Annotated in this window: 66 protein-coding genes, 1 tRNA gene, 1 pseudogene and 1 riboswitch; of the genes and pseudogenes, 3 read left to right on the forward strand and 65 right to left on the reverse strand. The window is 59.4% G+C overall.

Features of this window, described 5'->3' with window-relative positions; translation table 11 throughout:
• The 36 genes and pseudogenes from RWM61_RS04065 to RWM61_RS04240 all read right to left on the reverse strand — a co-directional run.
• Positions 1-95: pseudogene (locus RWM61_RS04065) on the reverse strand (chemotaxis protein CheR); the annotation flags it as partial.
• 50 nt (positions 96-145) lie between these two features.
• Positions 146-589, reverse strand: coding sequence for a nucleoside-diphosphate kinase (ndk, locus tag RWM61_RS04070; RefSeq protein WP_313997680.1), 444 nt, complete (start codon positions 587-589; stop codon positions 146-148).
• A 26-nt stretch (positions 590-615) separates the two neighbouring features.
• Complete coding sequence (locus tag RWM61_RS04075) at positions 616-1,590, reverse strand: polyprenyl synthetase family protein (protein ID WP_313997683.1); 975 nt, start codon at positions 1,588-1,590, stop codon at positions 616-618.
• Positions 1,587-2,459, reverse strand: coding sequence for a menaquinone biosynthesis protein (locus tag RWM61_RS04080; RefSeq protein ID WP_313997685.1), 873 nt, complete (start codon positions 2,457-2,459; stop codon positions 1,587-1,589). The genes RWM61_RS04075 and RWM61_RS04080 overlap by 4 nt, the downstream gene beginning before the upstream one ends.
• Positions 2,449-3,090 carry a UbiX family flavin prenyltransferase gene (locus RWM61_RS04085; RefSeq protein WP_313997687.1) on the reverse strand — a complete coding sequence of 214 codons (642 nt, stop codon included), beginning with the start codon at positions 3,088-3,090 and terminating at the stop codon, positions 2,449-2,451. Before RWM61_RS04085 ends, RWM61_RS04080 begins: the two co-directional genes overlap by 11 nt.
• Positions 3,084-3,959: a UbiA-like polyprenyltransferase gene (locus RWM61_RS04090; protein WP_313997688.1), complete on the reverse strand. Its 876-nt coding sequence runs from the start codon at positions 3,957-3,959 to the stop codon at positions 3,084-3,086. The genes RWM61_RS04085 and RWM61_RS04090 overlap by 7 nt, the downstream gene beginning before the upstream one ends.
• On the reverse strand, positions 3,956-4,675 hold the full coding sequence (locus tag RWM61_RS04095) for a demethylmenaquinone methyltransferase (RefSeq protein WP_313997690.1): 720 nt from the start codon (positions 4,673-4,675) through the stop codon (positions 3,956-3,958). The genes RWM61_RS04090 and RWM61_RS04095 overlap by 4 nt, the downstream gene beginning before the upstream one ends.
• Before the next feature lie 5 nt (positions 4,676-4,680).
• Positions 4,681-5,550: a heptaprenyl diphosphate synthase component 1 gene (locus tag RWM61_RS04100; RefSeq protein WP_313997692.1), complete on the reverse strand. Its 870-nt coding sequence runs from the start codon at positions 5,548-5,550 to the stop codon at positions 4,681-4,683.
• 120 nt (positions 5,551-5,670) lie between these two features.
• Positions 5,671-6,246: a hypothetical protein gene (locus RWM61_RS04105; protein ID WP_313997694.1), complete on the reverse strand. Its 576-nt coding sequence runs from the start codon at positions 6,244-6,246 to the stop codon at positions 5,671-5,673.
• Between the two features lie 124 nt (positions 6,247-6,370).
• Positions 6,371-6,598 (reverse strand): trp RNA-binding attenuation protein MtrB, encoded by a 228-nt coding sequence (gene mtrB, locus RWM61_RS04110; protein WP_313997696.1) that lies wholly within the window; start codon positions 6,596-6,598, stop codon positions 6,371-6,373.
• A gap of 93 nt (positions 6,599-6,691) precedes the next feature.
• Positions 6,692-6,768: transfer RNA gene (locus RWM61_RS04115), tRNA-Pro, on the reverse strand.
• A gap of 124 nt (positions 6,769-6,892) precedes the next feature.
• The gene (locus RWM61_RS04120; RefSeq protein ID WP_313997698.1) at positions 6,893-7,168 is read right to left on the reverse strand and encodes an HU family DNA-binding protein; all 276 of its coding nucleotides are present in this window, start codon (positions 7,166-7,168) and stop codon (positions 6,893-6,895) included.
• 200 nt (positions 7,169-7,368) lie between these two features.
• Positions 7,369-8,847, reverse strand: a complete 1,479-nt coding sequence (spoIVA, locus tag RWM61_RS04125) for a stage IV sporulation protein A (RefSeq protein ID WP_313997700.1) — start codon at positions 8,845-8,847, stop codon at positions 7,369-7,371.
• Positions 8,848-9,142: 295 nt separating this feature from the next.
• A complete protein-coding gene (locus tag RWM61_RS04130; RefSeq protein ID WP_313997702.1) occupies positions 9,143-9,883 on the reverse strand; it encodes a hypothetical protein in 741 nt (246 codons plus the stop codon).
• An 18-nt stretch (positions 9,884-9,901) separates the two neighbouring features.
• Positions 9,902-10,246, reverse strand: coding sequence for a 2Fe-2S iron-sulfur cluster-binding protein (locus RWM61_RS04135; protein ID WP_313997704.1), 345 nt, complete (start codon positions 10,244-10,246; stop codon positions 9,902-9,904).
• The gene (locus RWM61_RS04140; protein ID WP_313997706.1) at positions 10,243-10,863 is read right to left on the reverse strand and encodes a hypothetical protein; all 621 of its coding nucleotides are present in this window, start codon (positions 10,861-10,863) and stop codon (positions 10,243-10,245) included. Before RWM61_RS04140 ends, RWM61_RS04135 begins: the two co-directional genes overlap by 4 nt.
• Before the next feature lie 11 nt (positions 10,864-10,874).
• Positions 10,875-11,171 (reverse strand): 2Fe-2S iron-sulfur cluster-binding protein, encoded by a 297-nt coding sequence (locus tag RWM61_RS04145; protein WP_313997709.1) that lies wholly within the window; start codon positions 11,169-11,171, stop codon positions 10,875-10,877.
• A 36-nt stretch (positions 11,172-11,207) separates the two neighbouring features.
• Entirely contained in the window at positions 11,208-11,387 is a 180-nt protein-coding gene (locus RWM61_RS04150) for a DUF2768 family protein (RefSeq protein ID WP_313997713.1), read from the reverse strand.
• 161 nt (positions 11,388-11,548) lie between these two features.
• Positions 11,549-11,824: a stage VI sporulation protein F gene (locus RWM61_RS04155; RefSeq protein ID WP_313997715.1), complete on the reverse strand. Its 276-nt coding sequence runs from the start codon at positions 11,822-11,824 to the stop codon at positions 11,549-11,551.
• A 74-nt stretch (positions 11,825-11,898) separates the two neighbouring features.
• Positions 11,899-12,930 carry an NAD(P)H-dependent glycerol-3-phosphate dehydrogenase gene (locus RWM61_RS04160; RefSeq protein WP_313997717.1) on the reverse strand — a complete coding sequence of 344 codons (1,032 nt, stop codon included), beginning with the start codon at positions 12,928-12,930 and terminating at the stop codon, positions 11,899-11,901.
• 80 nt (positions 12,931-13,010) lie between these two features.
• Entirely contained in the window at positions 13,011-13,619 is a 609-nt protein-coding gene (gene plsY / locus RWM61_RS04165; protein WP_313997719.1) for a glycerol-3-phosphate 1-O-acyltransferase PlsY, read from the reverse strand.
• A 12-nt stretch (positions 13,620-13,631) separates the two neighbouring features.
• Positions 13,632-14,954 (reverse strand): ribosome biogenesis GTPase Der, encoded by a 1,323-nt coding sequence (der, locus tag RWM61_RS04170; protein WP_313997721.1) that lies wholly within the window; start codon positions 14,952-14,954, stop codon positions 13,632-13,634.
• A 69-nt stretch (positions 14,955-15,023) separates the two neighbouring features.
• Positions 15,024-15,209, reverse strand: a complete 186-nt coding sequence (locus tag RWM61_RS04175; RefSeq protein WP_313997724.1) for a capping complex subunit for YIEGIA — start codon at positions 15,207-15,209, stop codon at positions 15,024-15,026.
• Positions 15,202-16,119: a YIEGIA family protein gene (locus RWM61_RS04180; RefSeq protein ID WP_313997726.1), complete on the reverse strand. Its 918-nt coding sequence runs from the start codon at positions 16,117-16,119 to the stop codon at positions 15,202-15,204. Before RWM61_RS04180 ends, RWM61_RS04175 begins: the two co-directional genes overlap by 8 nt.
• Complete coding sequence (locus RWM61_RS04185; RefSeq protein ID WP_313997728.1) at positions 16,116-16,733, reverse strand: hypothetical protein; 618 nt, start codon at positions 16,731-16,733, stop codon at positions 16,116-16,118. The genes RWM61_RS04180 and RWM61_RS04185 overlap by 4 nt, the downstream gene beginning before the upstream one ends.
• A gap of 152 nt (positions 16,734-16,885) precedes the next feature.
• Positions 16,886-18,058, reverse strand: a complete 1,173-nt coding sequence (gene rpsA / locus RWM61_RS04190; protein WP_313997950.1) for a 30S ribosomal protein S1 — start codon at positions 18,056-18,058, stop codon at positions 16,886-16,888.
• 211 nt (positions 18,059-18,269) lie between these two features.
• The gene (locus RWM61_RS04195; RefSeq protein ID WP_313997730.1) at positions 18,270-18,866 is read right to left on the reverse strand and encodes a lysophospholipid acyltransferase family protein; all 597 of its coding nucleotides are present in this window, start codon (positions 18,864-18,866) and stop codon (positions 18,270-18,272) included.
• A 3-nt stretch (positions 18,867-18,869) separates the two neighbouring features.
• The gene (cmk, locus tag RWM61_RS04200; RefSeq protein WP_313997952.1) at positions 18,870-19,565 is read right to left on the reverse strand and encodes a (d)CMP kinase; all 696 of its coding nucleotides are present in this window, start codon (positions 19,563-19,565) and stop codon (positions 18,870-18,872) included.
• A gap of 106 nt (positions 19,566-19,671) precedes the next feature.
• On the reverse strand, positions 19,672-19,914 hold the full coding sequence (locus RWM61_RS04205) for a hypothetical protein (RefSeq protein WP_313997732.1): 243 nt from the start codon (positions 19,912-19,914) through the stop codon (positions 19,672-19,674).
• 92 nt (positions 19,915-20,006) lie between these two features.
• A complete protein-coding gene (locus tag RWM61_RS04210; RefSeq protein WP_313997734.1) occupies positions 20,007-20,660 on the reverse strand; it encodes a flagellar brake domain-containing protein in 654 nt (217 codons plus the stop codon).
• Positions 20,661-20,717: 57 nt separating this feature from the next.
• Entirely contained in the window at positions 20,718-22,046 is a 1,329-nt protein-coding gene (ypeB, locus tag RWM61_RS04215) for a germination protein YpeB (protein ID WP_313997736.1), read from the reverse strand.
• A 76-nt stretch (positions 22,047-22,122) separates the two neighbouring features.
• Entirely contained in the window at positions 22,123-22,281 is a 159-nt protein-coding gene (locus RWM61_RS04220; protein WP_313997738.1) for a hypothetical protein, read from the reverse strand.
• A gap of 68 nt (positions 22,282-22,349) precedes the next feature.
• A complete protein-coding gene (gene prsW, locus RWM61_RS04225; RefSeq protein ID WP_313997740.1) occupies positions 22,350-23,042 on the reverse strand; it encodes a glutamic-type intramembrane protease PrsW in 693 nt (230 codons plus the stop codon).
• A gap of 37 nt (positions 23,043-23,079) precedes the next feature.
• Positions 23,080-24,306, reverse strand: coding sequence for a Glu/Leu/Phe/Val dehydrogenase (locus tag RWM61_RS04230; protein ID WP_313997955.1), 1,227 nt, complete (start codon positions 24,304-24,306; stop codon positions 23,080-23,082).
• Positions 24,307-24,470: 164 nt separating this feature from the next.
• On the reverse strand, positions 24,471-25,085 hold the full coding sequence (locus RWM61_RS04235; protein WP_313997742.1) for a genetic competence negative regulator: 615 nt from the start codon (positions 25,083-25,085) through the stop codon (positions 24,471-24,473).
• A 195-nt stretch (positions 25,086-25,280) separates the two neighbouring features.
• Positions 25,281-25,595, reverse strand: coding sequence for a hypothetical protein (locus RWM61_RS04240; protein WP_313997744.1), 315 nt, complete (start codon positions 25,593-25,595; stop codon positions 25,281-25,283).
• 153 nt (positions 25,596-25,748) lie between these two features.
• Here RWM61_RS04240 and RWM61_RS04245 point away from each other — a divergent pair, with 153 nt between their 5' ends.
• Positions 25,749-26,762, forward strand: a complete 1,014-nt coding sequence (locus RWM61_RS04245; RefSeq protein WP_313997746.1) for a polysaccharide deacetylase family protein — start codon at positions 25,749-25,751, stop codon at positions 26,760-26,762.
• A 4-nt stretch (positions 26,763-26,766) separates the two neighbouring features.
• On the opposite strand, the gene RWM61_RS04250 is transcribed toward RWM61_RS04245, so the two are convergent.
• The 3 genes from RWM61_RS04250 to RWM61_RS04260 are packed head-to-tail and all read right to left on the reverse strand — an operon-like array spanning position 26,767 to position 28,481.
• Entirely contained in the window at positions 26,767-27,627 is an 861-nt protein-coding gene (locus tag RWM61_RS04250; RefSeq protein WP_313997749.1) for a metallophosphoesterase, read from the reverse strand.
• A gap of 21 nt (positions 27,628-27,648) precedes the next feature.
• Positions 27,649-27,891, reverse strand: a complete 243-nt coding sequence (locus RWM61_RS04255; RefSeq protein ID WP_313997751.1) for a hypothetical protein — start codon at positions 27,889-27,891, stop codon at positions 27,649-27,651.
• Positions 27,888-28,481, reverse strand: coding sequence for a type II CAAX endopeptidase family protein (locus RWM61_RS04260; protein WP_313997753.1), 594 nt, complete (start codon positions 28,479-28,481; stop codon positions 27,888-27,890). Before RWM61_RS04260 ends, RWM61_RS04255 begins: the two co-directional genes overlap by 4 nt.
• A gap of 72 nt (positions 28,482-28,553) precedes the next feature.
• Between RWM61_RS04260 and RWM61_RS04265 the strand changes: the two genes are divergently transcribed.
• Entirely contained in the window at positions 28,554-29,468 is a 915-nt protein-coding gene (locus tag RWM61_RS04265) for a hypothetical protein (RefSeq protein WP_313997755.1), read from the forward strand.
• Positions 29,469-29,733: 265 nt separating this feature from the next.
• The gene (gene serA, locus RWM61_RS04270; RefSeq protein WP_313997757.1) at positions 29,734-31,326 is read left to right on the forward strand and encodes a phosphoglycerate dehydrogenase; all 1,593 of its coding nucleotides are present in this window, start codon (positions 29,734-29,736) and stop codon (positions 31,324-31,326) included.
• A gap of 181 nt (positions 31,327-31,507) precedes the next feature.
• Here serA and RWM61_RS04275 read toward each other — a convergent pair whose 3' ends face one another.
• From RWM61_RS04275 to RWM61_RS04400, 26 genes are all read right to left on the reverse strand, one after another.
• Positions 31,508-32,971 carry an ATP-binding protein gene (locus tag RWM61_RS04275; RefSeq protein WP_313997759.1) on the reverse strand — a complete coding sequence of 488 codons (1,464 nt, stop codon included), beginning with the start codon at positions 32,969-32,971 and terminating at the stop codon, positions 31,508-31,510.
• The gene (locus RWM61_RS04280) at positions 32,972-33,688 is read right to left on the reverse strand and encodes a response regulator transcription factor (RefSeq protein WP_313997761.1); all 717 of its coding nucleotides are present in this window, start codon (positions 33,686-33,688) and stop codon (positions 32,972-32,974) included.
• A 38-nt stretch (positions 33,689-33,726) separates the two neighbouring features.
• Positions 33,727-34,986: a cytochrome c biogenesis protein CcsA gene (gene ccsA / locus RWM61_RS04285; RefSeq protein ID WP_313997764.1), complete on the reverse strand. Its 1,260-nt coding sequence runs from the start codon at positions 34,984-34,986 to the stop codon at positions 33,727-33,729.
• Positions 34,983-36,635 carry a cytochrome c biogenesis protein ResB gene (locus RWM61_RS04290; protein ID WP_313997767.1) on the reverse strand — a complete coding sequence of 551 codons (1,653 nt, stop codon included), beginning with the start codon at positions 36,633-36,635 and terminating at the stop codon, positions 34,983-34,985. The genes ccsA and RWM61_RS04290 overlap by 4 nt, the downstream gene beginning before the upstream one ends.
• Positions 36,636-36,703: 68 nt before the next feature.
• Positions 36,704-37,231 carry a redoxin domain-containing protein gene (locus tag RWM61_RS04295; RefSeq protein WP_313997769.1) on the reverse strand — a complete coding sequence of 176 codons (528 nt, stop codon included), beginning with the start codon at positions 37,229-37,231 and terminating at the stop codon, positions 36,704-36,706.
• 92 nt (positions 37,232-37,323) lie between these two features.
• Positions 37,324-38,067 (reverse strand): pseudouridine synthase, encoded by a 744-nt coding sequence (locus RWM61_RS04300; protein WP_313997771.1) that lies wholly within the window; start codon positions 38,065-38,067, stop codon positions 37,324-37,326.
• A 117-nt stretch (positions 38,068-38,184) separates the two neighbouring features.
• Positions 38,185-38,718, reverse strand: a complete 534-nt coding sequence (locus tag RWM61_RS04305) for a spore maturation protein (protein WP_313997773.1) — start codon at positions 38,716-38,718, stop codon at positions 38,185-38,187.
• A gap of 6 nt (positions 38,719-38,724) precedes the next feature.
• Entirely contained in the window at positions 38,725-39,390 is a 666-nt protein-coding gene (locus tag RWM61_RS04310; RefSeq protein ID WP_313997775.1) for a nucleoside recognition domain-containing protein, read from the reverse strand.
• A gap of 1 nt (position 39,391) precedes the next feature.
• Positions 39,392-40,576 carry a D-alanyl-D-alanine carboxypeptidase family protein gene (locus RWM61_RS04315; protein ID WP_313997956.1) on the reverse strand — a complete coding sequence of 395 codons (1,185 nt, stop codon included), beginning with the start codon at positions 40,574-40,576 and terminating at the stop codon, positions 39,392-39,394.
• 185 nt (positions 40,577-40,761) lie between these two features.
• Positions 40,762-41,340: a GerW family sporulation protein gene (ytfJ, locus tag RWM61_RS04320; RefSeq protein WP_399537905.1), complete on the reverse strand. Its 579-nt coding sequence runs from the start codon at positions 41,338-41,340 to the stop codon at positions 40,762-40,764.
• A gap of 72 nt (positions 41,341-41,412) precedes the next feature.
• Entirely contained in the window at positions 41,413-42,066 is a 654-nt protein-coding gene (locus RWM61_RS04325) for a DUF2953 domain-containing protein (RefSeq protein WP_313997778.1), read from the reverse strand.
• Between the two features lie 168 nt (positions 42,067-42,234).
• Positions 42,235-42,837 (reverse strand): SMC-Scp complex subunit ScpB, encoded by a 603-nt coding sequence (gene scpB, locus RWM61_RS04330; RefSeq protein WP_313997781.1) that lies wholly within the window; start codon positions 42,835-42,837, stop codon positions 42,235-42,237.
• Complete coding sequence (locus tag RWM61_RS04335) at positions 42,806-43,588, reverse strand: segregation/condensation protein A (protein ID WP_313997783.1); 783 nt, start codon at positions 43,586-43,588, stop codon at positions 42,806-42,808. The genes scpB and RWM61_RS04335 overlap by 32 nt, the downstream gene beginning before the upstream one ends.
• Before the next feature lie 27 nt (positions 43,589-43,615).
• Positions 43,616-44,086 carry a 6,7-dimethyl-8-ribityllumazine synthase gene (ribE, locus tag RWM61_RS04340; protein ID WP_313997786.1) on the reverse strand — a complete coding sequence of 157 codons (471 nt, stop codon included), beginning with the start codon at positions 44,084-44,086 and terminating at the stop codon, positions 43,616-43,618.
• A 32-nt stretch (positions 44,087-44,118) separates the two neighbouring features.
• A complete protein-coding gene (locus tag RWM61_RS04345; RefSeq protein WP_313997788.1) occupies positions 44,119-45,333 on the reverse strand; it encodes a bifunctional 3,4-dihydroxy-2-butanone-4-phosphate synthase/GTP cyclohydrolase II in 1,215 nt (404 codons plus the stop codon).
• 36 nt (positions 45,334-45,369) lie between these two features.
• Positions 45,370-46,038, reverse strand: a complete 669-nt coding sequence (ribE, locus tag RWM61_RS04350; protein ID WP_313997790.1) for a riboflavin synthase — start codon at positions 46,036-46,038, stop codon at positions 45,370-45,372.
• A 53-nt stretch (positions 46,039-46,091) separates the two neighbouring features.
• Complete coding sequence (gene ribD / locus RWM61_RS04355; protein WP_313997958.1) at positions 46,092-47,195, reverse strand: bifunctional diaminohydroxyphosphoribosylaminopyrimidine deaminase/5-amino-6-(5-phosphoribosylamino)uracil reductase RibD; 1,104 nt, start codon at positions 47,193-47,195, stop codon at positions 46,092-46,094.
• Between the two features lie 148 nt (positions 47,196-47,343).
• Positions 47,344-47,542, reverse strand: a riboswitch (FMN riboswitch).
• Between the two features lie 254 nt (positions 47,543-47,796).
• Positions 47,797-48,228 (reverse strand): peptidylprolyl isomerase, encoded by a 432-nt coding sequence (locus RWM61_RS04360; RefSeq protein WP_313997792.1) that lies wholly within the window; start codon positions 48,226-48,228, stop codon positions 47,797-47,799.
• Positions 48,229-48,352: 124 nt separating this feature from the next.
• A complete protein-coding gene (gene lysA, locus RWM61_RS04365) occupies positions 48,353-49,684 on the reverse strand; it encodes a diaminopimelate decarboxylase (RefSeq protein ID WP_313997794.1) in 1,332 nt (443 codons plus the stop codon).
• Between the two features lie 125 nt (positions 49,685-49,809).
• The gene (locus RWM61_RS04370) at positions 49,810-51,420 is read right to left on the reverse strand and encodes a spore germination protein (RefSeq protein ID WP_313997796.1); all 1,611 of its coding nucleotides are present in this window, start codon (positions 51,418-51,420) and stop codon (positions 49,810-49,812) included.
• A gap of 35 nt (positions 51,421-51,455) precedes the next feature.
• On the reverse strand, positions 51,456-51,884 hold the full coding sequence (locus RWM61_RS04375; RefSeq protein WP_313997798.1) for a stage V sporulation protein AB: 429 nt from the start codon (positions 51,882-51,884) through the stop codon (positions 51,456-51,458).
• Positions 51,877-52,524, reverse strand: a complete 648-nt coding sequence (locus tag RWM61_RS04380; protein WP_313997800.1) for a stage V sporulation protein AA — start codon at positions 52,522-52,524, stop codon at positions 51,877-51,879. The genes RWM61_RS04375 and RWM61_RS04380 overlap by 8 nt, the downstream gene beginning before the upstream one ends.
• Before the next feature lie 133 nt (positions 52,525-52,657).
• Positions 52,658-53,413 (reverse strand): RNA polymerase sporulation sigma factor SigF, encoded by a 756-nt coding sequence (gene sigF, locus RWM61_RS04385; RefSeq protein ID WP_313997802.1) that lies wholly within the window; start codon positions 53,411-53,413, stop codon positions 52,658-52,660.
• Between the two features lie 20 nt (positions 53,414-53,433).
• Positions 53,434-53,880 (reverse strand): anti-sigma F factor, encoded by a 447-nt coding sequence (gene spoIIAB, locus RWM61_RS04390; RefSeq protein WP_313997804.1) that lies wholly within the window; start codon positions 53,878-53,880, stop codon positions 53,434-53,436.
• Positions 53,877-54,230, reverse strand: coding sequence for an anti-sigma F factor antagonist (gene spoIIAA, locus RWM61_RS04395; RefSeq protein ID WP_313997806.1), 354 nt, complete (start codon positions 54,228-54,230; stop codon positions 53,877-53,879). The genes spoIIAB and spoIIAA overlap by 4 nt, the downstream gene beginning before the upstream one ends.
• A gap of 142 nt (positions 54,231-54,372) precedes the next feature.
• On the reverse strand, positions 54,373-55,578 hold the full coding sequence (locus RWM61_RS04400; protein ID WP_313997808.1) for a D-alanyl-D-alanine carboxypeptidase family protein: 1,206 nt from the start codon (positions 55,576-55,578) through the stop codon (positions 54,373-54,375).
• Positions 55,579-55,797 lie beyond the last annotated feature (219 nt).

Consider the following 55,797-nt stretch of genomic DNA (forward strand, 5'->3'; position numbering starts at 1 on the left):
CGGCGCTTCATTTGGGCTTCTTTGTACTGCGCAAGATCGATCGCCGTCTTGTGCTTGATTTGCTTGATGAAATAAGAAAAATCCGCGTCTTCCATTCCGTATTTTCCCTCCGAATGCTCTACGATGGGACAGCCCGTACAGGCGGTTAAATCCAGCGCTGCGTCGATTGCTCGTACTCCACAAGCTCCTCGGGCTTGAAAAAGAGGCCGATTTCACGCGCCGCGTTCCCGGGAGAATCCGAGCCGTGAATCAGGTTGAAATTGGCATGCACCGCATAATCCGAGCGGATCGTGCCCGGCGCCGCTTCCAGCGCATTCGTCTTGCCGATCAGCGCGCGCGTCAGCGCGATCACGTTATCGCCCTGCCATACCATCGCAAACACCGGGCTCGACGTAATGAACTCGATAAGCGGCGGATAGAAAGGCTTGCCCTTGTGCTCCTCATAATGGCGCTCCGCCAGCGCGGCGTCGACCTTCATGAACTTGGCCGCCACGAGCTGCAGCCCCTTCCGCTCGAGACGGGCCACGATCTCGCCGATCAGTCCGCGCTGTACCCCGTCCGGCTTAATCATCAGAAACGTTCTCTCCAACCTTATCCCTCCGCTCGATCTCCGCATCAATAATTGCGTTCCCCGACGAACGCCGCAATATCCTTCAAGCTTTTCTTCGCCGGAATGTCCGGCAATCCTTCCAGCGCCGCGATCGCTTTGTCGATGTACCGCCCCGCCATCCGCTCCGCCTCGCCGATCCCGCGGCTGCCGCGGATCAGCTCGATGGCGGGACCGCAATCCGTCTGTCCGTCCGCTTCGCGGATCTGCGCGATCTTGTCCAGAAGCGGGCCGCGGATAGCCGGCTCGCGCAGCGCGAGCAGAACCGGAAGCGTGATATTGCCCTGGCGGATATCCGAGCCCGGCGGTTTTCCGATCTGTTTCGCCGTGCCGAGCAGATCGAGCAGGTCGTCGCGGATCTGGAACGCCATCCCGACGTTGTAGCCGAACCGGTACAGCCGGTTCGACGTCCCGTCGTCGGTGCCGGCCGCCATTGCGCCGAGGCGGCAGCTGATCGCGATCAGCAAGGCCGTTTTGCGCCTGATCCGAAGCAGGTAGTTGCGCACCGTCTGTTCCGTGTTGAAGAAATCGCGGATCTGCTCCATCTCGCCGATGCACATTTCCACCATCGCTTTGGAGAGCACCTGGTGCAGCGCCGGATTGTTAAGCTCCGTTACGATCGTCAGCGCTTTGGCATAGATGTAATCGCCGGTGTACATCGCGATCCGGTTATCCCACTTCGACTTGACGGTCAACTGACCGCGCCGCGTGTCCGCGTCGTCGATCACATCGTCGTGCACGAGCGTCGCCATATGGATCAGCTCAAGCGGCACCGCCACCTTCTGCAGCACATTCAGGTCGTAATGGCCGAATTTGCCCGCAAGCAGGACGATGACCGGGCGGATCCGTTTGCCTCCCGCTTTCAGCAGATGAAGCGAGGCTTCGCTAAGCAGCGCATGATCGGTCGTCACGCTGAGCTCGAGCTCTTTCTCAATCTTATTCAAATCGCCTTTCATTCTGGCGTAAATATCAAGAAGTTTCATTCGTTCACCTGCGCCACAGATTGGTCTGGCCAAAATTGCAGGCCGCCTGCCCGTCCAAGCAGTCCGAGACGGGCGGCGTAGCGGAAATACAGCATCAAGCCTTCCCGCTCGTCCGGCCCGAAGCCGTAGCGCAGGCCATTAAAATACGCCTCCCAATACCCGCTCTGCCCGCCCAAGCGCCGGACGGCTTTGGAGGCCAGGCGGCCGATGTCCCGAAGCCCCCGCCGTTTGCTTTCCAGCAGCGCCTTGTAAATATCCGATACGGTCTTCGGCGCGCGCAGCGCCGTTTCCTTGCGCACCGCGATAACGGCGAACGTCATCGTCAGTCCGGTCCAGTCCTTCCATAAACGGCCGACGTCCAGCACCTCGCAGCCGTGGTCGGTGCGCCACGAGCCCTGTATCGCGTGGTCGCCGATCAGAAGCGCGGCGTCGGCTTCCTCCAGCATGGCGTCCAGATCGGGCTCCATCGTTATGTATCGCGGCTCGGCGCCGAAGCGGCCCTGCAGAATGATTTTCAGCAGATTGACCGAGGTCGCGGAGGTGGATGTAACCGCCACGGTACCTTTCAGCACGTCGTCCAGCGGGTTTTTGAGAAACAGCAGGATGGAGCGGACTTCGCCGTCCGCGCTGACCGACAAATCCGGCAGAAGAACGAACTGCTCCGCCCGCCTCCCGTAAGCGAACGACGAGACAGAGGCGATGTCGACGTTTCCTTCGGTAAGCGCTCCGTTCAGTACGGACGGCATGCCGACGACGATGTCCACGCCGGTCAGGTCCCGCTCGGCCCGCACCTCGTCAAAGTGCTCGAAAATCGGCCAAACATTGGCATAATCAATGCGTCCGACCGTGATCGGGCGATTACTGCCCATTCCCGTCATCTCCCCATCTTCTGTACAAGTCATGATTGAGCGGCATCGCATCCAACACTTTACCGACCATAAAGTCGATCATCTCCCGCATCGATTGCGGACGGTAGTAAAAAGCCGGCATCGCGGGAATGATCCGCACGCCCAGGCGGGCGAGCTTCAGCATATTTTCCAGATGAATGGCGTGGAGCGGCGTTTCCCTCGGGACGAGCAGCAGCTTCCGCCCTTCCTTCAGCATCACGTCCGCCGCGCGCGTCATCAAATTGTCCGACGAGCCGTGCGCAATCGCCGACAGCGTGCCCATCGAGCACGGCATCACGATCATGCCTTCGACGCGGAACGAGCCGCTCGCTATGGTCGCGCCGATGTCGGCGACCGGGTGGTAAAGGAGCCGCCCCTGCTCCAGCGCGGGCCCGAAGCATTCGGCCAGCGCCGCCTGACGCCTTGACGACTCCCAGCCCGCCTCTTCCTTCAGCACCCGCCACCCGGCCTCCGTGACGATCAGATGGACCTGCACGCCGGCCTCCAGCAGCGCTTCGCATAGCCGGACGCCGTACACCGAGCCGCTTGCGCCCGTAATGCCGACGACCCAGCGCCGGCTCCCGCCGCCGGCAGATCGGTTCTCGGTTACCATCGGTGAAGCACCACCAGGTCGAACAGGGTGAAGACGAACAGCAGCACGCTGAGCGTGCCGTTCATCGTAAAGAAAGCCGTATTCAACCGGCTCAGGTCGTTAGGCTTGACGAGCAGATGCTGATAGATCAAAATCGCGATGGCGGCAACCGTGCCGACGAGGTATCCCCAGCTAAGGTCGGTCATCCAGAACAGCGCCACGAAGCCCGCGGCCGGCACGGCATGGAACGCGCGCGCAATCCAGAGCGCGTTGCGCAGACCGAAGCGGGCCGGAATGGAATGAAGCTTCTCATGCCGGTCGAATTCGTAATCCTGGCAAGCGTACACGACGTCGAAGCCGGCCGTCCAGAACGCGACGGAAACATACAGCAAGTAGGCCGGCCAACCGGCGGTGCCGGTGACGGCCACCCAGCCCCCGAGCGGCGCCAGGGCGATCGTAAGGCCGAGAACGACGTGGCAAAGCCAGGTAAAGCGTTTGGTATAAGAATAGATGACGAGCATGAATACGGCGACCGGAAGCAGCTTTACCGCGATCGGTTCCAGACGGAACGAGGCCGCTGCCAGCAGCAGGAAGGAAATCGCGATGAACAGAATCACTTCTGTGGAGCCGAGCAGACCGGCGGGCAACGCCCGCTTCTCGGTGCGCGGATTGCGCGCGTCGATCGCTTTATCGATCAGTCTGTTGAGCCCCATGGCCGCGCTTCTGGCACCGACCATCGCCACGATCACCCAGAACATTTCGCTCCATCCCGGAAGCCGAGCCTGCTCGACAACGGCGCCGAGAATGGCCCCGACGAACGCGAACGGAAGCGCGAACAGCGTATGCTCGAACTTGATCATTTCAAGAAAAATCCGAATTTTGCGGATCATGCGCCGTTGCTCCCTTTCGTACCGATGTGGAGCGCGGCGATGCCGCCCGTCAGCCCGTAATCCTCCACGTCCTGCAGCCCGGTCTCGCGGAAGATGCTCGCCAGCTCCTTGCGGCCGGGGAACGCGACAAGCGATTCCGGCAGCCATTTATACTGCTCGTACCGCCCGGCGACAAGCTTGCCGAGGACGGGCAGAAATCGGTTAAAATAAAAGGAATAGACCGCTTTGAGCGGCTGCCGGGTCGGCTTCGAAAGCTCAAGGCAGACGACCTTGCCGCCGGGCTTGACGACCCTCCGCATCTCCCGCAGCACCTGCCGGATATCCGGCACGTTGCGCAGTCCGAATCCGATCGTCGCGTAATCGAACGTATCTTCTTCGTAAGGCAGCGCCATCGCGTTGCCCTGCACGAGGTCGATCCGGCCGCCAAGCCCCAGCTTGTCCACCTTGGCCCGGCCGTGGTCCAGCATGTTCCGGCTGAAATCCAGCCCGACAACCTTGCCCGTTCCGCTCGCCTGCGCGATCGCGACGGTCCAGTCGCCGGTGCCGCAGCACAGATCGATCGCCGTATCCCCGGAACCGACGTTCATTTTCCGCATTGTAAATTTGCGCCATGCCTTGTGCCTGCGGAAGCTGAGCACGTCGTTCATCATATCATATTTCGGCGCAATGCTTTCAAAAACGGAATGAACGAACCGCTCTTTCGATTTTGCGTCCAACCCCGTCACCCCATCTCGTTGTATATCGCTTGCTGCGCGGCGAAAGGCCGGAGAAAACGCTCGCCGATTCCCGCCAGCTCGGATGCCAGCTTGTCGGATTCGAGCCCTGCGGCGATCGACTGGACATGCTGAACCGACTGGCGCAGCTTGTCGTGCAGTTGGCTCCGTATATCGTATTTGGCGACGAGCGAGCTGACGACTCCTTCCTCTCGCGCCCGCTCCGCCAGCCATTTCCTGTCGGCATCCGTTCCTTCCTGCATCACATGCCAATACCCCCAGCTGCGCTCGAACCGTCCGGGAGACTCCATCCGGTCCAGCTCATGCGCGACGACCTCGCAGCGGCTTAAACCTCTCAACAGCTCCGGCCACAGCCGGGAAGCCCGTCCTTCCAGAAGAGCGCCGAACAGCTCGAACAGGCCGGTCTTCATATCCGTGCACATGCCGATGTACTCGTCGGCCGTTACCTTAAGCTGCTTCATCCGCATATACAAATTCAGCTTGACCCGGTTCACTTCGCATATTGCGCCGCTGATTTTGCGGATCATGTCGATTTGGCCCGCCTGGGACAGCAAATGGTAAAAGCGGCTGCTGAAATAATCGCCGGCCAGCACCTTCAATTGGCGCTCGCGCATGCCGGCCTCCGGCCGTTTCTCCCGATCGTCGTCGATCGTGTCGTGCGTATCGAGCCCAAGCTGGACCAGCGACACGACAAGCGCGTACAGCTCGCTCAGCTGGGCGGAATGGCGTCCGTTTGCAAGAAACGCGAACAGCAGACGAGCCCTGGAGTCCGGAAACTCGGGCAGGTCCGTATGCGTTTGGATCATGTCGTATTCGACGTATTTTTTCGCCATCTCAGGTATGCGGTACGATTTCATCGATCCAGCCTCCGGGCATTGCAGTACGAATCTTGCTGCAACTCTATAATCCAAATTATTATATCACAACTGTGCAAGTGAAGCATACCCGGCAGGGCTTTTCAAACGGGAGCGATTTTGTCAGTCGCCGTACCCGGCGCCCGGCGGCCCGAACCGTTCCGTCCAATCGGCCGTGTGGGACAGGCGAAGCCGCTGGCGCCAGGCGATGTCGCCGAGCAAATCGGCCGCCTCGAGCGTGCCCGCGCCGGCCGACAGCCATCCGTCGTTACGGCGGACGTCCGCCGCCAGAAGCAGCCCGTAGTCCTCCTGTCCGTCCGTCCGCACACTGTCCCCCCTCGCTTCCACAAACCGCACAAGCAGCCGGTCCACGTTGCCGGTCCGGTAAAACGACAGCTTGACAAGCTTCTTCAAATCTTCAAGCAGCGCATCCGGCTCCGCGGTTTCCGGCCTGACGACGAAGTCGATCGACAGAGCCGCCCCTTTTATGAACGTCCGCTTGATCGGCTCCGAAAACGATTGCGCGATGAGCGCGTCCACCAGGTTCTCGTCGCTCAGCTTGGTCAACCGGTCCGGCCGAAAAACGGCCACCTCATCCGCACGGTTCGGCAAAGCGCCGCCGTGGGGCAGAAGCAGGGCGGCGAACCCCGCAATGACCGCGACGGCCCCGGCCGCCGCAAAAGCTTTGATCGTTCTCATATCGTCACCCCGTCCGCGTTAACAGTTTCGGCCTCCGCATGCAGGTCTCATACCGTATTGTACATACAAAAAAAGCAGGCTATGCCTGCTTTCCCGCAAAACGTATAGGGACGGCGGCGCGGGCCTAGTTATCCGTCTCCAGCATGCCGTATTTCGTCATGACGACCGCCTTGCCGCGAATCTTGATGGCCGAGGTGTGATTGGTGAATTGCGCGATCAGGATTTCGCCCTTGTCCAGCTTCTCCGTATGGTGGAACTTCGTATCCTGTCCCCGGGTAAGGCCGATCACCTGCACGCCCTGGTCTTTGGCCTTGACCACAATGTATTCGCCTTGAGTCGGATTCTGCTCCATGGTAACTCCCCTTCAAGAAACGATTTCCCCCGAAAATATAAAAACTGCCTCCTACATGCCGGCCAGGAAAGCAGCTCGCTCTCTTAAAATAAATGGTCGGGTGTACCGGATTTGAACTGGCGACCTCTACCACCCCAAGGTAGCGCTCTACCAAGCTGAGCTAACACCCGACAAATGCAAAATTGATTCTATCCAATTTCCGGGTCCTTGTCAATAGCGTTCCGGCGCCTTCCCGCGGCAAATAAAAACGCCCGAATGGAAGCCACCCGGACGTCTGCGCGCAATGCGATTCTGTTAGTTGCCGACAAGATCCTTCAGCGATTTGCCCGGCTTGAAGGCCGGCGTCTTGCTTGCCGCGATCTCGATCTCCTGGCCCGTTTGCGGGTTGCGGCCTTTGCGGGCGGAACGCTCGCGGACTTCAAAGTTCCCGAAACCTACGAGTTGAACCTTCTCGCCGCCTTGCAGCGCTTCGGAAATCGCGTCGAATACGGCGTCGACCGCTTTCGTCGCATCCTTCTTCGACAATTCCGTCAAATCGGATACTTTGGCAATCAATTCCGTTTTGTTCATAGCTTTCACCTCCCCTGGTGGCGATCAGTCTCATTCGTTATCATTCTGTTTAACCGAAACCTGCAAAAATATACCTAAAGCCGAACAATTTTTATAGTAATACAGCCGTTTCGGAATTTCAAGTAGAATCGAAGGCGCGTCCGCGAAAAAACGCAACAAGGAAAGGCGCGCAGGCGCGCGCCTTTCCGGATACGTCGTTCCTATAAGATGATCGCGATCAGCCCGCCGGAACCTTCGTTGATGATGCGGCCGAGCGTCTCCTGCAGCTTGTAGCGGGCATTGTCGGGCATCATCGCAATCTTGCCCTGAATGCCTTCGCGCACGATCGAATGGAGCGAACGGCCGAAAATATCGGACTCCCATATCTTGATAGGGTCGTTCTCAAAATCCTGCATCAGGTACCGGACGAGCTCCTCGCTTTGCTTCTCCGTGCCGATGATCGGCGCGAATTCGGATTCGACATCGACGCGGATCATATGGATCGACGGCGCCGTCGCTTTCAGCCTGACGCCGAAGCGGGAGCCTTGCCGGATGAGCTCCGGCTCGTCGAGGGCCATCTCGGACAGCGTCGGCGCCGCGATGCCGTAGCCGGCCGTTTTGACCATCTCGAGCGCCTCCGCGAAACGGTCGTACTCGCGCTTGGCGTGCGAGAACTCCTGCATCAGCTGCAGCAAATGGTCCTTGCCGCGAATCTCGGTGCCCACAACCTCCATGAGAATCCGATCGTATAGCTCATCCGGCGCGAACAGATCGATTTCCGCCACGCCCTGGCCCATATTCATGCCGCTCAGGCCGGCCCGTGCGATGAAATCGTATCCCATGAACTGCTCGACGACCCGGTCGACGTCCCGCAGCCGGCGAATATCCTGCACCGTGTCGCGCACCGAGTTCTCGTAGCTTCTGCGCAGCCAATGCTGCTCGTTGAGCACCATGACCCAGCTCGGCAGGTTGACGTTCACTTCATGCACGGGGAATTCGTACAGCACCTCGCGAAGGACGGACATGACCTCGTCCTCCCCCATCGTCGCCACGCTCATGGTCATAACCGGTATATCGTATTTGGCCTGAAGCTCGCTGCGCAGCTGAAGCGCCTCTTCGCTGCGCGGACGCGTCGAGTTGACGATCAGCACGAACGGCTTGCCGACTTCCTTCAGCTCGCCGATCACCCGTTCCTCGGCCACCACGTAAGAGCTCCGCGGAATTTCCGCAATCGAGCCGTCCGTCGTGACGACGACGCCGAGCGTCGAGTGCTCCTGAATCACTTTGCGGGTTCCGATCTCCGCCGCTTCCTGGAACGGAATCGGCTCCTCGAACCAGGGAGTGGAGATCATGCGCGGGCCGTTCTCGTCTTCATAGCCTTTGGCGCCCTCCACGGCGTAGCCGACGCAGTCGACAAGACGCACATTCACGTCAAGCCCTTCGGAGACGCGCACTTGCACAGCCTGGTTCGGCACGAATTTCGGTTCGGTCGTCATGATCGTTTTGCCGGCGGCGCTTTGCGGCAGCTCGTCGACGGCTCGTACGCGGTCGGATTCGCTCGTGATGTTGGGCAGGACGACCGTCTCCATGAACCGCTTGATAAAGGTCGATTTGCCCGTGCGGACCGCTCCGACGACGCCGAGGTAAATATCCCCGCCGGTCCGTTCGGCGATGTCCTTGAAAATGTCCACTTTTTCCACTGAATATCCCCTCCAAACATATTTCCGCGAACTGAACGTCCGCACGAGGACCGGCCGACGCCTTGCCGGACTTCTACCAGTTGCAATCTAGTACAACCGTCTGGACTAGTAACATCATATGGCCGTCCCGTCCGATTTATGACCGGGCGCCGCACGAATCTTTCACGGCCCGCGGCTGCCCGCGCCCTCCATGAATGGATATATGACGGGAGCCGCCGCGCTAGAACATCTCTCCTTCGAAAAACAAAAACGCGCATCGCCCGAAAGCGAAACGCGGTTGGACAGCGTGCGGTTGCTATGGCAGGGGAACGGGAAGCCGCGCTTCCGGATCGCCGTTCACCAAGTAGTAGGCGGGCGACTTGACGGGCACGAAATCGGATTTCGCAACGAGCAGCCCGCGCAGGTCGTAGTCCGGTCCGGGCGGCGTTCCGCCTTGCTGCTCGACCGCTTTGCGGACGTCGATGCCGTAATCGGCGAAAACGGTTCCGCCCTCGTGCACGATGACGTTCATCGGCTGCCTGCTGTAAACGCTGCGTATGTCGAGCTTGACGCCTTTGAGCTTGTCGTAGTCAAGATAGCGGAAAGACGGATACGCTTGTTCGCCGACAGGAAGCCGGCCGCCGTTCGCCTTCTTATAAGCGTCGACGCGACGCTGCAAATCGTTGATTTGCTGATAGACGACCACGCTCATCAGCTTGACGGTCGGATCGCTCTCCTCGTTCTGGATCAGAAAGTAATAGCTGCCGCCTTTCTCGAACGCGGCCGCCGGAATTTCGCCGATATAATTCATTCGCCGCAGCTTGGGCAAGTCGACGATGAACTTCTCGTATCTGGGCGTCGTTTCCTCGGCGTTCTTGATGGGCAGCAGGCCGTTATCCGCCTGAAACTGGTCGATCGCCTGCTGCAAATTCCGAATCGCCTCCTTCGGAGGCAGCTGATTTTGCGCCAGGCGGTCCTGCGGGTACAGGCAGCCCGGCAATGCCGCCGCCAGCGCCAGCGCAAGCAAAACTTTCACCGTTCCGTTCCGATGCCCCATGCGTTCTCCCCTCCAACGTTACCAAAGATCGTCTTCCTCCGCCTGCTTCGCCAGCAAACGCCGCACGGTCGATTTGAGCGGATTCTCGGGCACTTCGACCGACGCGCTGCCGGTCACCTTCGCCTGGCAGGCGAGCCGCACGCCCTGCTCCGCCAATCCGGCGAGCTTACGTCGTTCCTGCTCGCCGCTCGCCGACAATCCGCCTTCGGACAGCTGCGTGACCTTGCACATCAGGCAGCCCATTTTACCGCCGCAGCGGGTTTTGATCGGGACGCCGGCGCGCCGCGCCGCTTCCAGCACGCTGGTGCCGTGCGGCACCGATACGGTTCTGCCTTCGGGCATAAATGTAATGACGCGCTTCACCGGCCGTCCCCCTTTCGCGACCGCAAACGGGCGTGAACGTCCGCCGCCGCCTCGGCCGTCAGGCGGTTCGCGGCTTCAAGCCTGCGCAGCGCCGGCTCGTGCCGTTCGGGATTTGCCGCCATAGCGTTCGCCACGAGATCGAACCGGTCCGCGCGGCCGCGCAGCCGGTTGAACCAAAGCTCATGCGCAAGCGGAACGAGCGGCACACGGAGAGGCGAGCCTTCCGGCCCGGCCAGTTCCAGCCACTCCGCATCCTTCAGCAAGCCGTCCGACACCTTGACCTCATAGCGGCCCTCGCCCGCCGAAACGACAAAGCCGCCTACCAATTCGACCGCGACGCCCGCGATCTCATAGCGGCTTAACAGGGACTCATAGATGCCCGCAACGCTTCGCGCGGGCTTGTCCGCCGAATACGGCGAGAGCCGCTCATGAATAAGCGCGCAATCCCCCACATCGGCATACACGTCCAAATCGCGCGGCGGGCTCGGCAGCTCGAGGCCGCGCAGCATCAGGCCGGCACTGCCCCCCACGACCCAATCCGCTCCCGAATCCGCCAGCCGGCCGGCCATCACGCCGAGCGCCCGTTCAATTGCATGGCTCTGCGCCATCGCATCCACTTCCGTTCTTCCTAGAAATAAAACCGGTTAACCGCGCGGATTCTGCCCGCTCCCGCTTTGACGACCGCCTGGCAGCCCAGCCGGTAGCCTTGTTCCAGTTCCTCGGGCTCTAGCCTGTCCCATTCGGCGTCCGTCACATCCTCAAGAAATGCCGCGCCCTCTTCGACGAGCGTGCGGCAGCGGGCACAGGTTCCCCGGGTGCACGAGAACCCCCAGTCGACGCCCGCCTTCATCGCCAAATCCAATATCGTAAAGCCCGATTCCGCCTCTACCTCCGCCGATTTCGTCCGGCCCTTCAGCAGCAGCATGCCGTTCCACCCCGCTATAGATTGTTGTTGCCCGGCTTACACGATCGAGATCAATCCGAAAATAAAACCGACGATCAGCAAACAGAAAGCCGCCAGCGACAGCACAAACCGAAGAAAGCCCTTCGTCTTGGCTCTCGCAACCGTGATCAGCACGGCCGAAACGGCCATTAACCCGATGCCGACGAGCGACACCCACATTTTTGTCATTGCATCCATTCCGAACACCAGCCCCGACACAAACTATGATCATACTCCAAATAAAGACCGCCCTGCAACTATGTATCAAATTATATCACGGCCGCGGCGTTCGCGACAAAAGCCGGCCGGGCGCTGCGCGTCGGCATACGGCCCGGCCGGCTCCGAGCCTCCGGCGTTCGTCACTTCTTAAGCATCATCTTCACGAGCGACTCCAGGTTGGCAAGGTTCATTCCGCTCTTTTTGACCGCACCGACGATATCGCCCACCGTTTCTTCCGACACCGGCACGTTGGCCATCTTGGAAACCTGCTTAATCAGCTTGCGCAGCTCGGCTTCGCTCTGCATCGTATCCGAAGTCACGCCGCTCGCCAGCTTTTTGACCGCATTCTCGCTGATCGACTTTCCGGTTTTTTTGTTCACGGCGTTCAGAACGTCTTTGGAGATGTTTTTTTCCACTTCTTCTCCCTCCCCCAAGGTGTTGCTAGCATCTTATGAGAGGAGAAGCCGAATGGTGAATGCGCGGCCCCCGGTCAGGAATTCCAGGCCTTGGACACCTCTTCGCTTTCATGGGTGCGGCCCCTGCCCATCAAAGCCTCGACGGCGGCCTTGGGCTCCTTATGCTCGAACAGCACGGCATGCAATTGCTCGGTAATCGGCATTTGCACGTTGTAGGCTTTGGCGAGCTCGTGCGCGACGCGCGTCGTCCGAACCCCTTCCACAACCATTCCCATCCGCTGCAGCACCTCTTCGAGCGGGAGTCCCTCTGCCAGCATCGAGCCCGCCCGCCAATTGCGGCTGTGGCGGCTCGTGCAGGTGACGATCAGATCGCCGACGCCCGCCAGTCCGGCGAACGTCAGCACATTGGCGCCCATCGCGGAGCCGAGCCGGCCGATCTCTGCGAGCCCCCGTGTCAGCAGCGCCGCCTTCGCATTGTCGCCGAAGCCAAGCCCGTCCGACAGACCGGCGCCGAGCGCGATAATATTTTTGATCGCACCCGCCACCTCAACCCCGATAACGTCGGGATTGGTATACACACGGAAGTACGCGTTAATAAAAAAATCCTGCGCCGCCTCGGCGGCCTCCTGGGAAGCGGACGCCACCACGACGGTGGTCGGGCATTTGCGGACGACCTCCTCCGCGTGGCTCGGACCGGACAGGACGACGACCGTCTCCTCATGGCCCTTGAGCTCTTCGGCCAGCACGGTGCTCATCCGCTTCATCGAATCCGTCTCGAAGCCCTTGGCGGCATGCACGCAAAGCGCGGCCGGCTTCAAATGCGGCGCGGCGGCGCGCGCAACTTCCCGCATCGCGGACGAAGGGGCGGCGAACAGCACCAAATCCGCCTCCCGAACCGCTTCCCGGATGCCGGTCGTCGCCGTCAAGCCTGCCGGCAGCGTAATATCCGGCAGAAACCGCGCATTCGTCCGGCGCTCGTTGATCTGCGCGGCCTGCGCCGCGTTGCGCGTCCATATGCGCACATCGTGGCCGTTCTCGGCCAACACGGCGGCAAGCGCCGTTCCCCAGCTTCCGGCAACCAGCACCGCGGCCCGTTTATTTATCATGAGGCACCCCTTTCTAGTAAAGATTTTCTATCCTTGCGGGATCCCCGAAAAGTAATAGGAATACGCTGCAAAGCTTCGCTTCACTTTTTGGGGATTATTTTACCTGCAAGCTTGTTTTCTTTTCCCTGCGCCAGCTTGACGATGTTCGTCCGATGGCGCACGAAGGCATACAAACAGACGAGCAGGCTCGTCCAGAGCAGTTCTTCCGGCAGGCCCAGCAAAGCGACGAATACCGGCATCAGCGCGGCGAACACGAGAGAGCCGAGCGATACGTACCTCGTCAGGGCGATGACGGCGATCGCTGCGATCCCGGCGTACAGCGCCGGCCAGAAAGCCAATGTCGCCATGACGCCGATCGTCGTGGCGATGCCTTTGCCGCCCTTGAAGCGGAACCAGATGGGCCAATTGTGGCCGGTTACCGCCGCCATGCCGGACAGGACGGTTACCCACACATTGCCGTCTCCCAGCCGATTGCCGAGCCATACGGCTGCGACTCCCTTGGCCACGTCCAGCAGAAATACGCCGGCCGCCGGCCCTTTGCCGAGCACGCGCAGCGTATTGGTGGCGCCGGCATTGCCGCTCCCATGCTGCCGGATATCGATGCCTTTCACCCATTTCGCGATCAGGATGCTGAAAGACACCGAACCGAGCAAATAACTGCAGACGACCGCGATGATTTGTTCCAACAAGATGCCTCTCCCCTAATCCGCCTCAGACTTTCTGCGTGTTACGATCCGCACCGGCGTGCCCTCGAAATCGAAAGCCGCCCGGATTTTGTTCTCCAAATACCGCTGGTACGAGAAATGCATCAGCTCCGGATCGTTCACGAATATGACCATGGTCGGCGGCTTCACGGCCACCTGGGTGACGTAGTTGATCCGCAACCGCTTTCCTTTATCGGTCGGCGGCGGGTTGATCGCCACGGCGTCCGCCACCACATCGTTCAGCAAATGCGTCTGAATGCGCAGCGCGTGCTGCTCCGACACATGGTCGACGACCGGAAGCAGCTTCTGAAGCCGGGACTTCGTCTTTGCGGACAGAAATACGATCGGCGCATAGGACATGAACAGAAAATGATCCCGGATATGCTGCTCGAAGTGCTGCATCGTTTTCTCGTCTTTCTCGACGGCGTCCCACTTGTTGACCACGATAATGGAAGCCTTGCCCGCTTCGTGCGCGTAGCCCGCGATATGCTTGTCCTGCTCGATGATGCCTTCCTCGCCGTTAATGAGGATGAGCGCGACGTCCGCGCGCTCGATCGCCTTGAGCGAGCGCATCACGCTGTATTTCTCCGTCGTTTCGTACACCTTGCCCCGCTTGCGCATTCCGGCCGTATCGATCAGCACGTATTTCTGGCCGTCCTTCTCGAACGGCGTGTCGATCGCGTCCCGCGTCGTGCCGGCCACGTCGCTGACGATGACCCGGTGTTCGCCGAGTATCGCGTTCACAAGCGACGATTTGCCAACGTTCGGACGTCCGATCAGCGCCACGCGAATGACGTCGTCGTCATATTCGATGTCCTCGAGCTCGGGAAGCTTTTCAACAACCGCATCCAGCAGGTCGCCGATCCCCGTTCCATGCGCGCCCGAAATGGCGATCGGCTCGCCGAATCCGAGGCTGTAAAACTCATAAATGTCGTCCGTCCGCCGCTGGTTGTCCACCTTGTTCACCGCGACGACAACCGGCTTGCGGGAACGGAACAGCATGTGCGCGACTTCGTCGTCGGCATGCGTCAGGCCCGCCGTCGCATCCACCATAAAAATAATGACGTCGGCTTCCTCGACCGCCAGCTCCGCCTGCATCCGGACCGATTTCATAATCTCGTCCTCGCCGTCGATCTCGATTCCGCCCGTATCGACGATGCTGAACGATTTGCCGCTCCATTCGCCCGGAGCGTATAGGCGGTCGCGCGTGACGCCCGGTTTGTCTTCCACAATGGCCAGCCGGTCGCCGATCACACGGTTAAAAATCGTGGACTTCCCCACATTCGGCCGCCCTACAATCGCGACTACGGGTCTTGCCATCCCTTCCAACTCCTTCTGAAATTCTCACGATTACCATCATAGCAAAAAAAAACGGCCTTGGCTAACATTTCATTTTGCGCCGTGATCGACCAGAATGAAAGTTCCGTTCTTCAAATCATGGACGCTCGCGTCCAATATTTTTTCCAGCAAAAAAGCGGTATTTTCGGCATTCGCGGAGCTGTCTTCGACAAAAATGGGGGCCCCGCCGCCGACACTTTCCCGGTTTGTCGTCACGACTGCGGCTATTTTACCCATTCGCGCCCTCCTCCTTGCGGTTGACCTTCGCTTCGGTCGGCATCCGGACAGCCGATTCGAGAATCGGCACACGCCCGGCGATTTCGCGCGCTTTCCCGGGATCCTTGTCCTGAGGCAGAAGAAAAACGCCCAGTCGCCCGTCCCGCATGTCCAGCTTGGCAAGCGGCACAAGCGCCGGTTCTCCGTCGTCCCGATAAACGCCGAGCAAGGTGGACAGATCGAATAAAATCGCCTGCCGCTGGCCGAGATTGCCGAGCGTCGCTTTGCCGTTCGGGTTGAACGGGGACAAAATCAGGCCGAGTCCGCGCTCCGCGATCGTCTGCCGGTTGGCTGTCAAACCGACGTTCATCATATAAATGTCGCCGACGTACAAGTCCGGTCCTTCCTGACGAATCGGAGCGTTCTCCACCTTGGCGATATGGGACACCGATTTGCCGGATTTCAGCAGCCTGACCGCCAGCAGCCCGAGCAAGCCGGCCGCGGCTCCCCAATACCACGCCAGCAGAACCGAACCCAGGCTGGCCAGAAAGGCGGTCATAATAACCAGGTAATTGCGCCCTTCGAACACCATGGCGATGCCCTCTATGTAAGTGGCGCCCCGGGGAACAAGCTCCAGCTCGTCGATTTTGGCCAGCGTTTCCCGCTCCATTTTACGCACGTCGCGGAACTGCTGGGCCGCAAGGGTAAGAAACGTAATGGCGGTATAGTCCTTGTTGAATAACGCCGGAACGGCGATCGCGCCGAGCGCTGCGGCGATTACGCCGAGCGAGATATGGATGATCCGGCCATGCGGATAGGTCGGATACTGGCGGTAGTCGGTTCTAAGCATCAGCAGCCGGGCCGCGGTGCCGAATACGACGCCGATCAGAATGCCGACCGTAAGCTTGTGCGCGGCAAGGTATGCGGTCAACGTTCGCGTTCCCCCTTCAACCGGCTTGTTTCGAGCCGGCCGGCGAAAGGCCGCCTGCAAAGCGGAACCGAGCGGAGGAGCGCGGCGGATAACCACGACACGAAGCGTACCGTCAACCAGGTTAACGCCAGCGAATCCGCCCATGCCCAAACCGCCGCTTCTCCGGTGACGGGCCATGCTCCGGCCAGGGAGGAAACCGCCGCAACCACGAATTGTTCGCGGACGCCGGCGGTCATGAGGGCGCATAACGCCCCGACCAAAAGCGGCGCGTCAAGCTGCGCATCCCAGAGCACAAACACCGGATCGACCGCATACAGCTCACGCGCCCACAGCCATACGGCGCAACCGAGCATCGCCGAGAACAATACATACACGCGCCTGGATGCCGGCTTGACGGCCGACCAAGCGGCCGCGCCCCAAGCAGCCGTCCACAGCAACGGATAGATGGCGGCCGCCCCTCCCGCTCCGGAAACGGCAGTCAGGACGGTCAAACCCGTCAAAAAGACAAACGCCGAGACGGGCGAAAAATCGCCGGCAAGCTGCCGCCCCCACCCCGTAAGCAGAAGAATCGCCGCGCATATCCCAACCAAACAAGCTATATAACCGGCATTCACGCGCCACCCCTCCTCTTTGCCCTATTATGCGCCGGCATGGCAAAGAGTAATCCTCACCCGCTCCGCGCACGGAATCATGGGCGGGGGAAGCGCGAAAACAGATGAGGCCGGGGGCCCACAGTGGGACCCCCGGCCTCAAGATCGCTGCGCGATCACTTGAATTTGCTCAATTTGTCGCCGAACTTCTCGCCGAGCGTGAAGCTCATGCTTTCCTTGTTCAGGCTTACGTTCGGATTGTTGATGTCCTCGCGGGGCGCTCGGGAACGCTCGCCGCGCTCCGGTCTCGGCGCCTGCTCCGGCGCTTCCTCCGTTTCTTTGATGCTGAGGCTGATGCGCTTCTCGCTCGGAATGAAGTCCAACACCTTCGCCTTCACTTCCTGGCCTTCCTTCAGCACCTCATGCGGCGTTGCGATATGCCGGTGGGCGATTTGCGAAATATGCACAAGACCCTCTACGCCCGGCGCCACCTCAACGAAAGCGCCGAAGCTGACCAGACGTCGAACCGTACCGGTCACGATGTCGCCCGTCTTGAACTTGTCGGACGCCAGCTCCCAAGGTCCCGGCTGCGCCGCTTTCATGCTCAAGCTGATCTTGCCCGCGGCCGGATCAACCTTCAGCACCTTCACCCGCACCTTCTGGCCCTCGGATACGACATCCTTCGGATGCGCCACATGCTCCCAAGCCAGCTCGGAAACGTGAACCAGGCCGTCGATGCCGCCGATGTCGACAAATGCGCCGAACGGCGTAAGGCGCTGCACGACGCCTTCGATTTCCTGGCCGACTTGCAGAGAGGACATGATGCGCTGCTTGTTGGCCTCGAATTCTTCCTCCAGCACTTCTTTGGCGGACAGGATCACCTTGTTGTTCTCGCGGTCCAATTCCTTCACCTTCACGCGAATCGTGCGGCCTTTGTAATGGCTGAAGTCCTCCACGAAATGGCGTTCCACCATCGATGCGGGAATGAATCCGCGCACGCCCACATCGGCCACCAGGCCGCCCTTGACGACATCCGCAACCGTAACCTCGAGGATTTCGCCTTTGTCGAAAGATTCCTGCAGGCTTTCCCACGCATTCTCTCCGTCGATCAAACGCTTGGACAGAACGAGCTTTTCTTTGTCGTCATCGATGCTGACGACCTTCAACTCAACCTCTTGGCCGATTTGAACGGCGTCCGCCGCGTTGTCGAGATGAACGGCGGAAAGCTCCCGAAGCGGAATGACGCCGTCATATTTATATCCAAGGCTTACGGTTGCCTGGTTATCCTCGATCTTTACGATCGTCCCTTTGACCGTATCGCCTTTCTTGATCGACACCAGATTGTCCATCGTTTGTTCGGAGACACTTTCGGCCGCCGCGGATTCGCTTGCGCTCTCGCCGGCGGATTCCGTTGCTTGAACGGCTTCGTTTTCCTGTACTTTGGTTTCTTCTGACATTGAACTTACCTCCTCGATTCATACGCCAACTTAAATCAACTTTATTTAAACCTGACGAAGCCGAATGAAACACGCCTCGCAGGATTTAAAAAGAAAAGATGGATCATACCGGTTGCCGCGGCTTGCCCGCCGCCAGTTCGTAAATGCGTTTCATAATCAGGTCGGTCGCCCTTCCGAGCGGATCGGTTCCGTCGCCATCCCGAAAAGCGGATAAATCGACGGGCTTGCCGTATCGGATGACCGTTCTCCGGAACAGCCGGTAGCGTCCGACGATCGCGACCGGAATGACGACCGCTCCGCTGCGCAGCGCCAGCATGGCCGCGCCTTTTTTGCCCATGCCGCCCTCGCTTGACGCACTGCGGGTTCCTTCGGGAAAAATGCCCATTACGTGGCCGTCTTTAAGCAACTGAAGGGACAGCTTGATCGATTCCTTGCTGACGCCGCCCCGCTTGACCGGGAAAGCGCCGAGCTCGCGAAGGAAAGCGCCGAACGGCTTGAAAGCGAACAGCTCGGCTTTCGCCATGTAATGGACCTTGCGTCCCACCCTGATGCCTACGGTCGGCGGATCAAGCAGGCTGATATGGTTCGAGCACAGCAGCACGGGACCCGAGACCGGAATATTGTCCAGCCCTTCGGCCTTCAGCCTGAAAAGCAGCGTATAGATGACGTTAAGGAGAAACCGGCAGACGCGGTATAACATAATTTACTTCGCCTCCCCCAATTTGGTTCGGCCGAAGTGCGCAATCCTGTCCACGACCTCGTCGATCGACAGCCGCGTGCTGTCGAGCAGAACGGCGTCATCCGCGCGGACGAGCGGCGAGACTTCGCGCTGCTCATCCGTCCGGTCGCGTTCCGCGATCTCGCGTTCCAGCGTCGCCAGCGGTATGCCCTGGGCTTCCCCGATTTCCTTGTAGCGGCGGAGCGCGCGCTCTTCGACGGAGGCGGTGAGAAACACCTTAAGCTCGGCATCCGGCAGCACATGCGAACCGATGTCGCGGCCGTCCATGACGACGCCTTTGGCGGCGGCGAGTTCACGCTGCATCTCGACGAGCCGAAGCCTGACGGCTTCCACCGCGGCGACCGCCGAAACCGATTGCGTGACGTCCCGCGAACGGATCGCCTCCGTTACGTCCTCGCCGTTCAGATAAACCCGCTGGACGGGATCGCCTGGCTCCAGCCGGATATCGAGCTCCGCGGCCAGCTTCCCGAGCCGGCAGGCATCGCCCGCATCGATCCCATGCCTGAGAGCCGCAAGGGTCACCGCCCGGTACATGGCCCCGGTATCGATATACAGATAGCCGAAACGGCGGGCAACCTTACGCGCCACCGTACTCTTCCCCGCTCCGGCGGGCCCGTCGATCGCAATATTGATGCTTTTCGCCCGATCGTGCTGCTCCATCGTCGACAACGAATGATCCCTCCAGCTATCGGGTCGCGGCGCGGATCGATCAACCGCAATCATCAACCCTCAAGAAAAAAGCAGGCACGGCCTGCGAACGTGAAAATTATACCACAAGCCTGGGGCGGATGCAAAAACCGTCAGCGGAAACGGGACGCCCTTCCAGCCGCTCCGTTTCCGACAAAATTCGTCTGACACCGTCGAAACGAAGCGCCGCTTGCGCCACAAACAGGGCCGCCAGCAGCGCCGCGATACAAAGGCATATTTTGGTGCAAACGGCGTCCGCCCGCGCGAGCCGGGCCTTGTTCCGTCCCCTTTCATTCTCTTGCATGGGCTCATTCGCCTTCATTGCCGATTCCCACCCCAGGCCGTTTTCCGGCTAATATTTCCATGGTCCGGCGGTCTTATGCGCCATAGTCCGAATGAACCAATTGCCGTACATCATCTTTTTCTGAATTCCAGCTGCCGCTCGAAGCAGTAACGGATAATTTTCTGGCGCTCGCCGTCGGTAATCTCGTTAAACTTGGCCATCACCTGATTGCGTCCCGTTTCGAGCGGTTTCACGCGCACGACCTCGATTTTGAAGCTGGCGTGCTCGACGGAGCCGTTCTTGTAGGGCAGCAGCAGCCAGCAATCGAGGATATCCGCCGTCTTCAGCTGCCACTTTCCTTCGGAAATAAACGAGATGCCGCCCCCGCCGACGTCATCGGTCAGGGCCAGGAAGCGGACATGCTCGGACAGCTTCACCGAAATTTCCAGCTCGGCCGCCACGCGCAAAAAGCTTCGGCGCTGGACCTTGGTGATCGATTCCGTATCCGGCTTCTCCACGGCGACCAGCCGGACGACCTCTTCCTTGAAGCCGAGCACGTGCGTGCTGAAGTAGTTTTTCACGCCGCCCTCGGTAATAAAGTAAGCCGACAGCTCCTCGCCGAGAAACAATCTTTTGAGACGGCCGGTTTTGTCATCGATCGGGATCTCGATCATCATCCGGTCGTCGTCCATATCCGCGATGCGGGACTTGTATTCGATTTTGGCTTCTTCCTCGTCCGACGAAGCCACTTGCAGAAACAACGTCTGGTTCACTTTCGGCAGCAATTCGGCTCCTCCCCCCGTATGCATCGATTATAGCACGGGAGTCGGGATTTGAACCACTCAGATCCGTTCTATTTTTTCCTCGATTCCGGTATCCGCATTGACGAAAATCCGGTAATCGCCGCCGTTGATGCTGCCCCTGAACTCGTAACAGAGCACTTCCTCGCGAAGCTCGTTCTCGATCAGCGAGAGCCTCATTCCCGTCGTCCGGAAGGAAGGATTCAGCAGCTTGCGCGCCTCCTTTTCGGAAATTCGCGGCTTGGGCAGCTTGCGATCATGCCGCTCATAGACGAAATCCGCGGCCTGCAGGCCGACGACCTGTCCGTTGTCCAGCGCCACCTTCACCGTAAGCTTCTCGGGATAAACGACGACTCCGCCATGGACCGATGCATACGTAATGTTGAGCGAATTGTCGGCGTCGTCGTAGCTGATCGCCTCCATATCCGGGTAACCCCGGCTTGCCAAGAAACGCCGCGCCTCTTCCTCCGCTTCTCTCGCCGATACGTTCCGGGATTTGCCCGTATCGCGCGGGTCCATAAACCAGATCAGCTTGCCGCCCTGCTTCGTAAAGTCCATCTGGATGTTCCGGCCGTTGCCGGCCGCAACCGTTGCGGAATACGATTCGTATTCCGTCCCTTTCGCGTTCTCGGTCACCTTTACCGCGCCCGAATCGCGAAGGCCCAGGAATTTCGCCGTTTTGCGCGCGATTTCCTGCGGTTCCAGCTTGTCGCCGGTCAGCATCCGAGGCGTGCGCTTCTCGTACAGGGCCGAAACGGAAGGCCCCCAATCGAGTTCGGGATACTCGCTCACCTTTTTTTCCATCGTCTTGAAGCCGTCGATAATGGTGTTGTCGCTCGGTGTCCGCTCGGAAGCGAGCGCGAGCTCCACATCCATCCAGCGCAGGTTGTCTTGCAGCACCTTCGCCTGCATTTTCCGCAGGTCGGCCGATATCTCCTGCGAATTTTTATAGAGCGTCTTCAGCGTGGCATACTCCTTGTCCGTGAGCGGCTGCTTCGTCAGATCGCGGACCGATGTCCGATAGGAGAAATTGGCGATTTTCGACAAAAACTCCTCCGTGGTGCTGAAAGGCAGCAGTGTCAGCGGCAGCTGATTGATCTCGTTCTGCGCTTCGCTCGTAATGCGCCAAACGTTGACCAAGCCCTTCCGGTGATAAGACTGTGACGTCGAATTGACCGCCAGCGTGTTGCCAAGCTGCTCGTTCAACTTGTCCATGTGGTAGCTCAAATCATGAAAAGCCCGCTGGTACTGGTTTTCCGCCTTCAGCAAAACACTGTTCTTCTCCTGGTGCTCCTGATATCCCCAATAGACCGAGCCGATCAGGAACAAAGACACGATGGGAAACAGCACGGCGCTTAATCTCGCATACATATGGCAAAAGCTCCTTTCGTTCACAAACCTGGTGTTAGTGTGGTTTGCCGAAAGGAGCTTTATGCATGGGCGCCGTTCAAGACGGCTGTTCTTCGATTTCGAAATCTTCGCGATTGTCGCAAAGGCACATCTTGAAGCCCGTATCGATCTTGTCCTTCTCTTTTTTTCCGCGCAGGACAAACCGCTCGCCGCATATATTGCATCGAATTTTGACCTTGACTCTCGCTGGTTCCATCGCGTTCCTCCCGCCAGGCTTGGTATCGCGGCGTGTGCCGTTTCTCCTAGCCAGTATATACGGAAACGCTACAATTTAACCTGCTCTTCCCGCGTCATCAGACGGAACGGCGAACGGGCATTGGCCCGTTTGATTTTCAGCGCGCCGCGCACCCACAAATACGCCATTAGCGGTACGATGAGCCACATCCAGTTCGACTTGACGGTCAGCATGATGTAATCGTAAAGTCCGTGCCAGAAAAAAGGCAGGAGCAGCGACAAGGTCAAATAATAAAGCGAGCGGTTCGCGGTAAACTTCGCTTTGCCGATGTAGTAGCCCATGATGACGCCGAACAGGGCATGTCCGGAAACCGGCAGCAGCGCGCGGACGAGCAGCGTGCCGAACGTGGCGGGCTGCAGGATGGCGTACAGTACGTTCTCAAGCGTCGCAAAGCCGAGCGCCGCGGCCGCCGCATAGACGATGCCGTCGTAAGGCTCGTCGAACTCGGTGTGATTGTAAATCATATGATATACCAGGAACCATTTGATCAGCTCCTCCACGCCTGACGAAACGATGAAGCTGAACACAAAAGGACTCTCGCCGAGCCAGAGCGTGAGCCCCCGCTGCAGAACGGCAATCGGAAACACGATCAGCATGCCGAGCACAAAAAGGCGGATCACCATATGGATCGGCTCGGCGTCATAACGGTCCTTCAAATATAAATACGTCAGCAGCGAAACGCCGGGCGCGACGGCTGCGGTCAGAATAGAAAACAACAGCATGACGGCCGAACCTCCTCTCCCCTTCGTCTGCGGCCTCTCACACCCAGCCCCGATAACGGACCGCTTCGGCGGTTTTGCGCACGCCGGCCATATAAGCGGCAAGCCGCATATCGACCCTGCGCGTCCGATGCAGCTCGTATACGTCCCGGAAGCCGCGAACCATCATGGCGCGCAGCTTGTCGTCCACTTCGCGTTCCGTCCAATAATAGCCTTGATTGTTTTGCACCCACTCGAAATACGACACGATGACGCCGCCCGCGCTCGCGAGCACGTCGGGGACGAGCAGCACGCCCCGGTCGTGCAGCATATGGGTCGCTTCCAGCGTCGTCGGCCCGTTGGCCGCCTCGACGATCGTTTTCGCCTTGATCCGGGCCGCGTTGGCCGCCGTTATCTGGTTCTCGATCGCCGCCGGCACCAGCACGTCGCATTCGAGCTCAAGCAGTTCCTCATTACTGAGCGTGTCCTTGAACAGGTTGGTAACCGCTCCGAACGAATCGCGCCGGTCGAGCAGATGCGGAATGTCGAGTCCTTCCGGATCGTGCAACGCGCCGTGCACGTCGGATATGCCGACGACCTTTGCTCCCGCCTCGTGCATGAATTTGGCCAGAAAGCTGCCGGCGTTGCCGAAGCCCTGCACCGCTATACGGGCTCCTTGCAGCGGAATGCCCGACGCCGCCAGCGCCTCCTCGATCATGATCGTCACGCCCCGCGCCGTGGCCGTCTCACGGCCGTGCGATCCGCCGAGCACGAGCGGCTTGCCGGTGATGAAGCCAGGCGAGTCGAACTCCCTGATCCGGCTGTATTCATCCATCATCCAGGCCATGATCTGGGAATTCGTCATCACGTCGGGAGCGGGAATATCCTTCGTCGGTCCGACGATCTGGCTGATCGCGCGGACGTACCCCCTGCTCAGCCGCTCAAGCTCGCGAAACGACATGCGCCGCGGATCGCATATGACCCCGCCTTTGCCGCCGCCGTACGGCAGATCGGCAATCCCGCATTTCAGCGTCATCCATATCGACAACGCCTTCACCTCTTCAGCCGTTACGCCCGGGTGAAAACGGACGCCTCCCTTCGTCGGTCCGACGGCATCGTTGTGCTGGGCCCGGAAGCCGGTGAACACCTGCGTCGATCCGTCGTCCATACGGACCGGAATACGAACCGTCATCATCCGCATCGGCTCGCGGAGCAGGTCCACCATCTCCTTGCCGTAGCCGAGCGAGAGCAGCGCTTGTTCGATAACCGTTTGGGTAGCTTGCAGCATCAAATCATGATTTTGTGCGGACACGAATCGAGACACCATCCTTTGGCAGTTCAAAGCGGATAGAAGCGGGTTGGGTCAGTGACGAGTTTGTAACGAGTTTCTGCGGACAAACAGAAAAGAGCGACCTCGGACGGCTGGCCGCCCGGGATGCTCTTCCGGATAAGTTAAGATTCGAAATGAGTGCAAATTTCGCGAACGGCGCCGGACGGAATGACGATCTTGCCGTATTCCTCAAGCACCGCCGACGTGACGGATGTCGCGTCTCCGTATTCCGCAAGCAGCGCGATAACCGCCTGAATGCGGGATGGCTCTGCGCCGGCCGGATCAAAGGCCAGCATATATTTGCCGCGGTACGCATAAAGCCGGCCGTCTTCGGTCAAGCCCGACGAAAGCAGCTGCCTGCTGACCGAAATGACATCCTCGAAATCCCGGAATGCGTACATCACGACATCGGTTTGCTCAAGGGTAACTTCCATCTCATACACGTCTTCGTCCTGCTCGTCGTCGCTTCCCGGATAATCCCCGTGCTGCGTATCGGCCTTGCCGCGGGTGACGATCACGACCATGCCTTGTGCCGGGAGGGCGAACACTTCGACCGCAAGAGGGCCGCTGGCATCGAAACCGAGCTCGCTGTAAGCCTGATCCATCATCTCGCTGAACAGCTCGTGAACCTTCGGTATTTCCCGCCACATGTCATCCTTCTGTATTCCCCGTTCCAGGAGGTCGTCGAACGTCAGGAAAATCCGAATCTTGTCCTGACTGAGCCGCTCGATCTTCATGCTGGCATCCCCCCTCTGCAGCATCGGTTATAACAGCGTATGAGCCGTCATACAATATGTGATTAAAATAAAAAGACTATGTAACTATGTTATCATGTCTTACCCCGAAATGCACTAGCATACGCAAAAATCCGCAGATGCACGAAAGACCGGCGCCCGCTTCGCATAGCGGACGGCGGCCCTTCGCTCGAATCGTCAGTGGGACGCGGAAGAGGATGCAGACAGGATGCGTTCAGCCTCTCTTTTCACCTCGGGATCGCTTTTCACCATCGATTCGATGGTGTCCCAGGAATTCCCGTCGGCATGGGCCGCCGCAGCCGTTTGCTTGCGCTTCGGCTCGGGGCCGAACTTGCGGTTCAGCGCCGTTTCGATCAGCCTGCCTTTCATCCCCGACATGAGGTCGCCCGCAGCGCTGCCCGCCCAAGCGAAGGCGCCGGGGCGCTTCCTGGAAAAGTACGCGGCCGCGGCAACGCCGACGATGCCTCCCATTATAAAACCGTTCCATTTCATGACGGTAGCCTCCTTGATTGCGATTCGTTCCCTCGTCCCTATTCTGCCCTCTCTCCGCCCGGCCATCCGGCTTAAATTTTAGGAAAACGGTAGCTGGCGGCTTCCGGACGGTAAGTGATACAATGAATAAGTTTCAGAAACGGAGGAGACCCGATGACAAAGACACCCATGCTGCTTGCGTCCGCGCTGGCGCTGATGCTGGCCGCCGGCTGCGGATCCAATGGACAGAACGCGCCGGGAGCCGCTGTGCCGGAGGCTCCGGCGCAGAAGAATATCGGCAACGGCGCAGCGGAGCCGCCTCCGGATGCGGCCGCCGAATCCGGAAATGACGGTCCGGACGCAAGCGGAACAGACAACGGCGAAAGCGGCTCGGGCAGCTCGGGCGCAACGGGGAACGCAGCGGAAGCCCCGAACGGGAAGAGCGCCGCCGGGGGCAAGGGACAGCCGGCGGCCAACGAGCTGTCTGCCGCGCCGAAAGAGCCGCAGTACCGGATGAATAAAGCTTACCGGTTCGAGGCAATCGCGCCGGGCGCGCCGGACAAAGTCGTGCTGCTCACGTTCGATGACGGCCCGAAGGAGAAGAAGCAGCTGACGAGCATGCTGGACACGCTGGACAAACATAATGCCAAAGCGGTGTTTTTCGTCAACGGCTACCGCGTGAAGCAAAACCCCGATCTGCTCAAGCTGATCGCAGAGCGGGGCCAAACGATCGGCAATCATGCCTGGGATCATATCAATCTGAAGAAAGAAAGCAAGGCGAACGTCCGCAAGCAGATCGGCGATGTCCAGGCGCTCGTCGAGAAGCTGACCGGGGAGAAGCCGAGAATGTTCCGCGCGCCCTTCGGTGCGGGAGGCGACGCCGTCAAAGCGGTCGCAGCCAGCGAACAAATGCTGTATATGACCTGGTCGAACGGATCGCTCGACTGGGACAAAAGCACAAAGGATAAGCCGGACGCCGTAATCGCGAACGTCATGAAGCAGCTGCACCCGGGAGCCAATATCCTGATGCATGAGCTGCCCTGGACCGCAAGCGCGCTTGAGAAGCTTCTCACCGAACTGGAAGCCAACGGCTACGGCTTCATCGATCCGGCCACGATCGAATTGCCCGGAGCGGCATCCCCGGCACCGGCCCGATCGAAGGCTTCCGGTGCGCATGCGGCGCCTTAACGCGCTATCGCCGTCCGGACGCGCCGCTTCGCAAAATGAAAAGATGCGATTCGGAAGGCGCCATGAAACGAAGCGGCAGGCCCGTCGTGCCGAAGCCGCAACTGACGAACAGCCGGGGGGCGTGCTCCCCGGTTTGTTTGTGCCGCGCCAATGCGAACCAGCCGCTCCTGTAGCGGCGCGCCGCTTTTACCGGGTGCCAGCCGCCGGTAAACGGCAGCACGATCTGGCCTCCGTGCGTATGGCCCGACAGGATAAGATCGATCTTGCCGGCCGTATCGGCCGTTAGCTTGTCGGCGATTGCCGGATCATGCGCCAAGAGCAGCGTAAAGACGCCGTCAAAGCCACCGCCCCCGTCGACCGGATCGGCCAGCGCCGCTTTCACGCGGTCGCGGCGGCTTTTCGCATCGTCGATGCCGGCCAGCCGGAAGCGGCTGCCGTCCGCCTGTTCGAGCAGCACCGACTCGTTGGCGAGCACCTTTACCCTTTCCTCACGCAGCAGAACGTCCAACTCGCGGATGCGATCGTCGTAATCGTTGTTGCCGTAAACCGCATAGACCGGGCCCAGTTCGGACAGCGCCCGCAGGTTTCTCCCCGTCCGCTCCAGCGGCACCCCTTTCTCCCGAATATCGCCGCCCACCAGCACGAGATCGGCGCCGCCCGCCTCCTCCACCGACCGTATCAGCTTGGGCGGGACGGTGCGGCGGTGCAAATCGCTGATAAAAAAAATACGCGTCCCGTCAAAGGACGCAGGCAAACGCGGCAGAAACACATCTTCCTTAACGACCGCAGTCCGAAACGCTTCATATGCCATTCTGACCGCCAGCCCCCCGGCCGCCCCGGCCGCAATCGCCACAGGCCAAAGCATTGCGCTTCGCCCCTCTCCGCATTATTGGTTCCCCGCCAGCTCCCGCCCGAACAGAAACAGGACGGAGGCGAGCACAAGAAACAGAAAAATGAGCGTATTGTAAAACCATTTCGCCATTTGCTGCTTGTTCGACGGATGCTTCATCCGGCGCGGGGGCAGGTTCGCCCCGTTCTTCAAGCCCTGCCGTCCCGGCTGTGCCGGTTTTCCTTTCCGTGCGCTTCGGCTGCGGGGTTTCATCGTCTCTTCTTGCCTTAATTCGTTCATGCTTCCCTCCGAAAACGTATGATCAGGCCCATTGCCGCGTCCACGGCGAAATGCGCCAGCACAGGCGCCCAAAGCGTTCCGGTTTCCTCGTAAATCCACCCCAGGCCGTAGCTGATGGAGAAAACGAGGCCGGTCGGAATCCAGTGGCGCAAATAGCGCACATGAATCGCCGCGAAAATGATACTGGTCCAATAGGGGCCGAATGAACGCTGAACGGCCCCGCGAAACAGCAGCTCCTCGCAGATCGAAACGACGAGCGAAATAAGCAAAATATGCCAGACGGGCCGGCCGCGGAACAAGCGGTCGTTGACGCCGCCGTCGTCGGCCGCTTCCTCCGGTATCCAGCGGGACAAAAGCAGATCGACCGCGATGACGGCCGTTCCCAGTCCGAGTCCCCAATACACGAATTCCATCCCCTGCGGTACGTTCCATAAAGAAATCGGGTTTTGCCGCTGAAAAAAAATCCAGATCAAGCCGATAACAAGAGTAAGGGCCTGCGTCGCATACAGATTAATGAGAAGCATCCGATCGTTCAACTGGTCGACGGTTACTTTGCGAATCTTGATGTTTTTCAAGTCGAATTTTTTCATAATATCCGCCTATATTTCTTTTTTCTTCATCTTACTCTATACTAACCACTATCCGGCCCGAAGGAGACTGTCATGGAGAAGCGATTGACCCGTACCGAAATGTTATTCAGCCTTGGCTTTATCTTTATGCTGATCGTTGCCGTAGCGGCTTTTTTTGTCGGCGTCAAGGTCGGAGCGGAAAAAACCGAAGCCAGATACGTGCCCGGCGACAAATTAAACGGAGAAGCCGAGCTGAAGGTTACAGCCTACCAGCAGCAGGATCTGGTTTCTTTCTATCATACCGTATTTTTGCCCTATCGTGAATTTGTGGTCGAATGGGTCGCCGCGATCGAGAAAATGAAAGCCGGCCTGTCGACCGAGCCGTCGTCCCAGCTGAAGGAGCTTTCGGCGCTCGCGGACAAGCAGTACGCGGAAGCGTCCCAAGCCGCCGTGTCCCGCGTATCGCCGCTGCTGGTCGAATCGCAAACGAATGTGCTCAAGAGCCTGAAGCTGTTCGCGCAAGCCGCCGACCGGCTCGAACCGGCAGCGCGTTCCGAGGGCGCCGCCAGGACGGTCGCGCTGATCGGCCAAGACGCCTATTACAGGCAAGGGCTGGAGCTCGCTCTGACCGCCCAGCAGCAGTACTATACCGCCATGCTGAAATGGAGCTCATCGCTCGATCCGGACCTGCCGGCCGATTTCGAGGCGACGGGCATCATGGAACTCGAAGCCTGGAAATCGCTGCCGCTGGTCGTCAAGAATAAGCTGATGGCCGACCGGCTCGCACGGCGCAAGCTGCTTACCGCCTATTATCCGCAGGATTTAGCGGCTCGCGTGGATCTGTTCGTATCAACGGGCCAGGCGGCCAAAATGCGGATCAAATCGATTGATGCGATCGTCGACCTGCTGATCGGCACGGAAGCGGTCCGGAGCGGCGATTTCGCCGCGAACAAAGCGCGCTTCTACGGCAAAGAGTTGCTGCCTCAGCTGCCCTTCTTCATTTCTTGACGAGGGATATCGTCCTTCGGATTTATGGCCCAATAATAACGAAATTTTCACATTTCAGCAAGTTTGCCGATTGCAATTGCCCGCTCCATTGTTATAATAAGAAGGGTTGAAGCACGCGTCGGCAGACATATCCGTAACATATGCGCCGGGCGCGCAGCGGAATAGGATTTGCGGAGCGATCTCTCGTCCCGGGCAGGCAACGGCGCCGGGGGCGGGATTTTTTTCCTTTCCATACTCATTGCCATGACTTAGGAGGTTATTGTTCATGTTTAAAGTATTGGTATCGGACCCGATCAGCGATCTCGGCATTCAGCAGCTGGTCGACGCCAGCGACATCGCGATCGATAAGAAACCGGGACTAAGCGAAGACGAGCTGGTCGCCATCATCGGTGAATACGACGCGCTGCTCGTGCGCAGCCAGACTCAGGTCACTGCACGCGTTATGGAAGCCGGCAAGCAGCTTAAGGTAGTCGGCCGCGCGGGCGTAGGCGTCGACAACATCGACCTCGCCGCGGCAACCGAGCGCGGGATCATCGTCATCAATGCGCCTGACGGCAATACGATCACGACGTGCGAGCATACCTTCGCCATGATGATGGCGCTCGCCCGCCATATTCCGCAAGCTTACGCGAAGACCGTCGGCGGCGTATGGGACCGCAAGACGTTCCTCGGCGTCGAGCTTCGCAACAAGAAGCTGGGCGTGCTCGGCATGGGCCGGATCGGCAGCGAGGTGGCCGTTAGAGCGAAGGCGTTCGGCATGGAAATTCTGGCTTACGATCCTTTCCTGACGGAGGAGCGCGCCGCCAAGCTCGGCGTGAAGCTGTCCACGGTCGAGGACATCGTCCGCAATGCCGACTTCATGACGGTTCACACTCCGCTTACGCCGGAAACGCGCCATATGATCGCTCGCCCTCAGTTCGAGATCATGAAGCCGGGCATGCGCATCGTCAACTGCGCGCGCGGCGGCATCGTCGACGAGCAGGCGCTTGTCGAAGCGATCGACCAGGGCATCGTCGCCGGCGCCGCGTTCGACGTGTTCGAGGCGGAGCCGCCGGCTCCGGACCATCCTTTCCTGAAGCATCCGAAGATTATCGTGACGCCCCATCTGGGCGCTTCCACCGTGGAGGCCCAAGAGAATGTGGCGATCGACGTCTCGGAGCAAGTGCTCCATATTTTACGGGGCGAGCCGTTCAAGAACGCGGTCAACATGCCGCCGATCCCCGGCGACGTCCTGAACAAGCTGCAGCCGTATTTCCTGCTCGGCGAGAAGCTCGGCAGCTTCATCGCCCAGCTTACGGAAGGAGCCGTTCAGGAAATTACGATCAGCTATTCCGGCGATCTGGCCGACGTCGACACGCAGCCGCTCAACCGCTACATCGTAAAAGGCATCCTGTCCCATCATCTCGGCTCGGACCAGGTGAACGTCGTCAACGCGATGCATCTTGCGAAATCGCGCGACGTCAACATCGTTACCCAGAAATCGACCGCCCATAAAGGCTTTACGAACCTCGTCACCGTTTCGCTCAGAACCAAGCAGGAAGAGCGGCTCGTTGCCGGGACGCTGCTGAACGGCTACGGCGCCCGCATCGTACAGATCGACAAATACCCTGTCGACGTAGCGCCGGAAGGCAACCTGATTCTGGTCAGCCACAACGACAAGCCGGGCATCATCGGCCGCGTCGGCACCCTGCTCGGCTCGAACGACGTCAACATCGCCACGATGCAGGTCGGACGGAAGCTCGTAGGCGGCGCGGCGATCATGGTGCTCACGGTCGACAAAGGCGTGCCGAAGGAAGTGCTTTCCGAGGTCGCCAAGCTGCCGGATCTCAATAACGCCAAAGAAATACTGCTCGTTTGACCCTAACCTCACATAACCGGCTGCGCAAAAAACGTCCTGACGCTCCCCTGCGGCAGGACGTTTTTTTGTTCATTCCTCTCCGTCCCATGCAGCATGGCCGGCAGCAAAAAAGCGCGCCCTGCAGAGGGCACGCCGTCGCGCGTATTTATCGCGGATGTTTCACGACCAACAAGAATAAACGCTATCGTTCGGGCGTCTTGGACAGCGCCTTGGTCGCTTCGACAGGAAGCAGCAGCGTGAACGTCGTCCCTTTGCCCAGAACGCTTGCCGCTTCAATCGAGCCGCGGTGCGATTCCACGATGTTTTTGACGATGGCGAGGCCTAGGCCGGTGCCGGAGCTTCCGCCTCGAGTGCGGGCCTTATCGGCCTTGTAGAACCGCTCGAAAATATACGGGATGTCCTCGGCCGGTATGCCCTGCCCCTCGTCAAGCACGGTCAGCTTGACGAACGGTTTGCCTTTGATCGGCACGAGCTCGGCCTCCACCGCGATTTCCGCGCCCTCGGAAGTATGGCGCAGCGCGTTGTCCAGCAGATTGGTCAACACCTGCTCGAGTCGGTCCTCATCCGCGTCCTCCAGCACGATCGTGGCCGGCGGCAAACCATACCGGAACCGGATGCCCCGCTCCTTGGCGTACACGGCGAACTTGCGGTGGACGCGCTTGACGAGCGCCGGCACATCGACGCGCTCGTGCTTCATTTCCAGGTGACCGGCCTCCATCCGCGCCAAATCCAGCAGGTCCTTCACAAGCCGGCCCATACGGAGCGATTCGTCGTGAATGACCTGCACGAGCTCGTTCCGCTCCTCCGGTGATGCCGCGATATCGTCCATCAGCGCTTCGCTGTAGCCTTGCAGCATCGAAAGCGGCGTGCGGATTTCGTGCGACACGTTGGCGACAAAGTCCCGGCGCAGCTTCTCCAGCCGGGACTCCTCCGTCACGTTCCGCAGCACGGCCACCGCCCCCCGGATGCTCTCCTTCGACTTGAGAGGGGCCATCGCCACAGACCAAACTTCGTTCAGCACATGCACCTTGCCGTGCTGGTCGCGGCCTTGCCGCAGCACCGAACGGAACTGCTCGTAGAGAGGCCCGGGCACCGCGCCGTACGGCTTGGCGGCGGACGTTGCGTCGCGCTCCCACTCCAGACCGCTCCATCGCTCCATGATGGCGTCGCCCTGCGGATTCGTCAGAATGACGCTGCCGGAAGCGTCGAACGTGACGACCGCATCGGCCATGCTGCGCAGGACGCTGGATAGATGGTCTTTCTCATGCTGGAGATCGCGGATCAGCTTGTCGACCTCGCCGGCCATATGGTTGAATGTGCCGGCGAGCTCGCCGATCTCGTCGGTCGAACGGATCGGCACCCGCGTCCTGTATTCGCCCTGAGCGATCAGATCGGCCGCCTTCTTCAGCTGCAGGAGCGGCTGGGTGATTTTGAACGACAAAAAAAAAGCGAAGAACGTCGTCAACGAGAACCCGACGATTCCGGTAATGATGAACAGCACCTTGACCTGGTATTGGGAGTTGTTGAACGTAACGTCGATATAACGCAGCAGGAAAATGCCGACGATAATCAACACGACGGCCACCAGCACCATGATGGTTGCCCATAGCTTGCCTACGACGCTGCGCAGAAAACGAAAAACCATTTATTTCGGCACCTCAAGCTTGTAGCCGACGCCCCAAACCGTCGTAATCATCGACGCCGCTTCCGGCGATACCTTGTTCAGCTTCTCGCGCAGCCGCTTCACATGCGTATCCACCGTCCGCAGGTCGCCGAAAAACTCGTAGTTCCATACATCCTTCAGCAGGTCCTCGCGGGAAAACACCTTGTCCGGCGACACGGCCAGGTAATGGAGCAGCTCGTATTCCTTCGGCGTCAGGCTCACCTCTTGTCCGCCGGCGCTGACGCGGTGCGCGTCATGCTCGATGACGAGATGCGGAAACACGATATTGTTGCTGGAATTCGCCTCTTTGGTGAGGAAAGCCGTGGCCGAAGAGCGCCGGAGAATCGCTTTGACCCGATAAATGACCTCGCGCGGGCTGAACGGCTTGACGACGTAATCGTCGGCCCCGACCTCAAAGCCCTGCACCCGGTTCATCTCCTCGCCCTTCGCGGTCAGCATAATGACCGGTGTCGCCTTGGACTGCCGCAGCCTCGCGCATACTTCGATGCCGTCGATGCCGGGCAGCATCACGTCCAGCAGTATCAGATCGTAGTCGCTCGCCGACGCCAGACGGATCGCCTGTTCGCCGTCCTCCGCCTCCTCGATCGCGTAGCCTTCCTTCTCCAAATACATTTTCAGCAGCCGGCGAATCCGTTCCTCGTCATCGACGACCAGAATCCGGTGAATATGCTCGGACATTACGCACCAACTCTCCTTTTTGCGAACCTAAGTAATCGTCATACTCCGGCGTAGGAATGCAGACCTGCGATAACAAGATTAACCCCGACCAGCGTAAACATGACGACGATAAACCCGATCACGGCGAGCCAGGCCGAGCGCAGCCCCTGCCAGCCGCGCGACAGCCGAAAGTGCAGATAGGCGCTGTAAAAAAGCCAGGTAATGAGCGCCCATACCTCTTTCGGGTCCCATCCCCAGAACCGGCCCCACGCCTGCTCGGCCCAGATCATCGCGAAAATAATCGCGCCGAGCGTGAACACGGGAAACCCGATCGCGATCGAGCGGTACGTAATTTCATCCAAATCCTCCGGATCGATCCCGTCAAGCGCCGGGTGAATAACCGCTGCGATCGGCTTCCGCAGCAGCAGCCGCAGCACACCGTACAAGAGAGTACCCGCAACAATCGACCATACGACCGTGTTCAGCTTGCGCCCGGCGTTGACGCCTTTCATCCACGACGGCGCTTCGAGCAGCGGTTCCCGCATGCCGAGGAAAGAATCCATCTGTTCCACCTCGCTGTTGTAGGGCTTCACGATCGGCGGCATCTTGTACTCGACCCTCATCGTCATTTGATTCTGAACGCCTTTTTGATCAATAGAAATGTCCTCTCGAGTAAAGACGGCTGTATAATCCATGCCGCGGAAGGCGAACACGCTGCCGATGAACGCGATCAGGACGACGATCACGTACAGGGTAAATTCCACCCATCGCTGCGCCCGCCTTGCCGCTTTGTCCGTCTGCTCGAAGTCGACGACCCGCAGCAAATACATCAGGCCGGCCGCAAAGCCTACGGCAAAAAAAGCTTCGCCGAGCGCGGCCGTCGTCACGTGCACCTTCAGCCAATTGGATTGCAGCGCCGGAACGAGCGGCTGTACCTCCTGCGGGAAAACGGCCGCGTAGGCGAGGACGATCACCGCCAGCGGCAAGGTGAACATTCCGAGCAGCGGGGAGCGGTAAATCAGATAGACGATCGTGAAAGCGATCATGATCGCCATGCCGAGAAACGTCATGAACTCATACATATTGCTTGTCGGAATGTGCCCGGCGCCCACCCAGCGTGTGAAGAAAAAGACAAGCTGGGCCGCAAGGCCGAGCGTCGACACGAGGAATGCGATACGCGACCATTTGCGCATGTGCAGGACCGGTTCGCGGTTGCTCCACTTGCGTCCCGCCACGGCAATGACGAAAAACAGAAAAGCAAAACAATACAGGAAAAAAGCGATCATGAATGCGACGCTGCTTACATCCAACCAAGTCACGTCTTGTTCCCTCCGTTATCGAGCGATTTCGGGTCGACCTCGATGCTCATTTTGCGCAGAGCCGCGGCCAGATCCCCCCGCATGCCGTACCAGTTTTTATTCGTATGCGCGCCTACCGACAATGCGCCTTCATCGATCCGCAGCCATATCCGCCGATGGTTCCAGTAAAACCCTAGAATAAGGCCGATCATCGATATCGCGGCTCCGATCCAGACGAACGGCATCGCCCGGTCGATCCGGATATTCAACGTGCTCTCCGGGCCGGTCAATTCGACGCCTTCCATCGAACCCACTTTGAACTCAAACTGGTCCGCCAGCGAACCGTTGATCAAGTCCTGGCTGAATCGCTGCCGGTCCTTTTGCTGCGGGAAGTAAAAATAAGTCGCCCCTTCCGCAGGAAGTCCCGGACCTTTCATCAGGAACAGGAACGCCGGCGCGTTCGGCTCCCGTGAATTGTTGGCAGGTTCGCCGTTCGCGTCAAGCTTGAAATCCATAAACCGGGTAAGGAGCTCCAGGCTGAAAGGGCCAAGCTCGTAGGAGGGCGCCGGATCTTTGACCGACAGCCTGAACGGGCCGTACTTCTCGCCGGTCGTCTTGTCGATCAGAAACGGGCTGACCGCCTTCAGCTTCGGGGTCATATTGAAATTGAACTGGTACGCTTTCAGACCTTTGTAGGACAAAGGGCTGTTGACGATTATATCGTGCGCCGTCAGCTTGCGCAGCTGCGGCTCGCCGATCGTGCCGCAGTTTGCCATGCATTCATACAGCTCCGCCTTCGTCTCGTATTTCTTGGCGCGCGCCTGGCCCTTTAACAGATCCGGCAGCTCCTCGTCCGCGTAGAAATCGACGGTGAAATCGACGTTTTTCAGAAAATAATTCGTCTCCGGCAGCCGGACCTTGTCGCCCGCCGCCACGGTGACATACTCGTCGAGGTACCAGCCGGGAATGCTTCTCGCCAATACGGCCAGCAGAAAAATAATAAGACCGATATGATTGATGTAAGGGCCCCAGCGGCTGAAACGGTTTTTCTCCGCGAGCAGCGCCGATCCGTCCTGATGGACACGATAGCGGCGCCGCTTGAGAGCAGCTGCGAACCGCTCCGTCCATTCCTCCGGATCGCCTTCGATACGAGCCGTGTAAACGACCTTCTGCCTGGCGAGGAAGCGGTGGTGCTTGCGGATTTGCTGCTTGTTCAGCGCCCGGTATAACGGCAGCACCCGGTCGAGACTGCAGATGACGAGCGAGGTGCCGATCATAACAAGCAGGCCGATAAACCACCAGGACTCATATGTGCGGGACAAGCCGAGCGCGTAATAAATTTTCCCTGGCGTGCCGTACGTCTTCTCGTAATAAGTCGGATCGCTGAAATTGACGAACGAGCCTTCCTGCGGGAAAATCGTGCCGAGCGTCGAGGCGAGAAGCGTAAGCACGATGAGCCAGACGGCGATTTTTACGGAGGAGAAAAAATTCCATATCCGGTCAAGAGGTCCGGGATTCGCTTTCTCGGACCGTCGGACGACGCCGTCGTATCGCATTTCCAGCGGCGCATCGGACAGCGCCTCATCGCCCTGGGGCTTGCCGCATGACTCGCAGAGCACGGTTCCGACAGGATTCTGGTGTCCGCACTCGCATTTGGTATTCTGAAACAAAACGGGGGAACCTCCTTCCTTTGAACGTGATGAAAGCGCCGGCGCTTCCTTCGTTCCGGCGCTTCTCATTAACTTTTAATCAGCTTTTCTACCCGTTCGTCTATCGCCGCTTCGGTCATGCCGCCGACAAATATTTCCATAATTTCCCCGTTCGGCTTCACGAAGAAGGTCGTCGGATATTGACGGACGCCGTAGGCTTTCTCCGTCTGGCGGTCGCGGTCGCGAAGAATCGTATAGTCCAAGTCGAACCGTTTGAGGAAATTGCGAATCGTGATGTCGTCCTCGCTCAGATTGATGGCCAGAATGGCCAGCCCTTCCCCTTTCCACTTCTCGTATTGACGCTGGAATTCGGGCATTTCCTTCACGCACGGCGGACAGAAGGTGCCCCAGAAATTGATGACGAGCGGCCGTCCCTCGTAATCCGAAAGCTTGTGAACGCTTCCGTCGACAGCGGCGAGTTCGAAATCAGGCGGCTTGCCGCCGACCCGCGGACCGCCGTCGGACGAAAACAGCGTCTTGCCGATGGCATAACCGCCCAGCAGCAAGACGCAGACCAATATTGCGATTTGTACGGCTTTACGCGTTGTGCCTGTCATCAGCGTTATTCACCACCTGTAACGTTTTGCGCAATAACACCGCAATACGTCCATTATAGCGAACTTGGGCAGCGCGTGGATTTCGGCACCGTTCACTTTTTATGAACTTTATGTGTCTTTCTCGCTTCGTCCAGCAGCTCCTTGACCTCCTGCGGGCTCAGATGGCGAAATTTGCCGCGCGGCAGCCCATGGAGCGTCAATTCGCCGAATTTTACCCGCTTGAGCAAGGTGACGGGATGGCCGATCGCCTCGAACATCCGCCTCACCTGGCGGTTGCGGCCTTCATATATCGTAATCCGGATGGTCGACCTCTTGTTGTCCGGATCGACGTCCTGGTATTCGACCTCGGCCGGAGCCGTCATGCCGTCGTCCAGCATGATGCCTTTCTGCAGCCGCTCGAGCGCCGAGCCGTGAGGGACGCCCTTCACCGTCGCCATATACGTCTTCGCCACATGATGGCGCGGATGGGTGAGCAGGTTGGCGAATTCGCCGTCGTTGGTCAGCAGCAGCAGCCCCTCCGTATCGTAATCGAGCCGCCCGACCGGATATACCCGTTCCTTGATGCCGGGCAAATAATCTTTGACGACCTTGCGCCCCTTGTCGTCCGATGCGCTCGTAATGACGCCCTTCGGCTTGTGCAGCATCAAATACAGCTTCGATTCGCCCCGGATCGGCTTGCCGTTCACCGTCACGACATCCGTCGCCGGATCGGCTTTCATGCCCAGCGTCGTCACGGTTTCGCCGTTCACCTGCACCCGGCCCTCGAGAATGAGCTCCTCGCATTTGCGCCGCGAGGCTACGCCGGCCTGGGCCAGCAGCTTTTGTAAACGTTCCAATGGTTTCACCTCAGTATTCATCATAACCATCCGCTATGAAAATCACAAGCCGCATGACAAAACCGGCCCCTTGGAAGGGACCGGTCATGAAAACGAAACGAATATCCGGCGTTGGGCTCAGCCGAAAACAAGCAGGGAAACGAATGCGGCGGCCAGAAATCCGACAAGATCGGAGAACAGGCCGACCTTCAGGGCGTAGCGGGTTTTCCGGATGCCGACCGCGCCGAAATAAACGGTGAGCACGTACAGGGTCGTATCGGTGCTGCCCTGAATCGTCGAGGCGATCCGACCGATCATCGAATCCGGGCCGTACGCCTTGATCAGATCGGCGGTAAAAGCGAGCGAGCCCGCGCCTGTAATCGGCCGCAGCAGACCGAGCGGCAGCACTTCGCCGGGTATGCCCAGGCTGTCGAACAAAGGCTTCACGGCCTGCACGAGCCAGTCCATCGCGCCGGAGGCGCGGAACATGGCGATCGCGACCATCATTCCGACAAGATGGGGAATAAGCGACACCGCGGTGCCGAAGCCGTCCTTCGCGCCTTCGACGAACGATTCGTACACGGGAACTTTCCGAAAGGCGGCATACAGCGGGATAAAAGCGATGAGCGCCGGGATCGTCCACGCCGATACAACGGTTATCAGCTCGTACACGGCGCCTCACCCGCCTTCCGCAATACCCGAATGGGGTGGCGTTGCTTCTGGGGCAGCTCGGGACGGACGCGGCGGACCGGAAGAAACGGGCGGGCGGGCAGCCCTTCGCCGGAACCAGCGGTCGGCCAGCAATGCGGCGGCGGTCGCGACGGCCGTGGCCGCGATCGTCGTGCCGACGATTTCCGCCGGATTGACGGAGCCGTAAGTCATGCGAATGGCGATGATCGTAGTCGGCACCAGGGTGATGCTCGATGTATTGATCGCCAGCAGCGTGCACATCGCCGGCGTCGCGGTCTCCTTGTCGGGATTCAGCTTCTGCAGCTCCTGCATCGCCTTGATTCCCATCGGCGTCGCGGCGTTGCCGAGACCGAGCAGATTGGCGCTCATATTGGACATGATGTAGCCGATAGCGGGATGATTGCGCGGCACATCGGGAAACAGCAGCCTTACAAACGGTCCCAGAAGCCTTGCGACCTTCTCCGTCAGCCCGGCGTCCTCGCCGATTCGCATGAGTCCCATCCAGAAGACGAGGATGCTGATCAACCCGAAGCTGACGGTTACGCCGCTCTTCGCTCCCTCGAACGCGGCTTCCGTAACGGCATCCATGCGTCCCGTGACGGCGGCGGCGAGCACGCTGATCACGATCATGCCGAGCCATATCCAGTTCACCATACTAGACCGCCTCCCTCCCGCGGAACAAAACGCGAAGCACCGAGGCAAATATACCGGACAATTCACGGCGATCCCGAACGGCCGCGGCCGCGGCGGCTGCCTGTTCCCTGTTTTGGCCGCCGGTCAAGGCGGCTTTCTCCGGCGGCGGCTGCACGGGTTTTACCGGCACCGATCCGATCTTCACATCGTCCAAATAAAACTCCAGCTTGCCCGCGTCACCGAGCACATAGCGCATATCCTCCTTAGTTTGCGGCACCAGACGCGTTGTAACGGCTTGCCGCTCCCCTTCCGCCAGCGGGTAGCGAAACGACCGCGCGACCGACAGTTCATAACCGGCAAGCTTCTGCCCGTTCTCGGCCAGCGCTTCAAGCGGATAGTTCCCGAATCCCCAATCGAGCAGCCGGCGATGATCGGCCCAATCGTCGCCGTCGTTCAGGGTGACGGCGGCCAGCTGTTGTCCGTTCCTTGTGGCCGAGCTCACCAGACAGCGGAAAGCTTGCTTCGTATAGCCGGTTTTCACGCCGTCCGCTCCCTCGTACAGGGCCAGCATTTTATTTTTGTTCGTCCAATTGTAATCCCAGGAATCGTTCGGATTGGGCACCGTCTTGACTCTTGTCTTGACGATATCCCGGAACACGGCGTTTCGCAGCGCATAGGCGGTAAGCTTGGCCATGTCGTTGGCGGACGAATAATGATCGGCGTCATCCAGCCCGTGCGGGTTCGCGAAACGGGTATTCTCGAGACCGAGCAGTTCCGCTTTTTTATTCATCAGGTAAACGAACCCTTCCTCAGAGCCTCCCACATGCTCGGCGATGGCGGTTGCCGCGTCGTTCCCGGAGCGCAGCATAAGTCCGTAAAGCAGATTCTGCAGACTCATTTCCTCGCCGACCTTCAGATAAATGGAGGAGCCCTCCTTCCCCGCAGCCCGCCGGCTTGTCCGGACGGCGTCCGACAGGTTGCCGTGTTCGATCGCGACGATCGCGGTCATAATTTTGGTCAGGCTTGCGATTTTCATTCGCTCATTGCCGCGGCTGCTATAGAGAATCCTGCCCGACTCGACATCGATCAATGCGGCCGCGCGTGCATTCGTCGAGATAGCGGTCGGCGCGGCCGATGCGCCGACGGGCACGAACAGCACCGATGCCAGCAGCCCCGCGGTAAGCCAATACAGTAACGTTCGCCTCATCATGTCCATCCGCCTCCTGTCGCCGCAGTTTACCCGTAGTACGCCGTACCCGACATGTATGATAACAGTATATGCCGCATTCGGCCGGATATGTCCAAGCCCGCTCGGCCGTTTCCCTTCCGCCCAGGCCCGTGTGGAAAAGAAAAAACTGCCCGAGGGCAGTTTCGGCGATGGCTCGGCGCGAGTCAAATAAGCGTGCCGGAGTTGTTGCCGCCGATGCCGCTGACGCCCGTATTCGTACCGGCTGCGCCCGTCGCGCCTGCGGTTGTGCCCGCCGTGGCCGTAGTGCCCATCGTGCCGGCTCCGGTTAATCCGCCGGTTCCGTTTGTTTGGAACATCGTCGACGTTCCGGGGTTTGCTCCGCCTTTGATCATCGATTGAAGCTTGTCCACCACTTTCGGGGCGGAGTCGATCATCCGTTCCCACAGATGCGTCGAATTATCCAGCGAGACGATTTTGACGCCGTGCGAGCCGACGACAAGAAACGCGATCGGCGTAATCGATACGCCGCCGCCGCTGCCGCCGCCGAAAGGCAGTGAAACCGAGGCGTTATGCTCTTCAATCACCGCGCTCGTTCCCGAGCTGCCGTCGAAGCGGATATCGCTGCCGCCGGCCACAAAGCCGAAACCGACCTTCGAGATCGGCATGATGACGCTGCCGTCCGGCGTTTGTACCGGATCGCCGACGATCGTATTGACGTCAACCATCTCTTTTATGCTTTCCATTGCCGTTTCCATCAGCCCTTGAATCGGGTGTTCATTCATCATGTCGTTTCGGCCTCCTGTATGATCGTAATTCTGCGCTTTTAGCTTGCCCAGCCAGCAAAATGTTATGCTTTAGGCGCTTCGCGGCTGCATGTCTTTCAATAGACGGAACCAGCCGGTCACCCCTCCCTTCTCTTTGCCGGCATGAATCAGCAGCCTGATCCCCATGGCAGCGACCGCGGACACACGAATTCGGGCTCTGTAATGCAGTTCGGTCGAGAACGCCGTCGCGTTAAACAACGGAATGACCTCCAGTTGAGGCGATGCTTGCAGCCGGACAAGCTGCGACAGCACCCCGAGCACGGACGTCTTGACGGACCATGCCAACCCGGTCGTCATGGCGGTCGACACGGCATCCCCCGTTCCGACGGTCGTTGTCCAGCGCCATTCCTTCATCCGGATACTGCAAAGCATCCGCTTAACGACGTCGGACAGATCTCGGGTGAAACGCAGCATGTCGCGCGTCTTTTCGAAAAGTTTCTTGGCGGCTTGGGCATCCACCGATTCCGCGGCGGACGAAGCCAGCTTCTCGCCGAGCGTATTTCCGCTCCGTTCCGACTGCAGCTTAACGCTCGTCCCCTGAAAGCGGGCGAAGGGGATGACGAGGCGGTACCTTATAATGCCCCAAAGGACCGTTACGTCGAGCTGCATGTAATCGTCCCGGCCTTTACGGCTTACGTGGCCCGTCAGTGAGATGTCGGATAGGGCGACAGCCAAAAGCAGCAAAAAAAAGAGACCTGCGGCCGTCCACCCGAATAGCACGCCTCCAAGCACGGCTGTTCACCCCGCTTTCCTGAAGTTGACGCTATTAGTATGGCTTGGCGCACAAATCTCATGCGAACGAATTTAACGTACGGATGCCTTAACCATTATCACGGATAGGAAGATTGCCGACTAATCCTTGTATTCGTCGAGCGTAATCTGCACACTGTCCAGCTTCTCGAACAGCATCTGGGTCTGCTCCTCCAGCAGCGCCTGCTCGTCCACGGACGACGGCTCGGGCAGCGCTTCGAGACCGGCAAGCCCGAAATAATCGAGGAACGATTTTGTCGTACCGTACAGAATCGGCCGGCCGATCGCCTCCGCGCGCCCGACCTCCTCGATCAGATCCTTGTTCACCAGCGAGTGCAGCGCGCGTTCGCTTTTCACGCCGCGAATTTCCTCGATCTCGACGCGTGTGATCGGCTGCCGGTAAGCGACGATAGCGAGCGTCTCAAGCGCGGCCTGCGACAGGCTTTGCCGTCCCGGCGAATACGCCATCCGCTCGAAATAGACCGCGTGCTCGGGCGCCGTCGTGAACCGGTAGGCTCCGGCCACCTCCGCGATGCGGATGCCGCGCCCGCCGGCCGCCATCTCGCTTCGCATTTCCTCGACCGCATCTTTGACAAGACCCGGGTCGGTCTCCGTAATTTCGGCGAGCTGTTTGACGCCGATCCCCTCGTCCCCCGCCATGAACAGCAGGCCTTCAATAATCGACTTCAAGCTCGGAAAGTCCACCTTCTAACGCGTCCCCTTTCCAATGGATGACGATATCGTCAAACAACCGGTGTTGAAAGCATTGGATCTGCTTCATCTTCATCAGCTCGAGAATCGCAAGAAACGTGACGACGATCTCCTGCCTGTCCATCTCCTGCCGAATCAGCTTTGAGAAGCGGACCATCTCATTGTCCTTGAGCAAATCGACGATATCCCGAATCCGGTCCTTGACCGAAATTTCGTCGCGCTTGACCGTTGACACGATGTTGCGGCGGGCCGCCTTGCGAAGAGCCTTCTGGAACGCCGCGATCAGATCGTTCACATGGAGTCCCTTCACCGGATTGGCGGGCACGGAAGGCATGAACCGCGTCAAATCCTCCGGTTCCTTGGTGAACACCAGCCCCCGCTCCGTCTCAAGGCCCCGCAGCTGCTCGGCAATGAGCTTGAATTTGCGGTATTCGACCAGCTTCTGAATAAGCTCGTCCCGCGGGTCAAGCCCGTCGTCGCCCCATTCATCCGTCAGGTCATCCTCGATGACCGGCGGCTTGGGCAGCAGCTGCTTGCTCTTCATCGCCAGCAGCGTGGCGGCCATCACGAGAAATTCGCTCGTCAATTCCAGCTCGAGCTCCTGCATCGCGCCCAGATAGGCCATGTATTGGTCGGTTATTTCACTGACGGAAATGTCGTGGATGTCGATTTCAGCCTTATCGATGAGATGCAGCAGCAAATCCAGCGGACCTTCGAACGTTTCCAGCTTGTAATGCACCGTCACGCAAACTTCCTCCCAGAATTTCTCGTTTTAGCCTTTGAGCGCGCTTGTCAGGTTCGCCATCTCGATGGCGGATACGGCCGCTTCCCAGCCTTTGTTGCCGGCTTTCGTCCCGGCCCGCTCGACCGCCTGCTCGATCGAATCCGTCGTAAGCACGCCGAAAATCGTCGGCACGCCCGTCTTCAATGCGATCGCCGCCACGCCCTTCGCCGCTTCATTGCAAACATAATCGAAGTGCGGCGTCGACCCGCGAATGACCGCGCCGAGCGTAACGACCGCGTCGTATTTGCCGCTCTCCGCCATTTTCTGGGCGATGAACGGAATCTCGAAAGCGCCGGGAACCCAGGCGATCTCCACCTCGTCCTCGCCCGCGCCGTGACGCTTGAACGCGTCGAGCGCGCCGCTCAGCAGCTTGCCGGTAATAAACTCGTTGAACCGTCCGACGACGACCCCGTATTTCAAGCCTTGCGATACCAAATTGCCTTCGTATATTTTCGCCATGTTTATCTCATCCTTTATATCGGTTTGTAGGTTTAGTCGTTGAAATCGAGCAAATGGCCGAGCTTCGACTGCTTGGTGTGCAAATAATCCGCGTTATCCTCGTTCTCCTGCATTTGCAGCGGCACCCGCTCGACAACCTCGATGCCGTAGCCTTCAAGCCCTTTGATCTTGCGCGGGTTGTTCGTCAACAGCCGCATCTTGCGCACGCCGATATCCTTCAAAATCTGGGCGCCGATGCCGTAATCGCGCAGGTCGGGCTTGAACCCCAATTGAATATTCGCGTCAACCGTGTCGAATCCCTGCTCCTGAAGGGCGTAAGCCTTCAGCTTGTTGATCAGGCCGATGCCGCGCCCTTCCTGGCGCATGTACAGCAGCACGCCGTTGCCGGCCTCGTCGATCTGCCGCAGCGCGGCGTCAAGCTGCGGCCCGCAGTCGCAGCGGTGCGAGTGAAACACGTCGCCGGTCAGGCATTCGGAGTGGACACGAACCAGCGTCGGCGTCTTCTCGTCGATCTGTCCTTTCACGAGCGCCACATGCTCCTTGCCGTCCACCACATTCGTATAAGCCACCGCCCGGAACACGCCGTAGTCCGTCGGCATCTTGACGTCGACCGCCCGCTCGACGAGCTTTTCCTTTTCATTCCGGTAGCGGATCAAATCCTGGATCGTGATCAGCTTCAAACCGTGTTTCTCGCGGAATTTCATCAGATCCGGCAGGCGGGCCATCGTCCCGTCCTCGTTGATCACCTCGCAAATGACGGCCGCCGGGTAGGAGCCGCACATCCGGGCCAGATCGACGGCCGCTTCGGTGTGGCCCGCCCTGCGCAGCACGCCGCCTCTTTTGGCGATCAGCGGGAAAATATGGCCGGGGCGCCGAAAATCGGACGGCCCCGTCTTCGGATCGATCATCGCCTTCACGGTCTGCGAACGCTCAAACGCCGATATGCCGGTCGTCGTCGACACGTGGTCGACCGATACCGTGAACGCGGTGCCGTGGTAATCCGTATTATGATTCACCATCGGCGGCAGGTCCAGCTGATCGGCTCGCTCCTGCGAGATCGGCACGCACACCAGGCCGCGCGCTTCGGTGATCATGAAATTGATCACCTCGGGGGTCGCCTTGTCGGCAAGCGCGATCAGGTCTCCCTCGTTCTCCCGGTCCTCGTCGTCCACGACGATGACCGACTTGCCGAGAATCAGATCGTAGATGGCGTCTTCGATCGCATCGAAATTTTCCGTCGGTTTCATTCGTGCTCCCTCCCTGTCCTTATCTATGTCGATTGTTCACATAAAACCGTTATCCGTGAGAAAAGCGGCGGTCAATCCGCCCCGCCCGGCGGCTTCGTCCGCGTCCGCTCGGGGCCCGCAGCGGAGCAGGTGCTCCACATATTTGCCCAAAATATCGCACTCGACGTTGACCGACGCGCCCGCCTGCTTGTACTGCAGCGCCGTCTCCCGCAGCGTATGCGGGATGATCGACACCCCGAACGTTTCGCCGTCGGTGCGGGCGACCGTCAGGCTGACGCCGTCGATCGTAACGGAGCCGTGCGGCACGATATAACGCATGAACGCCGGATCGGCCAGCCGGAAATCGAACCGGACGGCGTTCTCCTCCCGTTTGCGCGACACGATGTCCGCGGTGCCGTCCGCGTGTCCCTGCACGATATGGCCGCCGAACCGCCCGCCCGCCGCCATCGCGCGCTCCAGATTGACCGGATCGCCCGGCTTCAGATCCTTCAGATTGGAGTGGCGGAACGTTTGCGGCGTCACATCCATTGTGAACGACTGACGGTCGAACGACGTGACCGTCAGGCAGACGCCGTTAATCGCGATGCTGTCGCCAAGCTTCACGCCGGCAAGCACGAGCGAAGCTTCAACGTCCAGCACCAGGGCTTCGCCCTGCCGCCCGACACGGCGCAGCTTGCCGACTTCCTCTACCAGTCCCGTAAACATATCGGTTCATCTCCTCCCTTGCGGCCGCCCAAGCACGCCGCCGGCGCCCGCCTTCAGCCGCCATATACCGGATAGCCGGCAATGCAGATGTCTTCGCCGTAAGTTTCCACGGTCACCCTGTCGAGGCGGACGGCGTCCGCCATCCGCGCAAAGCCTCCGAAATCGAACAGGCCGGGTGCTTCCGGTCCGCCGATGATCTTGGCGGCATAGAACAGAACGGCTTTGTCGATGAGGCCCGCCTCCAGCATGGCGCCGTTCAAGCGTCCGCCTCCCTCGAGCAAGACGGATGAAATTTCCCGTTCGCCCAGCCGGCGCATGGCCAGCTTCAAATCGATGCGCTCGCCGCTTCCGCACGCCAGCACTTGGACGCCGGCCGCTTCCAGCGCTTGGATGCGTTCCGGATCGGCGCTTTCCGTCGTCAGCACAATGGTCGGCGCCAATCCGTCGCTGAGCAGCCTGGCCGTGAGCGGGAGCCGCAGCTTCGCGTCCGTTACGATTCGGACCGGATCGATGCCGGGCACGGGCAGCCTCGTCGTCAAGGACGGATCGTCCGCCAGCACCGTGCCCGCGCCGACCATGATCGCTTGATGCGTGTGCCTCAGCGCATGGACGGCCGCCCGCGCCGCTTCCCCCGTCACCCAGCGGCTGTCCCCCGTCCTGGACGCGATGCGGCCGTCCAGCGTCGAGGCGGTTTTCAAGGTCACGAACGGCAGGCCTGTCGTAATATATTTCTCGAACGCCTCATTCAGCTTGCGGGATTCCGCCTCCAGCACGCCCGACGTCACCTCGATGCCGTGCGCCCTAAGCTTCGCAATCCCTCTCCCGGAAACCTGCGGATTCGGATCGGTCGCCGCGACGACGACGCGCGCGGCCCGCGCGGCCGCGATCCGGTCCGCGCAGGGCGGCGTTTTTCCGTAATGGCTGCAAGGCTCGAGCGTCACATACACGGTCGACCCTTCCGCCTCTTCTCCCGCCATGTTCAGCGCATGCACCTCGGCATGGCCGGTGCCCCGCTTCAGGTGGCTGCCCACCCCGACGATCCGGCCGTCCTTGACGATGACGCAGCCGACTACCGGATTGATGCCGGTCTGGCCCGACGCCTTGGAGGCAAGCTCCACGGCAAGCCGCATATAGTACTCATCGTTAATCGGTTCGATCAAAGCAAACAACCCCCGTGGGAATGCTTCCCTCGGGGGCCGGAACGAGAATATGGAACGGATGGCTTCGGCAACCCGAAACAAGCCTGCATGCCTTTGTGAAAAAAAGAACAAAGACAGCGAGCGTCGCCCATTTTGCCGGCCGGACCGTTTCCTTCTCCCATCCAGACTATACTGTCGGTCCCGGAATTGCACCGGGTCCACCGTTTCCGCCGCGCATGACCGTCAAGCGATGCCTGCTTCGGACAAAACCGGGTCACGGACTGACGCGCTGCGGGAAATCGGCTTTACGCCGCCGCATTGCGATCACCGCCGGTAGGGAATTTCACCCAACCCCGAAGGAAAGACAACCATTTATTTAATTTCCGCCGATGCTTGTTTCGTTCATTCGCCCGCGGTCAATGCTTTATCGCAAATCCGCGCTGCGATTGATTTGAATAGTATCACCGCAAAATGAAAAAAGCAAGGATTTTCATTCTTCCTGCTCCGCTATTTTGTCATATCGGATCGGATTGTGAAACCTTCATCGGCGTACAATCGTCAAAAAGCCGGATTCCCGCTAGTGTCGGGAATCCGGCGATTATTCGTCCGGAAGACGCCGTTATACTTCGACGACTTCCACTTTCTCCATCACTTCGCGGCCTTGGAACGCGTCTACATGCTCCATGCCTTTGACGACTTTGCCGAACACCGTATGCTGGCCGTCCAGGTGCGGCTGCGGCTGGTAGCAAATATAAAATTGGCTGCCTCCCGTATTGCGGCCGGCATGGGCCATCGCCAGCGTGCCGCGCTCGTGCTTGTTCGGGTTGATTTCACAGTTGATCGTGTACCCCGGACCGCCGGTGCCGGTGCCTTTCGGGCACCCGCCCTGCGCGACGAAGCCCGGAATGACGCGGTGGTAGTTCAGACCGTTATAGAAGCCCTCGTTCGCCAGCTTCTCGAAATTGGCTACCGTATTGGGCGCGTCCTTCTCGAACAAATCGATTACGATTTCCGCGCCGTTCTGCATTTTGATTTTCGCTTGCTTTGCCATGTAGGGCGATTCAACTCCTTGCCGTTTTTACCCATGATACTATAAACCCTGCCGAAGCGCAAAAAGGCGCCCGAAGCAAAAGGACGAAGGAGCGCTGAGCCCCTTCGTCCCGTTATCGACTCGCTTACTTTGCGGCGCCGGATTTCTGCAGCCTTGCGGGAATGACGTCGTTGACGACGATGTCGTCGAGCGACTCGCGCTTGACGGCAAGAGACGCTTCGCCGTCCTTCACGAATACGACGGCCGGACGGCGGATCCGGTTGTAGTTGCTTGCCATGGCGTAGTTGTAGGCGCCCGTGCAGAACACAGCGAGCAGGTCGCCCGTCCGCACCTTCGGCAGTTCCAGATCCCAGATCAGCATGTCGCCGCTCTCGCAGCACTTGCCGGCGATCGAAACGCTCTCTTCCTTCGGATCGTTGGCGCGGTTGGCCAGAATCGCCTCGTATTTCGAATCGTACAGCGCGGGACGCGGATTGTCCGTCATGCCGCCGTCAACGGCGACATATTTGCGCACGCCCGGAATGTCCTTGCTTGTCCCGACGGTGTACAGGGTGGTGCCGGCATCGCCGACCATGCTGCGGCCCGGCTCGACCCAAATCTCGGGCAGCGGAAACTTCGCTTCGGTGAAATGGGCAATGATCGCATCGGTGATCGCTTTGACGTAGGTCGCGATCGGCAGCGGCGCATCTGCTTCGGTATAGCGGATGCCGAACCCGCCGCCCAGGTTGATGACCTGGAAGGTCAGGCCGAGCTCGTCCCGGACTTGCACCGCGAACGCCGCCACTCTGTCCACCGCCATGCGGAAGCCTTCGACCTCGAAAATCTGCGAGCCGATATGCGAATGCACGCCCAGCACGTTGAGGTTCGCGAGCGCAATCGCCTGCTTGATGCCCTCGTACGCCGCGCCGTTGCCGAGATCGAAGCCGAATTTGGAATCCGTCTGGCCGGTCGAAATGAATTCGTGCGTGTGCGCCTCCACGCCCGGGGTGATCCGGAGCAGCACGTTAACCTTTATGCCTTTGTCCCCGGCGAGCGCGTTCAGCAGGTGCAGCTCAACGAAGTTGTCCACGACAAAGCAGCCGATGTCGGCGTCGAGCGCCATGTTGATTTCGTCCGGCGTCTTGTTGTTGCCGTGGAAATGAATGCGCTGCGACGGAAAGCCGGCTTTCAGCGCAGTGTAAAGCTCGCCGTCGGAAACGACGTCAAGCGACAGATTCTCCTGCTCGGCGATGGCGCACATCGCCATGACGCTGAACGCCTTGCTGGCGTAAGCGACCTGGAATTTCAGGCCGGAAGCGCGGAACGCCTCCACATATTCGCGGGCGCGCTGGCGGACAAGCGCCTCGTCCACAATATAAAGCGGCGTGCCGAATTCCGCCGCCAGACCGGACACGTCGCAGCCGCCGATCTCGAGATGACCTTTGGCGTTGATTTTGCTGGTACCATGTAAGTACATCGATTTACCCCTCTGCTTTCCTGGAAAAAGTCCAAATGGATTTGCATCATTTGTACTTCAGTATACCTCATAGAGGGGAGAGGAGAAATGGATAAATTCGCAAATCATTTGTATTTGCGCGCAGTCTACCTATGGTCGGGCAGCTTGTCCGGCTGCCTCGGCTTCAGCAGGCTCGGCCGCTTGCGCTGCTGAAGGAACGGCGGCCGGATCATGACGGCGGCCATCGCTTTCGGGTTAAACGGAATGAACGGCCATAAATACGGGCGGTTAAACGACCTTTCCATGGATAGCAGCACGACGAGCAGCGTACAGCCGACCACAAAGCCCGGCACCTTAAAGGCGGCGACGGCCAGAATGAGCACAAGCCGCACGATCCGGTTGGCCAATCCGAGCTCGTAATTCGGCGTGGCGAACATGCCGATCGCCGCGATGGCCATATACAGGATGACCTCGTTGATAAACAGCCCCGTCTCCACCGCGATGTCGCCGATCAGGATCGCCGCGATGAGCGACATGGCTGTCGCGAGCGGCGTCGGCGTGTGCACCGCGGCCATGCGCATCAGGTCGACCCCGGCCTCCACCAGCAGAAATTGCAGCAGCAGCGGGATCCTTCCGGCATCGGTCGGCCCGATGAAGCTGAGCGCCGGCGGCAGCAGATCGGGCTGCAGCACATAGAGAAACCATAGCGGCAGCAGGAAAAGCGAGATCAGAATTCCGGCATAGCGGACGAGCCGCAAATAGCTTCCGATGAAAGGCGTTTGCCGGTTCTCTTCCGCGTGCTGCATCAAATCGAAGAGCGTGGTCGGCAAAATCATGACGCTCGGCGTCGTATCCGTCATCACTGCGACATGCCCGTTGAGCAGATGGGACGCGACCACATCGGGGCGCTCGGAGTAACGGACTAGCGGAAACGGGTTCCAGCCCCGCTTCACGGTCGCCTCCTCGAGCTGCTTGTCCGCCAGCGGCAGGCCGTCGGTTTTCACCGCTCTAATCTTTTCCCTGATCGAATCGACCAGCTGCTTGTCCGCGATATCGGCAATATACGCGATGCAAACGTCGGTTTGCGTCCGTTTCCCCACCTTGAGCACCTCGTACCGCAGCTCCTTGTCCCGCAGCCGTCTGCGCACAAGCGAGACGTTCACCATCAACGTTTCGACGAAGCCGTCCCGGCTGCCGCGCACGACGCGCTCGGTCGTCGGCTCGTCCGGGCCCCTGGACGGGAAGCTTTTGGCGTCGATGACCAGCGCCGCGCCCTCATGCTCGACATAGAAAGCCGTGGAACCCGACAGCACGGCGTCCAGCATGGCGTCGAAGTCCGTTTCTTTCATCACCTGGGATGCGGGGACAAAATGCTCCAGAAAAGCGTGCAGCGCATCGGCCGAAACCTGGTCCGGATTCAGGTAGGTCAGCCGCTTCAGCACTTCCGTAAGGACGGACCCATTCGATAGCCCGTTCATGAAAAGCATGGCGGTGCGGCGGTCGCCGAACGTCATCTCGCGCAGCACCACGTCGAAGCTGACGTCGAGGCCGACCTCGTCCTTCAGCAAGCTGCGGAAATGCTCCAGCTTGGACGGAATCGGGCGGGCTTCTTCCTTTTGAGAAACTTCCACATGAAGCCGGGAGCGCATAAAAGGCTCGGTTTCCGTCAGGCGCTGCGGTTCATTGCCGTCCTGGCCGGCCGGGGCGCCGGCAGGCATCTCCGTTGTTTCCCCGTGCTCTTCATTCCATTCGTTCATCTCGTTTCCTCCGTATGCGGTGCGGTTTCACACCGTTATCGATGGAAGACCAGCCAGTCGAACAACGAGCCGGTTACCTTCCCGAGCACCATGGCCAGCACCAGGCCTTTCAAATATTCCGACAAGCGCAGCCGTTTCGCCATAATCGGCAGAACGTTCACTACTTCGGTGAGCGCAGCGGCCAGCATGCCGACGAAAATGCCGTCGAACAATCCGACCGCGGGCAGCATCACGTACTGCGGCAAACTCATCGTCCAATCGAAAAAATCGGCAAATGTCCAGTATACGGCCCCGACGACAATCGCCGTCTCGAACCAGAACGATTTGCGGTAAGCGCGGGCCAGCTGCGCCAGCCTGGGAATCAGGTCCAGAATGACAAGCAGGGCGACAAGACCGCTTCCGACCGCCACGCCGCCGGACAAGCCGACCAGCACAACGGCCGAATGAGCCAGCAGCTCAAGCATCCGGATCGCCCCTTTTGTGGTGTGCTCCCTTCAGCTTTCTCATTTCGTCGGCAATCACGTAGGCGTTCACATTTTCCTGGTACAGGTACAGCTCGACCTCCAGCGGATTCGGCTCCTCATTCAATCGTTTGCGGAACAGATGGTTGAAGAACACGACCATGCCGAGCCCGACCCCGATCGAATAGGGTACCTGGAACCAGAACGGATGCTCCTTCTTCTCGCCGGTGATCAGCTCCGTAATCCGGATATGCACCTCGTTCATGCTGACATCCGCGTGAAAATTCATGATGGCCAGACCGGCGCCGAAAAACAGCAGCAGCCATGCGAAAATGAGCACGGCCAGGTTGGCCTTCACCGGCTTCGAATCGACCGTGACGAGCACCTGGGGATCGCCGAAATATTCGACGTTGAGGCCGGGCTCGACCTCCGTGACCGCCCTGACGACGTGCAGCATGTCGATCACGACGCGATTGCCGTCATCGGGATGGTGACGGTATATTTCAACTCCGGCAAGCCTCCGCTCAAGGTCGCCCCCGGCAAGCAGCCGCGCCGCCGCGCCGAGCCTGACGGTACCGCCGGGCGGCAGCGGAATCCGTTTGCGGAGCCTTAAATACAACGTTCCCGGATGCGGTTCGTTCATGCGCGATCATCCCTTTGTTGGCGCTTTTTCCCGGTTAGTATGAGGAGCGAAAATTGAATCTATGCAAAAAGACCGCATCGCCGGATGCGGTCGCCATCGTTCCATCCAAGCGGCGCAAAAGGACCGGATCGCGCTATTGCGCAATCTGGTCCTTGATCGTCTGCAATATTTTTTTCTCCAGCCTGGACACCTGCACCTGCGATATGCCGAGCCGGGAAGCGACCTCGGACTGCGTCTGATCCCGGTAATACCGCAAGTAAACGATAAGCCGCTCGCGCTCCGACAGCGTTTCGATCGCTTCGTTCAGCGTCAGCTTGTCGAACCACTTCTCCTGGTTGTCGTCCGCGATCTGGTCCATCAGCGTGATCGGATCCCCGTCGTTCTCGAACACTGTTTCGTGAATCGAAGCCGGCGGTTTATTCGCTTCCTGCGCGAAAACGACGTCCTCCGGGCGGATGCCGAGGCTTTCGGCGACCTCGCCGACCGTCGGAAGCCGGCCCAGCTCCTTCGACAGCTCGTCCTTCGTCTTCCGCACCTTGTTGGCAAGCTCCTTCAGCGACCGGCTCACTTTGAGCGTGCCGTCATCGCGGAGAAACCGCTGGATTTCGCCGATAATCATCGGCACCGCGTAAGTGGAAAACTTGACGTCGTAGGAGAGGTCGAATTTGTCGACCGACTTCAGCAGGCCGATGCAGCCGATCTGGAACAGATCCTCCGGCTCGTACCCCCGGTTGATGAATCGCTGCACGACGGACCATACGAGCCGGATATTGCCGTTCACCAGCTTATCCCTCGCACTCGTCTCTCCGGATTGGCTTAGGGCGATCAATCGTTTCACTTCCGCGTCATCCAAAAACGGCTGCGAGTTTTGTTTCAAATCGGCTTCCATGAGGCCCAACCCCTACCCGCTTAGTTATAAAGCGCCTTTTTGGATTCAATTCGCTTGAACATGACGATCTGCGTCCCTTTGCCCGGCTCGCTTGTCACCTCAAACGAGTCCATGAAATTTTCCATGATCGTAAAGCCCATGCCCGAGCGCTCCATATCCGGCTTGGATGTATACAGCGGCTGACGGGCCAGCTCCAGATCCTCGATTCCGCTGCCCTCGTCCTTCACCATGATCGACACCGTATCGCCTTCGATTCGCGATTCAATCGTGACGGTTCCGTTCGGATCGCCGTTATAGCCGTGGATGATCGCATTCGTGACCGCTTCCGAGACCGCCGTCTTCAAATCGTTAAGCTCCTCCATCGTCGGATCCAGCTGGGACACGAAGGCGGCGACGGCGATCCGGGCAAACGCCTCATTCTCGGAACGGCTGGCAAAGGTGAGCGACATCTGATTCGAATCGTTCATGATACGACCTCCAGGCTCGTGAGCGCGGAGCGCTCGTTATCGTATATCGCCAAAATCTTGAACAGACCCGACAGCTCGAACAGCCTGTAAACGGCCGGATTGACGTCGCAAACCACCATTTTGCCGCCGCGCGACTTCAGCAGCTTATATCGCCCGAGAATAACCCCAAGTCCCGAGCTGTCCATAAACAGCAAATCCTTCAGGCTGAGAATAATATGATCGGCGCCTCCCCTCAGGATCGCCTCCTCCATCTGCTGCCGAACCGAATCGGCCGTATGATGGTCGAGCTCGCCGATCAGCCTGACGATCAGCACGTTGCGGTAATGCTCCAGTTCCACCTGCAAACGCATCTTCTGTTCACTCCTCCCCTCGGATAGAACAGTGTTTTCTACGCCGCGAGGGCGCAATCCTGCCTCCCGACAAAACTAGAACCACGTTGCTAGAAGCCGACACAAACCGCGCTGCCGGCCGCCGGGCGCTTATCCCCTCGGATCAGGTGAAAAGCTCCGCCGTCGTCCGTTTGAACAGCGTCCACCAGCCGGCTCTGCCGATCGTCTGCGGCGATTGCACGTCGAATTCGGCGAGCACCTTGTCCTCCTGGAGAACGATCAGCTTTCCGATCTTTTGCCCTTGCTGCACGGGCGCCTTCAGCGGGGCGTCCAGCCGGAACTCATGGCGGATGTCGGTCTTTTTCGCTCCGCGTTTCATCATCACGCTGTAAGGGTACGAAGCGGTCAGCTTGAGCTCGGCTACCTTCCCCTTGGCGACAGGAACCGTTCCGATCACGTCTCCCTCTTTGAAAATCGGCACATTCGTATATTGCGCGAACGCGTAGTCGAACATCTGCGACACCTCGGCGTTGCGCGTTTTCGTATTCGGCTCGCCCATCACGACCGCAATGATCCGGAACTGGTCGCGGACGGCCGTGGCGGACAAGCAGAACTTCGCTTCGCTCGTATAGCCCGTCTTCAGCCCGTCGGCGCCGGAATAGAACCGGACGAGCTTATTGGTGTTCACCAGCCAGAACGGCTTCTCGCTGTCCTTGCGGAGATAGTCCTGATAGAGGCCGGTATATGCCGTGATCTCACGATACTTCAACAGCTCCTTCGACATGATCGCGATATCGCGGGCAGAGGAATAATGATCGGGGGCGGGAAGACCGTTCGCATTGGCGAAACGGGTGTTTTTCAGACCGAGCTCCTGCGCCTTCTCGTTCATCATCCGCACGAACTCCTGCTCGGTGCCCGCGATTTTCTCGGCCAGGGCGACAGAGGCGTCGTTGCCGGAGGCAAGCGCGATCCCCTTGAGCAAGTCCTGCACCGTCATTTCTTCTCCCGGCTCGAGGAAAATTTGCGATCCGCCCATGGACGCGGCGTATTCACTGGTCGCTACCTTGTCGGTCAGCTTAAGCCTGCCTTCGTCGAGCGCCTCCATGACCAGCAGCATCGTCATGATTTTCGTAATGCTGGCGGGAGGCAGCCGCTCATAGCTGTTTTTCTCGAAAATAATCGTCCCGCTGTCGGCGTCCATCAGAATGGCCGAACGCGCCGACGGCGCGAGGTCGACGTTCTCGGCTTGCCCTTGCTTGGGCTGCTGCCCCGCCTGCGGCTTGGCCGGTTCCTCCAGCGCGAATGCCGGATTCGTGCCGGCCAATAAGACTGTACATGCAAGCAGGCTTGCAAGCTTCCATTTCTTCATTGCGTGTCCCCTCCGGTAAAATAGAATGGCGGCTGCGGAGCCTGTCCAGGCCGCACCAAGGCTAGCTTCTTTCCTTCAGTATCGCCGGGGACGATGAAAATTATTCCAGTCTTTGCGCGAAAAAAAGAAACCCCGCAAGAAGGTTTGAGGCCTTCCTCCAAGGTCCGGATCGATTCGCGGTTCGGCCGTCTATAGGCTGCGCCCCGGTTTCTTGATACT

The sequence above is a fragment of the uncultured Paenibacillus sp. genome, assembly GCF_963515335.1.
In the GTDB taxonomy this organism is placed as follows: Bacteria; Bacillota; Bacilli; order Paenibacillales; family Paenibacillaceae; genus Paenibacillus_I.

Bases quoted from the DNA above. Each gene is read 5' to 3' on its own strand.
- RWM61_RS04075 (WP_313997683.1), bottom strand. From the start codon at position 1,590: ATGAAACTTCTTGATATTTACGCCAGAATGAAAGGCGATTTGAATAAG.
- RWM61_RS04080 (WP_313997685.1), bottom strand. From the start codon at position 2,459: ATGGGCAGTAATCGCCCGATCACGGTCGGACGCATTGATTATGCCAAT.
- RWM61_RS04085 (WP_313997687.1), bottom strand. From the start codon at position 3,090: ATGGTAACCGAGAACCGATCTGCCGGCGGCGGGAGCCGGCGCTGGGTC.
- RWM61_RS04090 (WP_313997688.1), bottom strand. From the start codon at position 3,959: ATGATCCGCAAAATTCGGATTTTTCTTGAAATGATCAAGTTCGAGCAT.
- RWM61_RS04100 (WP_313997692.1), bottom strand. From the start codon at position 5,550: ATGAAATCGTACCGCATACCTGAGATGGCGAAAAAATACGTCGAATAC.
- RWM61_RS04105 (WP_313997694.1), bottom strand. From the start codon at position 6,246: ATGAGAACGATCAAAGCTTTTGCGGCGGCCGGGGCCGTCGCGGTCATT.
- mtrB (WP_313997696.1), bottom strand. From the start codon at position 6,598: ATGGAGCAGAATCCGACTCAAGGCGAATACATTGTGGTCAAGGCCAAA.
- RWM61_RS04120 (WP_313997698.1), bottom strand. From the start codon at position 7,168: ATGAACAAAACGGAATTGATTGCCAAAGTATCCGATTTGACGGAATTG.
- RWM61_RS04130 (WP_313997702.1), bottom strand. From the start codon at position 9,883: ATGGGGCATCGGAACGGAACGGTGAAAGTTTTGCTTGCGCTGGCGCTG.
- RWM61_RS04145 (WP_313997709.1), bottom strand. From the start codon at position 11,171: ATGCTGCTGCTGAAGGGCCGGACGAAATCGGCGGAGGTAGAGGCGGAA.
- RWM61_RS04150 (WP_313997713.1), bottom strand. From the start codon at position 11,387: ATGGATGCAATGACAAAAATGTGGGTGTCGCTCGTCGGCATCGGGTTA.
- RWM61_RS04160 (WP_313997717.1), bottom strand. From the start codon at position 12,930: ATGATAAATAAACGGGCCGCGGTGCTGGTTGCCGGAAGCTGGGGAACG.
- der (WP_313997721.1), bottom strand. From the start codon at position 14,954: ATGGCAAGACCCGTAGTCGCGATTGTAGGGCGGCCGAATGTGGGGAAG.
- RWM61_RS04175 (WP_313997724.1), bottom strand. From the start codon at position 15,209: ATGGGTAAAATAGCCGCAGTCGTGACGACAAACCGGGAAAGTGTCGGC.
- rpsA (WP_313997950.1), bottom strand. From the start codon at position 18,058: ATGGACAATCTGGTGTCGATCAAGAAAGGCGATACGGTCAAAGGGACG.
- RWM61_RS04195 (WP_313997730.1), bottom strand. From the start codon at position 18,866: ATGTTATACCGCGTCTGCCGGTTTCTCCTTAACGTCATCTATACGCTG.
- cmk (WP_313997952.1), bottom strand. From the start codon at position 19,565: ATGGAGCAGCACGATCGGGCGAAAAGCATCAATATTGCGATCGACGGG.
- RWM61_RS04205 (WP_313997732.1), bottom strand. From the start codon at position 19,914: ATGAAGGCGAATGAGCCCATGCAAGAGAATGAAAGGGGACGGAACAAG.
- ypeB (WP_313997736.1), bottom strand. From the start codon at position 22,046: ATGTATGCGAGATTAAGCGCCGTGCTGTTTCCCATCGTGTCTTTGTTC.
- RWM61_RS04220 (WP_313997738.1), bottom strand. From the start codon at position 22,281: ATGGAACCAGCGAGAGTCAAGGTCAAAATTCGATGCAATATATGCGGC.
- prsW (WP_313997740.1), bottom strand. From the start codon at position 23,042: ATGCTGTTGTTTTCTATTCTGACCGCAGCCGTCGCGCCCGGCGTTTCG.
- RWM61_RS04230 (WP_313997955.1), bottom strand. From the start codon at position 24,306: ATGCTGCAAGCTACCCAAACGGTTATCGAACAAGCGCTGCTCTCGCTC.
- RWM61_RS04235 (WP_313997742.1), bottom strand. From the start codon at position 25,085: ATGAAGATCGAGCGGCTCAGTCAGGACAAGATTCGGATTTTCCTGACG.
- RWM61_RS04240 (WP_313997744.1), bottom strand. From the start codon at position 25,595: ATGAAATGGAACGGTTTTATAATGGGAGGCATCGTCGGCGTTGCCGCG.
- RWM61_RS04245 (WP_313997746.1), top strand. From the start codon at position 25,749: ATGACAAAGACACCCATGCTGCTTGCGTCCGCGCTGGCGCTGATGCTG.
- RWM61_RS04250 (WP_313997749.1), bottom strand. From the start codon at position 27,627: ATGCTTTGGCCTGTGGCGATTGCGGCCGGGGCGGCCGGGGGGCTGGCG.
- RWM61_RS04255 (WP_313997751.1), bottom strand. From the start codon at position 27,891: ATGAACGAATTAAGGCAAGAAGAGACGATGAAACCCCGCAGCCGAAGC.
- RWM61_RS04260 (WP_313997753.1), bottom strand. From the start codon at position 28,481: ATGAAAAAATTCGACTTGAAAAACATCAAGATTCGCAAAGTAACCGTC.
- RWM61_RS04265 (WP_313997755.1), top strand. From the start codon at position 28,554: ATGGAGAAGCGATTGACCCGTACCGAAATGTTATTCAGCCTTGGCTTT.
- serA (WP_313997757.1), top strand. From the start codon at position 29,734: ATGTTTAAAGTATTGGTATCGGACCCGATCAGCGATCTCGGCATTCAG.
- RWM61_RS04275 (WP_313997759.1), bottom strand. From the start codon at position 32,971: ATGGTTTTTCGTTTTCTGCGCAGCGTCGTAGGCAAGCTATGGGCAACC.
- RWM61_RS04280 (WP_313997761.1), bottom strand. From the start codon at position 33,688: ATGTCCGAGCATATTCACCGGATTCTGGTCGTCGATGACGAGGAACGG.
- RWM61_RS04295 (WP_313997769.1), bottom strand. From the start codon at position 37,231: ATGACAGGCACAACGCGTAAAGCCGTACAAATCGCAATATTGGTCTGC.
- RWM61_RS04310 (WP_313997775.1), bottom strand. From the start codon at position 39,390: ATGGTGAACTGGATATGGCTCGGCATGATCGTGATCAGCGTGCTCGCC.
- RWM61_RS04315 (WP_313997956.1), bottom strand. From the start codon at position 40,576: ATGAGGCGAACGTTACTGTATTGGCTTACCGCGGGGCTGCTGGCATCG.
- ytfJ (WP_399537905.1), bottom strand. From the start codon at position 41,340: ATGAATGAACACCCGATTCAAGGGCTGATGGAAACGGCAATGGAAAGC.
- ribE (WP_313997786.1), bottom strand. From the start codon at position 44,086: ATGGCGAAAATATACGAAGGCAATTTGGTATCGCAAGGCTTGAAATAC.
- RWM61_RS04345 (WP_313997788.1), bottom strand. From the start codon at position 45,333: ATGAAACCGACGGAAAATTTCGATGCGATCGAAGACGCCATCTACGAT.
- ribE (WP_313997790.1), bottom strand. From the start codon at position 46,038: ATGTTTACGGGACTGGTAGAGGAAGTCGGCAAGCTGCGCCGTGTCGGG.
- RWM61_RS04360 (WP_313997792.1), bottom strand. From the start codon at position 48,228: ATGGCAAAGCAAGCGAAAATCAAAATGCAGAACGGCGCGGAAATCGTA.
- lysA (WP_313997794.1), bottom strand. From the start codon at position 49,684: ATGTACTTACATGGTACCAGCAAAATCAACGCCAAAGGTCATCTCGAG.
- RWM61_RS04370 (WP_313997796.1), bottom strand. From the start codon at position 51,420: ATGAACGAATGGAATGAAGAGCACGGGGAAACAACGGAGATGCCTGCC.
- RWM61_RS04375 (WP_313997798.1), bottom strand. From the start codon at position 51,884: ATGCTTGAGCTGCTGGCTCATTCGGCCGTTGTGCTGGTCGGCTTGTCC.
- RWM61_RS04380 (WP_313997800.1), bottom strand. From the start codon at position 52,524: ATGAACGAACCGCATCCGGGAACGTTGTATTTAAGGCTCCGCAAACGG.
- sigF (WP_313997802.1), bottom strand. From the start codon at position 53,413: ATGGAAGCCGATTTGAAACAAAACTCGCAGCCGTTTTTGGATGACGCG.
- spoIIAB (WP_313997804.1), bottom strand. From the start codon at position 53,880: ATGAACGATTCGAATCAGATGTCGCTCACCTTTGCCAGCCGTTCCGAG.
- spoIIAA (WP_313997806.1), bottom strand. From the start codon at position 54,230: ATGCGTTTGCAGGTGGAACTGGAGCATTACCGCAACGTGCTGATCGTC.
- RWM61_RS04400 (WP_313997808.1), bottom strand. From the start codon at position 55,578: ATGAAGAAATGGAAGCTTGCAAGCCTGCTTGCATGTACAGTCTTATTG.